General features: G+C 70.9%; 52 protein-coding genes and 1 riboswitch (2 of these 53 only partly in view). Of the genes, 12 read left to right on the top strand and 40 right to left on the bottom strand.

What is annotated here, in order from left to right; translation table 11 throughout:
• Together RB628_RS03050 and RB628_RS03045 are read right to left on the bottom strand one after the other, a co-directional pair.
• Positions 1-1,582 carry the 5' portion of an amidohydrolase gene (locus tag RB628_RS03050; protein WP_318318671.1) on the bottom strand. 35 nt of this gene lie to the left of the window's left edge, so only the first 1,582 of its 1,617 coding nucleotides appear in the window; its start codon is at positions 1,580-1,582; its stop codon lies off the left edge, out of view.
• 140 nt (positions 1,583-1,722) lie between these two features.
• Positions 1,723-2,163 carry an Lrp/AsnC family transcriptional regulator gene (locus RB628_RS03045; RefSeq protein WP_318318670.1) on the bottom strand — a complete coding sequence of 147 codons (441 nt, stop codon included), beginning with the start codon at positions 2,161-2,163 and terminating at the stop codon, positions 1,723-1,725.
• Positions 2,164-2,430: 267 nt separating this feature from the next.
• On the opposite strand from RB628_RS03045, the gene RB628_RS03040 reads away from it, so the two are divergent.
• Both RB628_RS03040 and RB628_RS03035 read left to right on the top strand, forming a co-directional pair.
• Complete coding sequence (locus tag RB628_RS03040; RefSeq protein WP_318318669.1) at positions 2,431-2,868, top strand: hypothetical protein; 438 nt, start codon at positions 2,431-2,433, stop codon at positions 2,866-2,868.
• Between the two features lie 146 nt (positions 2,869-3,014).
• Positions 3,015-3,302 (top strand): hypothetical protein, encoded by a 288-nt coding sequence (locus RB628_RS03035; protein WP_412180583.1) that lies wholly within the window; start codon positions 3,015-3,017, stop codon positions 3,300-3,302.
• Here the strand turns inward: RB628_RS03035 and RB628_RS03030 are convergent.
• A complete protein-coding gene (locus RB628_RS03030; RefSeq protein ID WP_318318668.1) occupies positions 3,265-4,437 on the bottom strand; it encodes an acyl-CoA dehydrogenase family protein in 1,173 nt (390 codons plus the stop codon). The two genes, RB628_RS03035 and RB628_RS03030, sit on opposite strands and share 38 nt — an antisense overlap.
• A 322-nt stretch (positions 4,438-4,759) precedes the next feature.
• On the opposite strand from RB628_RS03030, the gene RB628_RS03025 reads away from it, so the two are divergent.
• Entirely contained in the window at positions 4,760-6,013 is a 1,254-nt protein-coding gene (locus RB628_RS03025) for a glycoside hydrolase family 18 protein (RefSeq protein WP_318318667.1), read from the top strand.
• Positions 6,014-6,066: 53 nt separating this feature from the next.
• Here the strand turns inward: RB628_RS03025 and RB628_RS03020 are convergent, their stop codons facing one another.
• The 3 genes from RB628_RS03020 to RB628_RS03010 all read right to left on the bottom strand — a co-directional run bounded on the left by RB628_RS03020 (position 6,067) and on the right by RB628_RS03010 (position 8,520).
• Positions 6,067-6,666 carry a TetR/AcrR family transcriptional regulator gene (locus RB628_RS03020; RefSeq protein ID WP_318318666.1) on the bottom strand — a complete coding sequence of 200 codons (600 nt, stop codon included), beginning with the start codon at positions 6,664-6,666 and terminating at the stop codon, positions 6,067-6,069.
• A gap of 182 nt (positions 6,667-6,848) precedes the next feature.
• A complete protein-coding gene (locus tag RB628_RS03015) occupies positions 6,849-6,992 on the bottom strand; it encodes an SCO1431 family membrane protein (RefSeq protein ID WP_318318665.1) in 144 nt (47 codons plus the stop codon).
• A 166-nt stretch (positions 6,993-7,158) separates the two neighbouring features.
• Positions 7,159-8,520: a peptidase C39 family protein gene (locus tag RB628_RS03010; protein WP_318318664.1), complete on the bottom strand. Its 1,362-nt coding sequence runs from the start codon at positions 8,518-8,520 to the stop codon at positions 7,159-7,161.
• 193 nt (positions 8,521-8,713) lie between these two features.
• On the opposite strand from RB628_RS03010, the gene RB628_RS03005 reads away from it, so the two are divergent.
• Both RB628_RS03005 and RB628_RS03000 read left to right on the top strand, forming a co-directional pair.
• Positions 8,714-9,367 carry a hypothetical protein gene (locus tag RB628_RS03005; RefSeq protein ID WP_318318663.1) on the top strand — a complete coding sequence of 218 codons (654 nt, stop codon included), beginning with the start codon at positions 8,714-8,716 and terminating at the stop codon, positions 9,365-9,367.
• Between the two features lie 428 nt (positions 9,368-9,795).
• Positions 9,796-11,661, top strand: a complete 1,866-nt coding sequence (locus RB628_RS03000) for an AAA family ATPase (protein ID WP_318318716.1) — start codon at positions 9,796-9,798, stop codon at positions 11,659-11,661.
• A gap of 233 nt (positions 11,662-11,894) precedes the next feature.
• Here the strand turns inward: RB628_RS03000 and RB628_RS02995 are convergent, their stop codons facing one another.
• From RB628_RS02995 to RB628_RS02950, 10 genes are all read right to left on the bottom strand, one after another.
• Positions 11,895-12,980 (bottom strand): hemolysin family protein, encoded by a 1,086-nt coding sequence (locus RB628_RS02995; protein ID WP_318318662.1) that lies wholly within the window; start codon positions 12,978-12,980, stop codon positions 11,895-11,897.
• Positions 12,977-14,329, bottom strand: a complete 1,353-nt coding sequence (locus RB628_RS02990) for a hemolysin family protein (RefSeq protein ID WP_318318661.1) — start codon at positions 14,327-14,329, stop codon at positions 12,977-12,979. The genes RB628_RS02995 and RB628_RS02990 overlap by 4 nt, the downstream gene beginning before the upstream one ends.
• A gap of 199 nt (positions 14,330-14,528) precedes the next feature.
• A complete protein-coding gene (locus RB628_RS02985) occupies positions 14,529-15,002 on the bottom strand; it encodes a PH domain-containing protein (protein WP_318318660.1) in 474 nt (157 codons plus the stop codon).
• A 46-nt stretch (positions 15,003-15,048) separates the two neighbouring features.
• The gene (gene hisG, locus RB628_RS02980; RefSeq protein WP_318318659.1) at positions 15,049-15,897 is read right to left on the bottom strand and encodes an ATP phosphoribosyltransferase; all 849 of its coding nucleotides are present in this window, start codon (positions 15,895-15,897) and stop codon (positions 15,049-15,051) included.
• Between the two features lie 65 nt (positions 15,898-15,962).
• The gene (locus tag RB628_RS02975) at positions 15,963-16,235 is read right to left on the bottom strand and encodes a phosphoribosyl-ATP diphosphatase (protein ID WP_026249121.1); all 273 of its coding nucleotides are present in this window, start codon (positions 16,233-16,235) and stop codon (positions 15,963-15,965) included.
• Between the two features lie 13 nt (positions 16,236-16,248).
• Positions 16,249-16,755: a 6,7-dimethyl-8-ribityllumazine synthase gene (gene ribH / locus RB628_RS02970; protein WP_318318658.1), complete on the bottom strand. Its 507-nt coding sequence runs from the start codon at positions 16,753-16,755 to the stop codon at positions 16,249-16,251.
• A gap of 24 nt (positions 16,756-16,779) precedes the next feature.
• Positions 16,780-18,123: a bifunctional 3,4-dihydroxy-2-butanone-4-phosphate synthase/GTP cyclohydrolase II gene (locus RB628_RS02965; RefSeq protein WP_318318657.1), complete on the bottom strand. Its 1,344-nt coding sequence runs from the start codon at positions 18,121-18,123 to the stop codon at positions 16,780-16,782.
• Positions 18,120-18,761: a nicotinamide mononucleotide transporter family protein gene (locus RB628_RS02960; protein ID WP_318318656.1), complete on the bottom strand. Its 642-nt coding sequence runs from the start codon at positions 18,759-18,761 to the stop codon at positions 18,120-18,122. The genes RB628_RS02965 and RB628_RS02960 overlap by 4 nt, the downstream gene beginning before the upstream one ends.
• Entirely contained in the window at positions 18,758-19,360 is a 603-nt protein-coding gene (locus RB628_RS02955) for a riboflavin synthase (protein ID WP_318318655.1), read from the bottom strand. Before RB628_RS02955 ends, RB628_RS02960 begins: the two co-directional genes overlap by 4 nt.
• Before the next feature lie 147 nt (positions 19,361-19,507).
• A riboswitch (FMN riboswitch) is annotated at positions 19,508-19,643 on the bottom strand.
• Between the two features lie 107 nt (positions 19,644-19,750).
• Complete coding sequence (locus tag RB628_RS02950) at positions 19,751-21,037, bottom strand: ROK family transcriptional regulator (protein ID WP_318318654.1); 1,287 nt, start codon at positions 21,035-21,037, stop codon at positions 19,751-19,753.
• Positions 21,038-21,183: 146 nt separating this feature from the next.
• Here RB628_RS02950 and RB628_RS02945 point away from each other — a divergent pair, with 146 nt between their 5' ends.
• Positions 21,184-22,395: an MFS transporter gene (locus RB628_RS02945; protein ID WP_318318653.1), complete on the top strand. Its 1,212-nt coding sequence runs from the start codon at positions 21,184-21,186 to the stop codon at positions 22,393-22,395.
• Here RB628_RS02945 and RB628_RS02940 read toward each other — a convergent pair.
• Positions 22,355-22,765 carry an acyl-CoA thioesterase gene (locus RB628_RS02940; protein WP_318318715.1) on the bottom strand — a complete coding sequence of 137 codons (411 nt, stop codon included), beginning with the start codon at positions 22,763-22,765 and terminating at the stop codon, positions 22,355-22,357. The two genes, RB628_RS02945 and RB628_RS02940, sit on opposite strands and share 41 nt — an antisense overlap.
• A gap of 176 nt (positions 22,766-22,941) precedes the next feature.
• Positions 22,942-24,081: a glycoside hydrolase family 6 protein gene (locus RB628_RS02935; RefSeq protein WP_318318714.1), complete on the bottom strand. Its 1,140-nt coding sequence runs from the start codon at positions 24,079-24,081 to the stop codon at positions 22,942-22,944.
• Between the two features lie 175 nt (positions 24,082-24,256).
• On the opposite strand from RB628_RS02935, the gene RB628_RS02930 reads away from it, so the two are divergent.
• Both RB628_RS02930 and RB628_RS02925 read left to right on the top strand, forming a co-directional pair.
• Entirely contained in the window at positions 24,257-24,931 is a 675-nt protein-coding gene (locus tag RB628_RS02930; protein WP_318318652.1) for a DUF5995 family protein, read from the top strand.
• An 89-nt stretch (positions 24,932-25,020) separates the two neighbouring features.
• Positions 25,021-25,950 (top strand): LLM class F420-dependent oxidoreductase, encoded by a 930-nt coding sequence (locus RB628_RS02925; RefSeq protein ID WP_318318651.1) that lies wholly within the window; start codon positions 25,021-25,023, stop codon positions 25,948-25,950.
• Between the two features lie 16 nt (positions 25,951-25,966).
• Here RB628_RS02925 and RB628_RS02920 read toward each other — a convergent pair whose 3' ends face one another.
• From RB628_RS02920 to RB628_RS02890, 7 genes are all read right to left on the bottom strand, one after another.
• On the bottom strand, positions 25,967-27,664 hold the full coding sequence (locus tag RB628_RS02920) for an NAD(P)/FAD-dependent oxidoreductase (protein ID WP_318318650.1): 1,698 nt from the start codon (positions 27,662-27,664) through the stop codon (positions 25,967-25,969).
• A 49-nt stretch (positions 27,665-27,713) separates the two neighbouring features.
• Positions 27,714-28,502 carry a carbon-nitrogen hydrolase family protein gene (locus tag RB628_RS02915; protein WP_318318649.1) on the bottom strand — a complete coding sequence of 263 codons (789 nt, stop codon included), beginning with the start codon at positions 28,500-28,502 and terminating at the stop codon, positions 27,714-27,716.
• A 282-nt stretch (positions 28,503-28,784) separates the two neighbouring features.
• Positions 28,785-30,263, bottom strand: a complete 1,479-nt coding sequence (locus RB628_RS02910) for an HAD-IA family hydrolase (protein ID WP_318318648.1) — start codon at positions 30,261-30,263, stop codon at positions 28,785-28,787.
• A gap of 58 nt (positions 30,264-30,321) precedes the next feature.
• A complete protein-coding gene (locus RB628_RS02905) occupies positions 30,322-31,380 on the bottom strand; it encodes an ABC transporter ATP-binding protein (RefSeq protein ID WP_318318647.1) in 1,059 nt (352 codons plus the stop codon).
• A 5-nt stretch (positions 31,381-31,385) separates the two neighbouring features.
• Complete coding sequence (locus tag RB628_RS02900) at positions 31,386-32,201, bottom strand: ABC transporter permease (RefSeq protein WP_318318646.1); 816 nt, start codon at positions 32,199-32,201, stop codon at positions 31,386-31,388.
• On the bottom strand, positions 32,189-33,085 hold the full coding sequence (locus RB628_RS02895; RefSeq protein ID WP_318318645.1) for an ABC transporter permease: 897 nt from the start codon (positions 33,083-33,085) through the stop codon (positions 32,189-32,191). Before RB628_RS02895 ends, RB628_RS02900 begins: the two co-directional genes overlap by 13 nt.
• On the bottom strand, positions 33,082-34,239 hold the full coding sequence (locus RB628_RS02890; RefSeq protein ID WP_318318644.1) for an ABC transporter substrate-binding protein: 1,158 nt from the start codon (positions 34,237-34,239) through the stop codon (positions 33,082-33,084). Before RB628_RS02890 ends, RB628_RS02895 begins: the two co-directional genes overlap by 4 nt.
• A gap of 212 nt (positions 34,240-34,451) precedes the next feature.
• Between RB628_RS02890 and RB628_RS02885 the strand changes: the two genes are divergently transcribed.
• A complete protein-coding gene (locus RB628_RS02885; protein WP_318318643.1) occupies positions 34,452-35,192 on the top strand; it encodes a GntR family transcriptional regulator in 741 nt (246 codons plus the stop codon).
• A 104-nt stretch (positions 35,193-35,296) separates the two neighbouring features.
• On the opposite strand, the gene RB628_RS02880 is transcribed toward RB628_RS02885, so the two are convergent.
• From RB628_RS02880 to RB628_RS02870, 3 genes are all read right to left on the bottom strand, one after another.
• A complete protein-coding gene (locus RB628_RS02880) occupies positions 35,297-35,749 on the bottom strand; it encodes an Lrp/AsnC family transcriptional regulator (protein WP_318318642.1) in 453 nt (150 codons plus the stop codon).
• A 7-nt stretch (positions 35,750-35,756) separates the two neighbouring features.
• Positions 35,757-37,199 (bottom strand): GuaB1 family IMP dehydrogenase-related protein, encoded by a 1,443-nt coding sequence (locus RB628_RS02875; protein WP_318318713.1) that lies wholly within the window; start codon positions 37,197-37,199, stop codon positions 35,757-35,759.
• 178 nt (positions 37,200-37,377) lie between these two features.
• The gene (locus tag RB628_RS02870) at positions 37,378-37,794 is read right to left on the bottom strand and encodes a barstar family protein (protein WP_318318641.1); all 417 of its coding nucleotides are present in this window, start codon (positions 37,792-37,794) and stop codon (positions 37,378-37,380) included.
• A 170-nt stretch (positions 37,795-37,964) separates the two neighbouring features.
• Here RB628_RS02870 and RB628_RS02865 point away from each other — a divergent pair, with 170 nt between their 5' ends.
• Positions 37,965-40,211 (top strand): MMPL family transporter, encoded by a 2,247-nt coding sequence (locus RB628_RS02865; protein WP_318318640.1) that lies wholly within the window; start codon positions 37,965-37,967, stop codon positions 40,209-40,211.
• Between the two features lie 91 nt (positions 40,212-40,302).
• Here the strand turns inward: RB628_RS02865 and RB628_RS02860 are convergent, their stop codons facing one another.
• Positions 40,303-41,349, bottom strand: coding sequence for a sugar-binding domain-containing protein (locus tag RB628_RS02860; RefSeq protein ID WP_318318712.1), 1,047 nt, complete (start codon positions 41,347-41,349; stop codon positions 40,303-40,305).
• 93 nt (positions 41,350-41,442) lie between these two features.
• Positions 41,443-42,129, bottom strand: a complete 687-nt coding sequence (gene rpe, locus RB628_RS02855; RefSeq protein ID WP_318318639.1) for a ribulose-phosphate 3-epimerase — start codon at positions 42,127-42,129, stop codon at positions 41,443-41,445.
• 134 nt (positions 42,130-42,263) lie between these two features.
• On the opposite strand from rpe, the gene RB628_RS02850 reads away from it, so the two are divergent.
• Positions 42,264-44,423 (top strand): MMPL family transporter, encoded by a 2,160-nt coding sequence (locus tag RB628_RS02850; RefSeq protein WP_318318638.1) that lies wholly within the window; start codon positions 42,264-42,266, stop codon positions 44,421-44,423.
• On the opposite strand, the gene RB628_RS02845 is transcribed toward RB628_RS02850, so the two are convergent.
• Together RB628_RS02845 and fmt are read right to left on the bottom strand one after the other, a co-directional pair.
• Positions 44,404-45,822 (bottom strand): RsmB/NOP family class I SAM-dependent RNA methyltransferase, encoded by a 1,419-nt coding sequence (locus tag RB628_RS02845; RefSeq protein ID WP_318318637.1) that lies wholly within the window; start codon positions 45,820-45,822, stop codon positions 44,404-44,406. The two genes, RB628_RS02850 and RB628_RS02845, sit on opposite strands and share 20 nt — an antisense overlap.
• Positions 45,823-45,933: 111 nt before the next feature.
• Positions 45,934-46,866, bottom strand: coding sequence for a methionyl-tRNA formyltransferase (gene fmt / locus RB628_RS02840; RefSeq protein WP_318318636.1), 933 nt, complete (start codon positions 46,864-46,866; stop codon positions 45,934-45,936).
• 202 nt (positions 46,867-47,068) lie between these two features.
• On the opposite strand from fmt, the gene RB628_RS02835 reads away from it, so the two are divergent.
• Entirely contained in the window at positions 47,069-47,629 is a 561-nt protein-coding gene (locus tag RB628_RS02835) for a hypothetical protein (RefSeq protein ID WP_318318635.1), read from the top strand.
• A gap of 378 nt (positions 47,630-48,007) precedes the next feature.
• Here RB628_RS02835 and RB628_RS02830 read toward each other — a convergent pair whose 3' ends face one another.
• The 8 genes from RB628_RS02830 to RB628_RS02795 form a co-directional block, all read right to left on the bottom strand.
• Positions 48,008-50,200 (bottom strand): primosomal protein N', encoded by a 2,193-nt coding sequence (locus RB628_RS02830; RefSeq protein WP_318318634.1) that lies wholly within the window; start codon positions 50,198-50,200, stop codon positions 48,008-48,010.
• A 449-nt stretch (positions 50,201-50,649) separates the two neighbouring features.
• Positions 50,650-51,858, bottom strand: coding sequence for a methionine adenosyltransferase (gene metK, locus RB628_RS02825; protein ID WP_318318633.1), 1,209 nt, complete (start codon positions 51,856-51,858; stop codon positions 50,650-50,652).
• A 252-nt stretch (positions 51,859-52,110) separates the two neighbouring features.
• A complete protein-coding gene (coaBC, locus tag RB628_RS02820) occupies positions 52,111-53,313 on the bottom strand; it encodes a bifunctional phosphopantothenoylcysteine decarboxylase/phosphopantothenate--cysteine ligase CoaBC (RefSeq protein WP_318318632.1) in 1,203 nt (400 codons plus the stop codon).
• A gap of 134 nt (positions 53,314-53,447) precedes the next feature.
• Positions 53,448-53,720: a DNA-directed RNA polymerase subunit omega gene (gene rpoZ / locus RB628_RS02815; protein ID WP_003982715.1), complete on the bottom strand. Its 273-nt coding sequence runs from the start codon at positions 53,718-53,720 to the stop codon at positions 53,448-53,450.
• 38 nt (positions 53,721-53,758) lie between these two features.
• On the bottom strand, positions 53,759-54,352 hold the full coding sequence (gene gmk, locus RB628_RS02810) for a guanylate kinase (RefSeq protein WP_318318631.1): 594 nt from the start codon (positions 54,350-54,352) through the stop codon (positions 53,759-53,761).
• 36 nt (positions 54,353-54,388) lie between these two features.
• Positions 54,389-54,712: an integration host factor gene (locus RB628_RS02805; RefSeq protein ID WP_164315001.1), complete on the bottom strand. Its 324-nt coding sequence runs from the start codon at positions 54,710-54,712 to the stop codon at positions 54,389-54,391.
• 276 nt (positions 54,713-54,988) lie between these two features.
• Positions 54,989-55,834 (bottom strand): orotidine-5'-phosphate decarboxylase, encoded by an 846-nt coding sequence (gene pyrF / locus RB628_RS02800; RefSeq protein WP_318318630.1) that lies wholly within the window; start codon positions 55,832-55,834, stop codon positions 54,989-54,991.
• Positions 55,831-56,086 carry the final stretch of a quinone-dependent dihydroorotate dehydrogenase gene (locus tag RB628_RS02795; protein WP_318318629.1) on the bottom strand. The gene runs 851 nt beyond the window's last position, so only the last 256 of its 1,107 coding nucleotides appear in the window; its start codon lies beyond the right edge, outside the window; it ends in the stop codon at positions 55,831-55,833. The genes pyrF and RB628_RS02795 overlap by 4 nt, the downstream gene beginning before the upstream one ends.

The following is a 56,086-nucleotide window of genomic DNA, read 5'->3' as shown; positions in this document are numbered from 1 at the left end:
CCACCACTGTGCGCAGGCATACGGGCAGGTCGGTGCCCGGGGTGAGATCGGGCAGGCCCGGGGTACCGGAGCGGGGGTCGGTGGACCAGCGGGCGACCCGGTCGTCGGGGGCCTGTACCACTAGGGCGGCGGCACGCCACACGGCGTAGTCCGCGGGCGCGCCCGGCACCAGGACACCCGCGTCGTCCCGCCCGACGGCCCGCCAGCCGCCGCGGGTGTGCGCCGTGAACGCCGCGCGGACCGAGATGCGGTGCTCCGGGGTGCGGTGGAAGGCCGCGGCGCGGACCGTGCCCCAGGGGTCGAGCGGAGTGACGGGGCTGTCCGAACCCAGGGCGAGCGGGACGCCGGCCTTCAGGAGGGCCGCGAAGGGGTTCAGGGCGCGGGCGCGGTCGGCACCCAGGCGCTGGGCGTACATGCCGTCCTCGCCGCCCCACAGAGCGTCGAAGGCGGGCTGCACGGAGGCGGTGAGGCCCAGTTCCGCGAAGGCGGCGATCGTCTCGGGGGTGAGCATCTCCGCGTGCTCGACGCGGTGCCGGGCGGCGCGCACACGGGCCAGGCCGACCTTCTCGGCGGCGGCCCGCACGCCCTCGACCACGGAGGTCACCGCGGCGTCCCCGATGGCGTGGAAGCCCGCCTGGAGGCCCGCCTCGGTACAGGCGACGACATGGGCGACGACGGCAGCGGTGTCCAGGTGGGCGGTGCCCGTGTGGCCGGCCTCGTCGCTGTACGGCTCGTGCAGGCAGGCGGTGTGCGAGCCGAGGGCACCGTCGACGAACAGATCACCGGCCGCGCCGATCGCGCCCAGGGCGCGGGCCTTCTCCACCCCCTCTGCGGCCTGCTCGGCCCAGTAGCCGATCACACGCGGGCCCGGCTCCTCGGCGGCGAGGCGGAGCAGCCCGGTGAAGTCGTCCTCCGAGGAGATCTCCGGCCCCGCGCACTCGTGGACGGAGCCGATGCCGAGCGAGGCGGCGCGCGCGAGGGCGGCCCGCTGGGCCTCGGTGCGCTGCGGCGGGGTGACCGCGCCCAGGGCGGCGGCCCGGACCCTGTGGTGGGCGTCGCCGGTCAGCGGGGCGTCGGAGCGGCCGGAGTCGGCCTGGACCAGGTCGAGCAGTGCCGTCGTCACGACCGCCGAGTGGACGTCGATACGGCTGAGGTACAGCGGGCGTCCACCGGTGGCCTCGTCCAGTTCGGCGCGGGTCGGCGGGCGGCCCCCGGGCCAGCGTGCGGCGTCCCAGCCGTGCCCGAGGAGGACACGGTCGGTGGGGCGGGCGGCGGCGAACCGGCGTACGCGGCTGAGGGCCGCGTCCAGGGAAGGGGCGTCGGACAGGTCGAGGCCGGTGAGTGCGAGGCCCGTGGCGGTGGTGTGCACGTGTGCGTCGGTGAACGCCGGAGTGACGAGGGCGCCGTCGAGGTCGATCACCTCGTCGGCCGCGCCCGCGAAGGCGTCTGCGGCGCCTTCCGAGCCGACCCAGGCGATGTGGCCGCGCTCGACGACCATCGCGGTCGCGAAGGGGTCGGCGGGGCTGTGGACTTCGCCGCCGCGAAGGAGGACGGTGTCGGGCGGTACCGGGCGTTCACTCATGAGGAACAGTTTCTCGCGGGGAGCCGGCGGAGCTGCACGTGGGGCGTGGCTACCGGGCACCCGGAGCTGCGGCTGCGCCCACACTCCCGATCGGCCCCGGCGGAACGACTGCCCACGGCCGGGCCGGCCCCGCCTGCTGATCAGATCTTCGGCGGGCGTGCCTCGTACGGCGTCGACAGGACCACCGTCGTGCGCGTGGAGACGCCTGCCAGGGTGCGGACTCTGGCCAGCAGCTCCTCCAGCTCGTGGGGAGTGGCGACGCGGACCTTGAGGATGTAGTTCTCCTCGCCCGCCACGCTGTGGCACGCCTCGATCTCCGGGACGCCCCGGAGGCGTTCCGCGATGTCGTCCGGGGCGCTGGGATCGAAGGGTTTCACCGAGATGAAGGCAGTCATGGGCAGCCCCACGGCCTCCGGGTCGACGACCGCGGCGTAACCGCGGATCACTCCGCGCTGTTCCAGCCGCCGTACCCGCTGGTGCACGGCAGACGTGGACAGGCCCGTGGCCTTGCCCAGGTCGGTGTAACTCATCCGCCCGTCCTTGACGAGCAGCTGCACGATCTGTCGGTCCAGCTCCTCCATGGCGCAGAACCTACAGTGCGGTTGATCTCCTCCGATACCTGAGCGGTGCAGGTCATGCCCTGTTCGTGATGTGACTGAGCGTGCGCTGTGGGCCGTATGAGGGACAAAAGCATCGCCACCGGCACCTGCGGACGGCATGTGACGAACACCACAGCTCTCGAACATGCTCCGTGATGGTCTCGTGATTACCGCCGAGACCGGGCGGGAAGTGCTTGCTGTGGTCGAGGCCGCAGCGCCTTGTCGGCCCAGCCCGAGGGGGAGTAACCCATGCAGAGTCTTAAGCGCCCTGGTCGCACCGCGCCCAAGAGGCCCCAGTTGGTGGTCGATCCCGAGCCGGAGGGCGTTGAACCCGACGCACTCGACGGCGAGGAACTCGACGACTACGACGCCTTCGAGATGTTCCGGGTGATCTGCCCGGACTGCACGCAGCCCATCGCGCTGCTGGCGGACGAGGAGATCCTGCCGGAGCACGCGCTGTGCGCGACACCGTGGAACCCGTTCGGGCTCACGGTCTGCGCCGGTACGGGCCGCGCGGCGGCCGACGCCCGGTCAGCGGACGAGTCCGCGGAGGCCCAGGAGCAGCACACCGCCCTGCTGTTGACGCTCCCTCAGGGCCTCGACTGGCGCACCCAGCCCTTCTCCCACGTCGGCGGCCCGGGCTCACGCCCGATGCGAGTCCCGGCGATGCGGGGCCACGCCGCCTGAACGCGTTCGCTCGAACCTTCCGACTGCCCCTGCACCATGGCTCGCCGCTGCCGTGGCGCAGGTCCAGTGCGCGCGTGCGCCGTCGCGAACGCAGGGCCGAATCCAGCGCGCGGTGACCTGATCGACCGTCACCGCGTTGCCCTGGCATGACGACCCCTATGTACGCAGCAACCGGACGTCCGCGCCAGTTCCGTGACCCGCATCAGGCAGAATCGGTTCCGCAGGGCTTGGTGAACCAGGGCCGCCCAAGCCCACCGGCCCCGCCCGACCCGCCCATCTACCGCGCCCTGCTGCGCACTTGGGCCGACCGTGGCCGCACCCTGCCGGGGCGCCACGACCCGGAGTGGGTCCGGCTCGCGGCACCGCCGGCCGGGCTCGGGATCGTGGTCGACCCGTTCAGCGCGTCTCCGGGCCGGCCAGGTGACGGGCGATGACCATTCGCTGGATCTGGTTGGTGCCCTCGACGATCTGCAGGACCTTGGCCTCGCGCATGTAGCGCTCGACCGGGAAGTCCGCGGTGTAGCCGTAGCCGCCCAGCACCTGGACAGCGTCCGTGGTGACCTTCATCGCCGTGTCGGTACACAGGAGTTTGGCCATGGCGGCCTGCTTGCCGAACGGCCGGCCCGCGTCACGCAGCCGTGCCGCCGTGAGATACAGCGCGCGGCCCGCCTCGATCTGCGTGGCCATGTCGGCGAGGAGGAAGCGCAGCCCCTGGAAGTCGGAGATCGGCCGCCCGAACTGGCGGCGCCCGGTCGCATAGGCCAGCGCCTCGTCGAGCGCCGCCTGGGCCAGGCCGATCGCACAGGCCGCGATACCGAGGCGCCCGGAGTCGAGCGCGGACAGGGCGATACCGAAGCCCTGCCCCTCCTCACCGATGCGCCGGCTGCCGTCGAGCCGGACGCCGTCGAAGTTGATCTGCGCGGTGGGCGAGCCCTTGAGGCCCATCTTCCGTTCCGGTGCCGCGGCGCCCAGCCCCTCCGCGTCGGCAGGGGCCAGGAACGCGGTGATTCCGCGCGGACCCTCCTCCCCCGTGCGCGCCATGACCGTGTAGAAGTCGGCGATACCACCGTGGGTGATCCAGGCCTTGGTGCCGGTGAGCACCCAGTCGTCGCCGTCCCGGACGGCTTTCGTACGCAGGGAGGCGGCGTCGGAGCCGGACGCGGGCTCGGAGAGGCAGTACGCGCCGAGAAGGCCACCGCCGAGCATCGCGGGCAGGTGTTCGGCCTGCTGTTCCTTGGTGCCGTAACTCGCGAGGGCATGACAGGACAGCGTGTGCACACTGACGCCGAGTCCGACGGTGAGGCGGGCCGCCGCGAGCTCTTCGAGAACCTGGAGGTAGACCTCGTACGGCTGGTCGCCGCCACCGTGGCCGGAGGAGTACGGGAGGCCCAGCAGCCCCGATTCCGAGAGCAGGGCGAAGAGTTCGCGCGGGAAGCGCCCGGCGTCCTCCTCCTCGGCCGCCTTTGGCGCGATCTCGCGCTCGGCGATGTCACGGACGAGCGAGATCAGGTCCCGGGCCTCGTCCGTTGGCAGTTGACGGTCCACCGGCTGCGGGGCGTGGTCGGGCATGTCGACGCTCTCCTCCCTGTCGGGCGCAACGGCACACGCGCGCCTGAGTAGGGTGGCGTCCGCCGGTCTCACTGGTCACGCCGATGCTGGCCCTTCCGGGTCGCGGAAGTGGTCGGCGAACGGCTGTGGAGCTGCGAGTATGCCCGATCGGCGGCACGGCGTCACTGGTTAACGAGCGTTTATTCGATCACATCTCCGGGGCACCGGCCTCGGCCGGAAATTGGTCCGAACCATTGACCGCACTGGTCTAGTCCTCTTACTGTGCCCTCGGTTCCCGACACCACCTCCCCCACGCTCCCCTCCCTCCCGAGGAGACAGCTCCATGCACCGACCGCATCTCCCCCGCCACTTCAAGACGCTTGTGTCCGCCGCGTGTTGTGCCGTTCTCGGCGCCGGACTCCTGGCCGGCGCCGGCACCGCGACCGCCGCGCCGACACCCCCGAAGGCCGCCGCGAAACCCGTCCCGAAAGCCGCTGGTTCCAAGGTCCTCGGCTACTTCACCGAATGGGGCACCTACGACCGCAAGTACTACGTCAAGAACATCGGGACATCCGGCTCGGCCGCCCGGCTGACCCACATCAACTACGCCTTCGGCAACGTCACCGGCGGCAAATGCGCGATGGGCGACACCGACGCGGCGACCGGCCGGGCGTACACCGCCGCCGAGTCGGTGGACGGGGTCGCCGACACCGCGAGCCAGTCGCTGCGCGGCAACTTCAACCAGCTGCGCGAGCTGAAGAAGAAGCATCCGAACCTCAAGGTCCTCTGGTCGTTCGGCGGTTGGACCTGGTCGAGCGGTTTCGGCGAGGCCGCTCAGAACCCGGCCGCGTTCGCCCGGTCCTGCTACGACCTGGTCGAGAACTCCCGGTGGGCCGACGTGTTCGACGGCATCGACATCGACTGGGAGTATCCGAACGCCTGCGGCAACACGTGTGACACCAGCGGCAGGACGGCCTTCAAGAACGTGATGGCGGCGCTGCGCGCGAAGTTCGGCTCCGGCAACCTGGTCACGGCGGCGATCACCGCCGACGCCACCCCCGGCGGCAAGATCGACGCGGCGGACTACGCGGGCGCCGCCAAGTACGTCGACTGGTACAACCCTATGACGTACGACTACTTCGGCGCCTGGGCGGCGACCGGGCCCACGGCACCGCACTCGGCGCTGAACTCGTACCCCGGTATCCCGCAGGCCGGTAACCACACCTCGGCGACCATCGCGAAGCTCAAGGGTCTCGGCATCCCGGCCTCGAAGCTGCTGCTCGGCATCGGTTTCTACGGGCGCGGCTGGACCGGTGTCACCCAGTCGGCGCCCGGCGGCACGGCGACCGGCCCTGCCGCGGGTACGTACGAGGCGGGCTTCGAGGACTACAAGGTACTGAAGTCCAAGTGCCCCGCAACCGGCACCGTCGGCGGGACGGCGTACGCCAAGTGCGGAAGCGACTGGTGGAGTTACGACACCCCGGCGACCATCGGAACGAAGATGGCGTACAAGAACCAGCAGGGCCTGGGCGGCACGTTCTTCTGGGAGCTGAGCGGCGACACAGCGAACGGTGAGCTGATCAGGGCCATCAAGTAGGGCCACCCGGAGGGCAGTTGGGGCGAGGGCCACGAGCCTTCGCCCCTCTGCCGTCAGTTGTCCCGGCGGGCCGGCTCCGGTGCCACATATGTCGGGTCGAGTTCCTCGATGGCGCGCAGCGCGCCGCCCAGCATCTTCACGAGCAGTTCGCGCATGGTGTCGCGGGGGAGCTCGGGGCGGTCGATCCAGTCGAGGGTGGCGCCCTCGACGCTGCACACCCAGCCGAACAGGCCCATGCGGGCCAGCGGGTCGATGTCCTGTCTGCCGTACGCGCCTTCGGCGATGGTCGCGACGATCGCCTCGCGTACTCCGTCCCGGATGGCGTGCACCTCGGCGTCGAAGCCGACGCCGCCGCTGACGATGGTGCGGTAGGCGGCCTGGTTGTGCTCGGCGAAGCGCAGATAGCAGTCGATCGTGCGGTGCACCCGGTCCACGGGAGCATGGTCGAGGCCGCTGGAGGCGAAGGTGACCAGGTCGGTGACCGAATCCTCGACGATGGCCAGGTAGTAGCCACGTTTGGACTGGAAGTAGTAGTAGATCAGCCCCTTCGCGACCTGCGCCTGACGTGCGATGTCGTCCATGGACAGTGCGTCGTACGACCGGTCGGCGAACAACTTCCGTCCGATGGCGATGAGTTCGGCGCGACGCGCCATGGAGCGGTCGGTTCCGCGCGACCGTGGGCGTTCGGCGGCAGGCTGTCGGCTACTACTGTTCAATTCGGGGCCCTGGTCTCCAACTGCGGGCGGGACATCCGAAGTATGGCAGACCGGAGCCACCTGCACGTTCGACTCTGATCGACAGTACGGGCACCCGGTTCAGGGCGGATCGCACCGGTTCAGAGCAAACCGAGCTGGACCACGAACATGGCGACCACGACCACAAAGGTCCAGCCCATGACGTGCTCGAAGATCTTCGGGCCGTCCTCCTGGGGACCGCCGGTACGCGTGCGGGCGGGGGCTGCGGCAATGCTCGCGGTCATGGCATCTCGCTGGGTTCGATGTGCGATGGACTCCCCCCACCGTTCTGTCCACCTTGCCATTCATCGGGGCTTTCGCGGCGGAGACGTTGGTCACACCCGACCGGAATACGGGTGGCCCCCGGTCTCCCGGGTGGGCCGCCTCACACCGTCACGCGTTCCCCTCGGCTCAGCGCACCCCCACCGCCGCGAGCGCCGCGAGCTGAGCGGCGGTCGGCTTCGCCGGAAAGTACAGGTAGCAGACGCCACCAGTGCCGCCCACGACCTTGCCGCCGGCGTTGTACCGCTTGGTCCGCAGCCAGATGTTCTCGAACTCACGCCGCGGATAGACCCGGCGCACGGCCTCGTTGGTCGCCGAGAACGGATCGTTGGCGATCACGTCGCCGTCGGCGGTGAAACCGATCACCGTCATCAGGTGGCCCGAGGTGCCGTAGCCCGCCCCTGTCAGCTCGGCCTTCAGGAACGACTGGGACGTTATGACCGGGATGCCGGCCGCGATCAGCGTCTCCAGGTCGGTGAGCGAGCCGAGCCGGGTGACCACGCCCTGGAGGTCCTTGTAGGTCGCCGCGTAGGCCGAGTTGAAGGGCCAGTTGCCGCAGCCGCCGTACTGGAAGTCATAGGTGAAGCGGGCCGCATGGCACACCTGCGGGTCGGCGTAGGCCGGGTCGACCCAGGCCAGTTGTGCCGCCGTGGGCTTTCGTCCCCAGTACTCGATGACCATCTGCGAGGAGGTGGGGCTGCACCAGGCTTCGCCGCCGTTGTCGTACTCGGGGTACTGGCCGGTGTGGATCTCCTGCGAGTAGCGCGGGACGATCAGTTCCCTGGCCGGGCCGGGTGCCGAGGCGGGGACGGTGAAGCGGTCCGGTACGTCCGAGCCCATCGCGCCGACCCGCCAGACCGTGGGCGTGGCGGTGGTGCCGGGCCTTCGGTGGAGGGTCAGCCGCAGCCGGTACGAGACCAGGCGCAGGCCCGTGGCCGGGGCGTCGATGGCGAAGGTGTCGGTCCAGACCGTGCTCCTGTCGTCGGTCTGATCGTCGACGGAGGTCCGCCTGATGTCCTGGTCACCGGAGGCCCAGCGGCCCATCACGTACCAGGGTGTGGCGGTGCCGTCGGAGTACGTGCCGGTCAGCTCGACCTGGATCCAGGTGCCGGCCGGGGTGCGCGCGTTCCAGGAGGCGATGACCTCGGTGGAGGGCACCGTGAGCCGGTGTACGGGGGACGTCCAGGTCGCGTACTCCCAGGCCGCCGTCGTACCGGTGTGCGGATCGGTGTAGTCGACCGTGCCGGCCGGAGTGCCGATCACGACCCCTGGCCGCGCGCCGGCGACGGCACGGGCGCCCTTGACCGTGGCCGCGCACCAGTCCGCGTACGAGATCCACGCGCGGTTGTCCACGGGGCGGGAGGGGCCGGCCTCGACCTCGCGGCCGGTCGCCACCAGGGTGTCCGCGGCGGCCGGGCCGGCGCTGCCCGCTACGGCGGCGACCGCCGCGGTGAGAACGGTTCTGCGGGACGGCTCTTCGGCTCTGCTCATGGGCGGGTGACCCCCGGGTGTCCTAGGCGGGCGGGACGGTGCACGGCTGTGCGCCCACTATGGCGGCCGGTGACCTGCTCCTGCCAGCACTACGGGCCGTGCCACGCCCAGGAATATTGGTCTTGACCATTGGCGTGACCTGGGGCACGGGCGACGGCGGCGTCCGGCCGGTCCCTAGAATGCCCCTGGCAATATGTCCGAATCCCATCGCCCTCCGGGAACCGCCATCGACGACCTCGCACACACCCTGCACCGCCTGCCGCCCTCCTGCGGCCCCGTCCGGCTGATCGCCGTCGACGGGCACGCCGGGTCCGGGAAGACCACGTTCACCGGCCGGCTGGCCGCGGCTCTCGGCGGGGCACCCGTACTGCACCTGGACGACATCGCCACCCACGACGAGCCGTTCGACTGGACCCGGCGCCTTGTCAGCCAGGTGATCGAACCGCTGCGGTACGGCGAGAGCGCTTCCTACACGCCCTATGACTGGGCGTCCCGGCGCTTCGGACCACCCCGGACGATGCCGGCCGCGCCCGTGGTGCTGATGGAGGGGGTCGGCGCCGGACGTCGGGCGGTACGGCCGTTTCTGGCGCGGCTGCTGTGGATGGAACTGGCCGGCGAGGAGGCATGGGCGCGCGGGCGGTTGCGGGACGGGGTGGAACAGAGCGAGTTCTGGGCCGGTTGGGTCGACGCGGAACGTCGGCACTTCGCCGCGGACCCCTCGCGTCCGTTCGCCGACCTGTTGGTACGGCAGTGCGGCAAGGGGTACGAGGTACTGCCGGGGCCTGCCGGGACCGTTGGATCAGACCAGAATGTCACTCACCGCGACGGGCCGTCCGCTGTGTGCTGAACTTGTGAAGACGCTAGTCGTTCAACCGGCCTGAGTGCTTCAACTCGGCTTGACCGTCGGGCCGTACAGGTCTTACGTTCTCAATGAGCGGCCGTTCGAGCCGCCCGCAGTCGCGAAGCCCCCGGTTGTTCCCCCGTGATCGGGGGCTTCGTTCTGCCCGCAGTCGGTTTCCCGGCCGCCAAGAGGCGCGATCCGTTCACCCTGCGTGACCGCGCCGTGTGCGCCCCATCTGCTCCCACCTCGTCAAACGGCCCGTGCGGCACCCTGCTGCGGGCACGTGCGGCGCAGGTACGATGCCCTCGGTGCGACTCGGACGGCTGCTCTGCGCACCGTTGCAACTCCCGTCCGCGGCACAGCGGTTCGACAAGCTGCCGACGGGCACCGGCCCGTCGGAGAGGCAATCGGGGGCACGGTTTGTGGGGGACGTGATGGACTTCGGCACGCAGGGCCCCGAGGCCCCGGCCGACCTCGCCTGGCTGCGAGGTGTGGACGCCTACACGATGGGCGCCTATCCACAGGCGGAGGAGGAGTTCCGCACCGCGGTGCGGATGGATCCCGGGATGGCCGACGGCTGGCTCGGACTGCATGCGCTGCGCGTCGACACGACGACCGCGCTGCTACGGATGTTCCGGCACCGGGAGCGCTTCGGTGAGCAGCGTTCCCGCCACCGCCGGACCCTCAACTCCTGGTACTGGCTGGGCTGGTGGGTGCAGCCCGTACTCGAAAGCCCGCGCGATCTGCTGCTCGCGCACGCCTCGCACTGGCTGGACGGCCGCCATGTGCCGGAACTGGACCGGGCGCTGGCAGGTCTGGCGCCGGTGGACACCGACCCGCAGGTCCGTTTCCTGCACGCGTGCCGCGCCTACCTCGTCAAGGACTGGGAGCAACTGGTCCGGCACACCGACCCGTTGATCAACGACGCCATGCTGGGCATCGAGGCGGGTCTGTTCGGCGGCATGGCACGGGTCCGCCTGGAGATGTACGGCCAGGCCGAGCCGCTGCTGTCGGCCGCGCTGATGCGCTGTCGCAGCGAGCAGCCACAGCGCAAGGAGCTGCGGTACTGGCTGGCGCGGGCCCACGAGGGTACCGGCCGCTCCGCCGCGGCCCTCCCCCTCTACCGGGCCGTGCACCGCGTGGACGCCGCCTTCATGGACACCTCGGCGCGGCTAGCCGCGATCTCCGAGGGCGACGGGTACGACGAGGCGGCCGACCTCGCGGCGATCACGCTCAGCGGGATCGGGCAGGAGCTGCTGGAGAGCCCGGACGGCATCGATCCCCTGTTCGGCGGCGAGGGCCGTGATCTGAAGCTGTCGGAGCCCGAACTCCCGCCGCCCGGCGCTCCGTTGCCGTCCGCGACCGACTCGGTGCGCGAGAAGGCCGCCCTCCCGGCGCAGCCGCTGCCGACCGGTCCGACCGACCCCGGGCTGCTCGAAGAGGCGCTGGCCGAGCTGGAGCGCATGGTGGGCCTGGAACCGGTGAAGCGCCAGGTGAAGGCGCTCTCCGCCCAGTTGAACATGGCGCGGCTCAGGGCGGGGCAGGGGCTGCCGGTTCAGCCTCCGAAGCGGCACTTCGTCTTCTCGGGCCCGTCCGGCACCGGCAAGACAACGGTGGCGCGCATCCTCGGCCGGGTGTTCTACGCCCTCGGGCTGCTCGGCGGCGACCATCTGGTCGAGGCGCAGCGGGCGGACCTGGTCGGCGAGTATCTCGGCCAGACCGCGGTGAAGGCCAACGAGCTGATCGACTCCGCGATCGGGGGTGTCCTCTTCGTCGACGAGGCGTACTCGCTCTCCAACTCCGGTTACGGCAAGGGCGATGCGTACGGCGACGAGGCGTTGCAGGTGCTGCTGAAGCGGGCCGAGGACAACCGGGACCATCTGGTGGTGATCCTGGCCGGCTACCCCGAGGGCATGGACCGGCTCCTCGCCGCCAACCCCGGGCTGTCGTCCCGCTTCACGACCCGCGTCGACTTCCCCTCGTACCGCCCACTGGAACTCACGTCCATCGGCGAGGTGCTGGCTGCCGAGAACGGTGACGTGTGGGACGAGGAGGCGCTGGACGAGCTGCGGTCGATCGCCGGGCATGTCGTGGACCAGGGGTGGATCGACGAGCTGGGCAACGGCCGGTTCCTGCGGACGCTGTACGAGAAGAGCTGTGCGTATCGGGATCTCCGGCTGTCGGTGTATCCGGGGATGTTGACCCGGGACGACTTGTCGACATTGCGGCTGCCTGATCTTATGCAGGCGTACGGGGAGGTTCTGTCGGGGCGGGGTCCGCAGGACCCGTCGCTCCCCTGACCAGGACCGGGCGCCTTGAGTTCGGCGCCCGGTGCCGGTGATGAGCGGTGGTCGCGCAGCCCGCCGCTGTACTGAGTGGCGCTCTCGGTGGGACGGGCGCCGCCCCTGGCGGCACGCATACTCACAGCCAGGCGGGCGGGCGTGCCCCTCAAGGCCCCTTCAGGGGCGCGGCGAACTGCGCGACCAGCCCCCACCAGCCCGCTGGAGGACGAACCGCACGTCCAGCGGAGCGCTCAGCTTGCCAGCGCCTCCTCGTGGGTCTCCGCCCTGGGCTCCGTCATCCTGGACATCGGCGGTGGCTGACGGTGGGCCGGGTCCCGTACCTCGCCCACCAGGAGTTCCAGTACGTCCTCCATCGCGACCAGGCCGATGACCCGGCCCGACGCGTCCGCCACCTGGGCCAGGTGCGTCGCCGCCCGGCGCATCACGGTCAGCGCGTCGTCCAGCGGGAGTTCGGAGCGCAGCGTCGTCATGGAGCGCCAGATGTGCTGCGGCACCGCCCGTTCCGAGTCCTCCAGGTCCAGTACGTCCTTCACATGGAGGTAGCCCATGAAGGCGCCGTTGTCCGCCACCACCGGGAAGCGGGAGTATCCGGTGCGGGCGGTCAGCGCGACGACCTGGCCCGGGGTGACCGACGGGCCCACCGCCACCAGTGACTCGCGGTCGAGGAGGACGTCGGTGACCGGGCGGGAGCCCAGTTCCAGCGCGTCCTCCAGGCGTTCCTGCTCTCCGGGGTCGAGCAGCCCGGCCTGGCCGGCATCCTCCACCAGGCGGTTGAGCTGTTCGCTGGTGAAGACCGCCTCGACCTCGTCCCTGGGCTCGACGCCGAAGAGCTTCAGGACGAGTCGGGCACAGGCGCCCAGGCCGACCGTGACCGGCCTGCACAGGCGGGCGAAGGCGACCAGTCCCGGGCTCAGCCACAGCGCGGTCTTCTCGGGCGCCGCCATCGCCAGGTTCTTCGGAAGCATCTCGCCGATGACCAGGTGGAGGAAGACCACGACGGTGAGCGCGATGACATAGCCCAGCGGGTGGATCATGCCCTCGGGCAGGTGTGCCGCCTCGAAAACCGGTTCCAGCAGGTGGGCCACGGTCGGTTCGGCGACCGCGCCCAGAGTGAGCGAACAGACGGTGATGCCGAACTGGGCCGCGGCCATCATCTGCGGCAGCCGTTCCAGGCCGTAGAGCACCTGGCGGGCCCGCGCCGTGCCGAGCGGTTCGATCTGGCTGCGGCGGACGGAGACGAGGGCGAACTCGGCGCCCACGAAGAAGCCGTTGGCGATCACGAGGAGAAGAGCGAAGAGGAGTTGGAGCACGCTCATCGGGCCGCCTCCGTCACGAGGTCCGCCATCTGTTTGCCGCCCTCTGTCCTGATCAGGCGTACCCGCTCGGCCCGGTAGTGGCCGACCTGGCGGACCGAGAGGCGCCAGCCCGGCAGTTCGGCGCTGTCGCCGGGGACCGGGATGCGGCCCAGCAGGTCGGCGACGAGGCCGGCGACCGTCTCGTACGGGCCCTCGGGCACGTCGAGGCCTATGCGCTGGAGGATGTCGACCCGGCAGCTGCCGTCGGCGTCCCAGGCGGGGCGGCCGTCCTCGGGTGGCGCGGCGGCGAGTTCGGCCGGTTCGTTGAGCACGTCGTCGTGTTCGTCGCGGACCTCGCCGACGAGTTCCTCGACGATGTCCTCCAGCGTGACCACGCCCGCCGTACCGCCGTATTCGTCGACGACGACGGCGATGGGCTGCTGGCTGCGCAGCAGTTCGAGCAGCGGCTGGACGGGGAGCGTCTCGGGTACCAGCAGCGGCGACTGGGCGATCCGGCCGACCGGTGTGCGCAGCCGGTCCCCCGCGGGTACCGCGAGGGCGTCCTTGAGATGGACCATGCCGACGATCTCGTCGATCCGCTCCCGGTACACGGGGAAGCGGGACAGGCCGGTGGCCCGGGTCAGGTTGACGACGTCCTCGGCGGTGGCCGACGACTGCAGAGAGCTGACCCGCACGCGTGGTGTCATGACGTGCTGCGCGGTCAGCTCGCCCAGCGACAGCGTCCGTACGAAGAGGTCCGCGGTGTCCTGTTCCAGCGCACCGGCCCGGGCCGAGTGCCGGGCGAGGGAGACCAGTTCGCCGGGGGTGCGGGCCGAGGCCAGTTCCGCGGTGGGTTCTACGCCCAGGGCGCGGACCAGCCGGTTGGCCACCGCGTTGAGTCCCGCGATCACCGGACGGAAGAGACGGGAGAAGGCGTGCTGCGGGCCGGCTACGAAGCGCGCGACCTGCATCGGCCTGGAGACCGCCCAGTTCTTGGGGACGAGTTCGCCGATCACCATCTGCACGGCCGAGGCCAGCAGCATGCCGACGATCACCGAGACGCTCGGGACGGCCCCCTGGGGCAGGCCGATCGCGGTGAACGGGCCGTGCAGCAGCTCCGCGAGCGCCGGTTCGGCGAGCATGCCGACGACGAGGGAGGTGATGGTGATGCCGAGCTGGGTGCCGGAGAGCTGGAAGGACAGCTCCTTGAGGGATTCGACGACCGTACGGGCCCGTCGGTCGCCCTCGGCGGCGGCCTTCTCGGCGTCCGGCCGCTCGACCGTGACGAGGCCGAACTCGGCGGCCACGAAGAAGCCGTTGGCCAGGATCAGCAGGAATGCCGCAGCAAGGAGCAGCAGGGGGATGGTCATGCCGCCGCCTCGATATGCCGGAAGGGGGCGGCGCAGGTACTACAGGACGATCCGTCCATCGCTGGAGGGAGTCACTCCTCGGGTAGCAGGGGGCCTCTGAAGACCGGGGGGAGCATCAGCGGCGGAGGCGCACGAAAACGCCTCCGCCAACAGATTAATCAAGACACGGGCCTGTGCGGCAGAGTGGACGGCCCCTGAGTCAGCCCTGAGCCTGCTCGGGGCCGCTTGCGGACCGCGCCTCGGTGAGCGCCCGCAGGGTGCGCGCGTCCGCGATGGCGCGCTGTTTGGCGATGCCGGGCTGGATGCCGAGCGCGGGCAGACTCGTACCGTCGCTGAGGTCGAGGAACACCCAGGGGTCGCCCGGACGGAGGTTCACCCGGAGGATCTCCGCCCAGTCCAGGCGCCGTTTGCTCGCGATGTTGACGACGGTGACTCCGGCCTCGTCGGCGACCACCTTCGGCCGGGACAGCAGCAGGAGTACGGAGGCCAGCAGCACGCCGGTGAAGACGAAGCTGAGGCGCTCCCCGGGGCTGAGGTTCTCCAGGAGCATCGCGATCGTCGTGATGACGACGAAGATCGCGACACCCGCGGTGACCAGCACGGCCCGGGTGCGGCCCGGCCGGAAAGTGACGGGCAGCGCGGGCGGAACGGGTGCGGTGGGCGGATCCTGCATCGGTGTACGGTCCCTGTCGCTCACGGTGTCTGTCGCTTGCCCTGCCTCAGAGGCGGCAGGCGTGGATGGCCGTGGTCAGGATGGCCCGCGCGCCGAGGTCGTACAGATCGTCCATGATCCGCTGGGCCTCCTTGGCGGGGACCATCGCACGGACGGCGACCCAGCCCTCGTTGTGCAGCGGCGAGACGGTCGGCGACTCCAGACCGGGTGTCAGGGCGACGGCCTTCTCCAGCTGCTCGACCCTGCAGTCGTAGTCCATCATCACGTACGTCCGGGCCACCAGGACGCCCTGGAGACGGCGCAGGAACTGCTGCACCTTGGGCTCCTCGGCCTCCGCTCCGACCCGGCGGACGACGATCGCCTCGGACTTCATGATGGGCTCACCGAAGACCTCGAGACCTGCGTTGCGCATCGAGGTGCCGGTCTCGACGACGTCCGCGATGACCTCGGCGACGCCCAGCTCGATGGCGGTCTCGACGGCGCCGTCCAGGTGCACGACGGAGGCGTCGACGCCGTGGTCGGCGAGGTGCTTGGCGACGATTCCCTCGTAGGAGGTGGCCACGGTCATGCCGCCCAGGTCCCCGATGCCGGCCGCCGTGCCGGGCTTGCCGGCGAAGCGGAAGGTGGAGCGGGCGAAGCCGAGCGGGAGGATCTCCTCGGCGTTGGCCCCGGAGTCGATGAGCAGGTCGCGGCCGGTGATGCCGATGTCGAGGCGGCCGGAGGAGACGTAGATCGCGATGTCGCGGGGGCGGAGGTAGAAGAACTCGACCTCGTTCTCCGGGTCGACGATCCGCAGTTCCTTGGCCTCCCGGCGCTGCTGGTAGCCGGCCTCATGCAGCATCTCCGCCGCAGGGCCTGACAGGGAACCCTTATTGGGGACGGCGATGCGCAGCATGAGGTCGGCTTCCTTTGCGTGAGATGCGTGCAACGTGACGGTGGAGTGCACCGGTCGGGCGGGACTTACAGGTGGGCGTACACGTCGTCCAGCGAGATTCCGCGGGCGACCATCATCACCTGGACGTGGTAGAGCAGCTGCGAGATCTCCTCGGCGGCTGCTTCCTTCCCCTCGTACTCGGCGGCCATCCATACCTCGGCGGCCTCTTCTACGACCTTCTTGCCGATGGCATGGACGCCCTTGCCGACCAGCTCTGCGGTGCGGGAGGTGGCGGGATCGCCCGTGGCGGCCTTGTGCTGGAGCTCGGTGAAGAGCTCCTCGAACGTCTTCTTGGACATGGTGGCGCCCACTTTACGCGTTGTGCCGCCCGGCCTGACGCCACGGTTCAGATACTGAGCGGAGGGTGGCCGCCGTCGCGACGGCCGCCGTCACCGCCTCGTGCCCCTTGTCCTCGTTGGAGCCCTCGATGCCCGCGCGGTCGAGGGCCTGTTCCTCGGTGTCGCAGGTCAGCACGCCCATGCCGATCGGGACGCCGGTGTCGACCGAAACCTGGGTGAGGCCCTGGGTGACGCCCTGGCACACGTACTCGAAGTGGGGAGTGCCGCCCCGGATGACGACCCCGAGCGCGACGATCGCGTCGTAGCCCCGCCCGGCCAGGACCTTGGCGACGACCGGGAGTTCCCAGCTGCCGGGAACCCTGAGCAGGGTCGGCTCGTCGATGCCCAGGTCGTGCAGGGCGCGCAGGGCGCCGTCCACCAGACCGTCCATCACCTTCTCGTGCCACTGGGCCGCGATGACGGCGACGCGCAGGTCACCGCAGTTGCGTACGGACAGTTCGGGTGCACCCTTGCCGCTCACGTTCTCGTCTCTCCTCAGTGATCTTTACTGGTTGCCGCAGGGGGACACGGGGGCCGCGTCCAGCCAGGGCAGGTCGTGTCCCATCCGGTCCCGCTTGGTGCGCAGGTAGGTGAGGTTGTGCTCGCCCGCCTGTACGGGCATCGGTTCGCGGCCGGCGACCTTGAGGCCGTGGCGGACGAGCGCGTCGGTCTTGTCGGGGTTGTTCGTCATCAGGCGCACGCTGCGGACGCCGAGGTCCTGGAGTATCTGCGCGCCGGCGCCATAGTCCCGGGCGTCGGCGGGCAGACCGAGTTCCAGGTTGGCGTCGAGGGTGTCGCGGCCCTGCTCCTGGAGCTCGTACGCCCGGAGTTTGGACAACAGGCCGATGCCGCGTCCCTCGTGGCCGCGCAGATAGACGACCACTCCCCTGCCCTCGTCCCGGATGCGTTCCAGGGAGGTCTCCAGCTGGGGACCGCAGTCGCAGCGCAGGGAGTGGAAGACGTCGCCGGTGAGGCATTCGGAGTGGACGCGGACCAGAACGTCCTCGCCCGTACCTACCTCGCCGTGCACGAGGGCGACGTGCTCGACGCCGTCGACGGTGGAGCGGTAGCCGTATGCCGTGAACGTGCCGTGGCGGGTGGGTAGTTGGGTCTCGGCCTCGCGGCGGACGGTGGGTTCGGCGCTCTTGCGGTAGGCGACCAGGTCCTCGATGGAGATGATCGTCAGGCCGTGCTTGCGGGCGAAGGGGATCAGTTCGGGCAGGCGCAGCATACGGCCGTCCTCGCCGGCGATCTCGACGATCGCCCCGGCCGGGCGCAGCCCCGCGAGGCGGGCGAGGTCCACGGCGGCCTCGGTGTGGCCGTTACGGACCAGCACGCCGCCGGGCCTGGCGCGCAGCGGGAAGATGTGGCCGGGGCGGACGAAGTCGGCGGCGTCGGCGGCGCCGCTCGCGAGGAGCTGCAGTGTGGTGGCCCGGTCGGAGGCCGAGATACCGGTGCTCACACCGTGAGCGGCCGAGGCGTCGACGGAGACCGTGAAGGCGGTTTTCATCGACTCGGTGTTGTCGTCGACCATCTGCGGCAGGCGGAGCCGGTCGAGCTCGTCGCCTTCCATGGGGGCGCAGATGAGCCCGCGGCACTCGCTCATCATGAAGGCGACGATCTCTGGGGTCGCCTTCTCGGCGGCGATGACGAGGTCGCCCTCGTTCTCCCGGTCCTCGTCGTCCACGACCACGACCGGGCGGCCTGCGGCGATGTCCGCGATGGCCCGCTCGATCGGGTCGAGGGACCAGTCCTCGATGTTGTCCGTGCTGTAGAGGACCGGCGGGACCGAAGAGGTGGCGCGTAGCGCCTCGTCCGGGGTGGTGGCGGGAGAGGGGAGGACGGTCATGCGGGCGCTCCTTCCAGGGCGGGCCGCGTGTCCTTGCGGGAGCGCAGCCACCAGTCGCGCATGCCCCACAGGACGAGCGCGCCGTAGATGACGTAGACGAAGCCGGAGAAGGCGTAGCCGTTGGCGAAGTTGAGGGGGACACCGACGAGGTCGACGAGGAGCCAGGCGAACCAGAACTCGACCATGCCGCGCGCCTGGGCGTACATGGCGACGATGGTGCCGACGAAGATGTAGGCGTCCGGCCAGGGGTCCCAGGACAGGGTCGGGTAGGCCGTGAAGAGCAGGGCCACCGTGACTGTGCCGGCGACGGCCGCGCAGGCCATGGCCGCGCGCTCGGTCCAGGTGGCGAACCGCGGGACGATGTGCCCGTCCTCAGCCTGCCCCTTGCTGCGGTTCCACTGCCACCAGCCGTACACGGCGACGACCATCACGACGGCCTGTTTGCCCGCGCTGCCGGTCAGATGTCCGAAGAACGCGCCGAAGAGGATGAGGCCGGACAGGAACTGCACGGGCCAGCTCCAGATGGAGCGCCGCCAGCCGAGGGCGAGGGCGACCAGGCCGAAGATGTTGCCGGTCATGTCCGACCAGAGGATGTGCTGGTCGAGAAGCGTGAACGCCTCGCTGTTCAGCCAGTTCACTTGGCCGCCCCCCGCGTCCCGAGCAGCCGCTCGACGTACTTGGCGATGACGTCGACCTCGAGGTTGACCGGGTCGCCGGGCTGCTTGCGGCCGAGCGTGGTCAGGTCGAGGGTGGTGGGGATGAGGCTGACGGTGAAGTGGTCGGGGCCGGCGTCCACGACGGTGAGGCTGATGCCGTCGACGGTGATGGAACCCTTCTCGACGACATAGCGGGTGAGATCGTCGGGGAGCGAGATCTTGACGATCTCCCAGTTCTCGGACGGCTTGCGTTCGAGGACCGTACCCGTGCCGTCGACATGGCCCTGCACGATGTGGCCGCCGAGGCGGGCGCCCAGAGCCATGGGGCGTTCGAGGTTGACGCGGGAGCCGACGGTGAGGACGCCCAGGCTGGAGCGGTTGAGGGTCTCCGCCATGACGTCGGCGGTGAACTCGTCGCCGTCGTGGTCGACGACCGTGAGACACACGCCGTTGACGGCGATGGAGTCACCATGGCGGGCGCCTTCGGTGACCACGGGGCCGCGGAGCCGGAAGCGGGAGGCGTCGCCGAGGTTCTCGACGGCCGTGACCTGGCCCAGCTCTTCGACGATTCCGGTGAACACTTCCCGGGTCCTCCCTGCCTCTTCGGGCACGGACTCCGGGGCCTGTCGATGACGACAGCTGTGAACGGGCAGGGACACCGGGAGCGTCGCCGGACGGAGCTCGGCCCATGGCCGAACGGTACGGCGGCGCGCACGAATGCCCGCCCGCCGCGCACTGCCTCCCATCCGGACTTTAACCGTCGGTCCAGGAATTCCACCTGGTCAACCGGCCGCCGAAAAACATGCGGACGGGTCGCGGACTATAACCGCCGGTTCGGACTTTCACCGACCCCGGAGTGCGCTGCTTCTGTTACAGGTCAGTGTGCCATGCCGGATCGTGGTCCATGCGGGTGAGTTGTGTGGACTGGCTCACAAGAACCTGTCCGAACAAGCCACATTAATGGTTTATACCTATTGACCGTCATGGTCCAGACCTATTAGCGTCGATGCCGGCCCGGCGGCGGTGACGACGGCCCTTGCCCGCCGCCGGACCCTCACACCTTCCGCTGCCTGGCCGACCCCCCCGAACAGCTCTTCCTGGGCGCCCTCGCGTGCCGTCAGCAGTGCCCCGCGCAGCACGGCTCCGCCGCCCAGCGCGCTCGCGCACACCTCCGTCGGTAGGGGTGACATGCGGGCGAGCCGTTCCCCGACACGGGCGGCGAGTACGTCCCCGCCCGCCCGGCCGACCTCGCCGCCCAGCACCACGCACCCCGGATCGAGGACGGCGACGACGGACGCGACGCCGATGGCGACGCGGTCGGCGAGGGTGTCGAGGAAGCGGGCGTGCGCCGGAGTGCCGGGGGCCGCGGCGACTGCCCGGACCAGGGCCGCCGCGTAGGACTCGTGGGCGTTGCCGTCGGCCACCAGGCCGTGCGCGTCCGCCAGTCGGGCGATGGCCGCCGCTCCGGCGAGCGAGTGGAAGCCGCCTTCGCAGTCCGTCGCCGACGGCGGCTGCGGCGTACCCGGCACCGGCAGGAAGCCGATCTCGCCGGTACCGCCGGAGGCCCCCCGGCGCAGGGTGCCGTCGAGGACCACGGCCGCGCCGGTGCCGTGGCCGAGCCACAGCAGCACGAAGGTGTCCCGGTCGCGGGCGGCGCCGTCGCGCTGTTCGGCGAGGGCGGCGAGGTTGGTCTCGTTCTCGACGATCACGCGCGTCCCGGGCAGCCGTTCCTGGAGCGTGGCGACCAGCCTGCGGTGCCACGCGGGCAGGCCCGAGGAGTCCCGGAGTTCGCCGGTCGCCGGGTCGATCAGACCGGGGGCGCCGATCCCGACCGTGTGCAGTTGCTCGGCCCCGGCCTCCTTGGCGGCCCGCTCGACGAGAGCGACCGCCTGTTCCACGGCGGGACCGGTGCCGGTGTCGTCCCCGATGGGCACGGATGCCTTGGCGAGAATGTCGCCCAGTAGGTCCGTGACGACGACGGAGACGCCTTCGGTACGGACGTCGAGGGCGGCCAGACGGGCGAGGCCGGCGACGATCCCGTACACCTTCGCGTTCGGTCCTCGCCGCTGTTCCCCCGACTCCCCCACGACCGTGACCAGTCCGGCGGCGGTGAGGCGTTCGACGAGGTCGGCGACGGTCGGCCGGGACAGGCCGGTGAGCTGCTTCAACCGTCCGGCCGTCAGCGGGCCCTCCTGCTGGAGCAGACGCAGGGCGAGCCGGTCGTTGATGGCCCGGGCGGTGCTCGGGGATGCGGGCATGGGCGAGATCCTTCCAGATCGGCCGGCCGCCCCCCTGGAGGACGGCCGGCATCCCGCTATCTATCAGGCAGGCTTCCTGATAGTTTACGCAGCGCGCTGCGGAGGCTCCGCGACGCAGGAAGTCGATCCGGAGGAGGGGCCGCAGAATGGGTGCGGTGCTGTACGAACGAGGCAGGGTGAGGCGCGCCCGGTACGCCGTGGCCGCTGTCTTCGCCGTGCACGGCGCCGTCACCGGCTCGTTCGCGACCCGGGTGCCGTGGATCCAGGACCATGCCTCGGTCAGCGCGGGGCAGCTGGGACTGGCGCTGGCGTTCCCCGCGCTCGGCGCGTCCGTCGCGATGCCCCTCGCGGGCCGCATCAGCCATCGCTTCGGCGCTCGCAAGGCTCTGCGCGGCCTGGTCTCGCTCTGGACCCTGTCCCTGGCCCTGCCGGCCCTGGCCCCGAACCTCCTCACACTCTGCCTCGCCCTGTTCGTCTACGGCGCCACGGCCGGTATGGCGGACGTGGCGATGAACGCGCTGGGCGTCGAGATCGAGAACCGGCTGGGCAAGTCGATCATGTCCGGCCTGCACGGCATGTGGAGTGCGGGCGCCCTGGTCGGCGCGGCAGGCGGCACCCTCGCCGCACACCTGGCCTCGGACGCGCGCCTCCATCACGCGCTCGCGGCGGCGACCCTCACGCTCCTCGGCGTGGCCGCCTGCCGCTGGGTACTCGATCTGCGCCCCACCGAGGACGAGGAGCCGCCGCCGAGGTTCGCGCTGCCGCCCAGGTCCGCCCTGCTGATCGGCGCCATCGGCTTCTGCGCGGTGTTCGCCGAGGGCGCGAGCCTGGACTGGTCGGCGGTGTATCTGCGGGACGAGCTCGGCACCTCGGACGGTCTCGCGGCGGCTTCCACGACCGGCTTCATGCTGACGATGGCACTGGCCCGGCTCGCCGGCGACTCGGTCGTGAACCGTTTCGGCGCGGTGCGCACGGTCCGCACGGGCGGCGCGCTCGCCGTCCTCGGCGGTGTGCTCATCGTGGTCGCGGAGCATCCCGCAACGGCGATGGCCGGCTTCGCGCTGCTCGGGCTGGGCATCGCCGTGGTCGTCCCGCTGTGCTTCGCGGCGGCGGGCCGCAGCGGCCCCAACCCCAGTCAGGCCATCGCGGGCGTCGCCACCATCACGTACACCTCGGGCCTGGTCGCGCCGAGCGCGATCGGGACTCTGGCCCAGGCGACGAGCCTGGTGGTGTCGTTCATGCTGGTCACAGTGCTGGCGGGTGGACTCGCCGGGTTCGCGGGGGTCCTGCGCACCGGCGAGAAGGACCGCCCGAAGGTCAGTCCGCCGAGCGCAGCAGTTCCCGACCGCAGTCCCTGAACCGGTCGCTCCACGGCGCGGGCCGCAGGGTGCCCGCGTCGAGTCTGACCAGCACCCGGGTGCCCCGGGCGTAGGTCACCCCGCCGTCGGCCGAGCAGAGCCGGAAGCCGTAGGTGAGGCCGGTGTTGCCGAGGCGCTCCAACCAGAGGTGCACGGCGTAGGCGCCGGGCCGGGCGACCGGCGCCTCGTAGCTGATGCGCAGTTCCCTGACCACGTTGCAGAAGTCGCCGGCCGCCGCCCAGTCACCGTCGAACGTGAAGCCGTATCCCTGCCACAGCTCGTTCCAGGCCCGCTCCACCAGCAGCGGGTAGCGGGCGTTGTGGAGCATGCCAAGGGAGTCGAGGTCGTCGAAGTGGACGGTGACGGGCATCAACCGCCCGTACGAGCCGTCCGGATCGGCGACGGGTACCGGGGCTGCGATTTCGGCTTCGGCGGTCACGGGCGGGGCTCCTGGACGTACGGATGAATGGCGGATGCAGTTGTCCGCGCCTCCCCCATCCTAAGCGGACGCTCAGATCCCCCGCTCTCTGCTCCCCTCGGTGCAGCTCAGCGCGCCAGATCGTAGGCGTACGACGCGGTGAACGTGCCGGGGGTCCCCTTGCAGCCGTCCGACTCCCCCGGCAGCTTGACCCACAGATAGGCGTCGATCCGCGCCTCGCCCGTGTTCGTGGTCGGCGCCCTGCCGAGTTTCCGTCCGGCCGGGTCGCACCACTCGCCGTCCGCCGGGGCGCCGTTGCCGTTGCGGCTGGTGTCGATCACGGCACCGAGACCGGCGGGACCGCCGAGGGCGTCCAGGACCTGTCGGTCGTACGCGATCTCGTCGTCCGTGCGGTGGAAGTTGGAGACGTTGCTGAAGACGCCGTCGGAGGAGGCCGAGGCGGCGCCCGCCTGGCGGAGCAGGACCGCCTGTTTGGCGGGGGCGTTCCAGCCCGAGTGACCGGCGTCGTAGTAGACGCGAGCGTTGGGGTTGGCGGCCTTGAGGACCCGGCCCGCGCGGGCCAGCGAGGCGAAGCGGGCGGTCCGCTGAGCCGTGGACAGACAGTCGGCGAGGGCGATCGAGTCGGGCTCCATTATCACGATGACCTCGTCTGAGCCGAGGCCCGCCGCGAACGCGTCGATCCAGCCGTCGTACGCGCCGAGGTCGGGTGCGCCGCCCTGGGAGGCACCGCCGCAGTCGCGGTCCGGGACGGCGTACGGCACGAGCACCGGGACCCGGCCGGCGCCCGCCGCGCCCGAGGTGACCGCGCGGACGCGGGAGGTGATCGTCGCGGGCGAGAAGTCGGCGAACCAGACCGCAGCCGGACGGTCGGCGATCTCCGCCTCGATGACGGGCCGGCGCGGATCGCCGGGGTGGGCGCGGACCCAGTCGAGAACCCGGGACTCGGGGTGGCGGTAGAGGCGGGCGGACGCGGAGACGGATTCCTGCTTCGTCTCCGGCTCCGGCTCCGGCCTCGTGGGCGAGGGTGTGCGGCTGGGACTTTTCGCTTCCGTCGTACGGGCGGACGGGGAGGGCGGCTTCGAGGCGCCCGGCGTGGGCGAGGCCGAGGACACGGCCGGCAGCGGAGCGAGCAGGGGTGAGCTGGTCACCTCCGGCCTGACCTGGTCAACGCCGCCGTCGTCGTCGAGCGCGGAAAGCAACCCGGTGGCGGTGCCGACGGCGACCATCACCGAGGCGGCGGCGACCATGACCGAACGCCGGGCGGCGCGCCTGCGTTCGGCCCGGCGTGCGGCCAGGCGCTGGGCGCGCAAGCCTGACACGTACAGCTCCCCCTCCTCTGCCGCGGCGGGCGCGTTCCCCCGTTCTGGGGAAGCCTCCGGCGCGGCGGCACGTCCGCCAGCCTAGGACTGGGACCCTGCCCCCATGGTGCAATTGGAACAGTTCACCACTTCTGTCGACCACGTCCTCTCCCGGATGCGCGCGCTGGAGGCACGGCTGCCGCCGCGCGACGGACTGGCGGTCTTCAACCGCGTCTACCTCGCCGTCACGGAGGCCGTCAACCGGCGTCTGGAAGCCGGTGCGTTCCCCGACGCCGAGGCCGCGATCACCCTGGACGTACGGTTCGCCGAGCGGTATCTGCGGGTGGCCGAGGACGACCACGCGCCCGCCTGCTGGCGCCCGTTGCTCCAGTTCCGCCGCCATCCGGGCGTACGCCCACTGCAGTTCGCGCTGGCGGGCATCAATGCGCACATCGGGCACGATCTGGCGCTCGCCGTTGTGGACACCTGTCGCACGCTCGACTGCGAACCGGTCGACCTGGAGGACGAGTTCGAGCGCGTGGGTGATCTACTCGTCTCGCTGGAGGAGAGCATCCGTGAAGAGCTGATGCCGGGTCCCGACCTGCTCCAGATCGCCGATCCGCTCACCCACCTGCTCGGCGCGTGGAGCATGGAGCGGGCCCGGGCCGCCACCTGGTCGGCGGCCCGCGCGCTGTGGGCACTGCGCGGACTGCCCGAGCTCGCCGAGGAGTTCACCGACCGCCTCGACGCGGCGGTCGGCTTCGCGAGCCGCATGCTCCTCACGCCACTGCCGGACTGATCCGGCCACTCCTGCGCAGGGCCCCCGCCATAACTAGGTGAACGTTGTACGTTCAACGGCGAGAGCATCTCTTGCGAAGGAGCACGAGCATGGCCATCCGCCTGGGTCTGGGTCTTCCTCAAACACGCCAGTACGACATCGGACGGGACGTGCCGGACGTGGCCCGCACCGCCGAACAGATCGGATACGAGAGCCTCTGGGTGTTCGAACGCGCCCTGTACCCGGAGCCCGCGACCCAGGGCCTGTACGGCATGGAGGGCGTCCCCTGGCCCGACGCGTACCGCGGTCTCGCCGAACCGCTGGTGACGCTGACACTGGCCGCCGCGGCCACCGAGCGCGCCCGCCTCGGCACCAGTGTGCTGGTCGCTCCGCTGCACGGCCCGTTCCAACTGGCGCGCATGCTCGGCACGTTGGACGCGGCGAGCGGCGGCCGGGTGGTCGCGGGCTTCGGCACGGGCTGGTCCCTCGACGAGTACGCCGCCGCCGGGGTGGCCCCGTTCGCGGAGCGCGGCCGGGTCCTGGACGAGGTCCTCGACGTGTGCCGGGCGGTCTGGGGCCCGGACCCGGTGCGGTACGAGGGCCCTCTGACGAAGATCGCGTCGGCCGTCGTCGGTCCCAAGCCCGCCCGGCCGATCCCGATATTCCTGCCCGCCTTCAGCAAGAAGTCCCTGACCCGCCTCGTCGAGCGCGGCGACGGCTGGAACCCGATCGCCATGGGCGTCGAGCAACTCGCCGCCCAGTGGCGACAGGTGCGGGACTTCGCCGCCGAGAAGGGCCGCACGAGGCCGATCGAGACGGCGGTGCGGGTGAACCTCACGTACACGGCGAAGGCGTACGACGGCTCCGACCGCCAGCCCTTCCAGGGAAGCGTCGACCAGATCGTGACGGACCTCGCCGCCCACGCCGAGATCGGCCTCGACGAGTTCTTCGTCGAGTTCGGCGACGCCCCGAGGGACGCCGGTGAACTCAAGGACCTGGCCGCCGAGTTGTACGGGGCGGCGCGGGCGGCCGGAATCTGAACGACCCGGACGGGCTCTAGTCCTCCGGGAGTTCGACGGGCGCGATCTCGTCGTACACGTCACCGGGGCCGGGGTTGGTCGGATCGGTGGTCCCGCCGAAGTGGTGCATGACGCCCCAGACCGCGTTCAGCGCGGTCTGGACGGCGCCCTCGGCCCAGCCCGCCGTCCAGGAGATGTCGTCGCCGGCGAGGAAGACGCCCCGCTTGTCGGCCGGCAGCCGGTCCTGCATGAAGTGCGTGAACAGGCGCCGCTGGTAACGGTAGTGGCCGGGCAGGTTGGCCTTGAATGCGCCCATGAAGTAGGGCTCGTTCTCCCAGGAGACGGTGACCGGGTTGCCGATGACGTGCTTCCGGATGTCGACCTCGGGATAGATCTCGCCGAGCGACTTCAGCATGACCTCCATCCGCTCGTTCGCCGACAGCGGCAGCCACTTGAGGCTGTCGTCGCACCAGGTGTACGAGAGACAGATGACGGCGGGCCTGTCGGGACCGTCGTCGAGGAGGTAGGTCCCGCGCGTCATACGGTCGGTGAGGGTCATCGACATGGCGTCCCGCCCGGTGTTCTCGTCCTTGTCGAGCCAGAAGGGCCGGTCGACAGGTACGAAGAGCTTCGAGGACTCCATGTAGTGGGTGCGCTCGATGGCCGTCCAGTGGTCGATGGGGAAGAGCGAGTCGTCGCAGGCGATCTTCGACAGCAGCATCCAGGACTGGGCGGTGAAGACCGCCGCCGGGTACGTACGGATGTCGCCGCCCGCGTCGGTGACGGTGATCCGGTCGCCGGCCGTGCGGTGAAGACGGGTCACGGCCGGGCGCGGTACGCCGTTCACGTGCAGGGACGCGAGGGAGGTCCCGTACGGCCAGTGGACGATCTTTCCGGGCTCGCGTTCCCAGAGCCGCAGCGGCAGTTGCTGGCTGCCGCCCACGATGCCCCGGTGGTGGTCGTCGGCCTCGGTGTAGACGACCCGCAGGATCTCCAGGATCGAGTTGGGGAAGTCGGTGTCCCAGCCGCCCGTGCCGAAGCCGACCTGACCGAAGATCTCGCGGTGCCGGAACGACTTGAAGGCCTCGGAGTCGCAGAGGAAACCGTAGAAGGTCTGGTTGTCGAGCTGCTCGACGAGCCGTGCCCAGATCTCGCGGATGCGCGGGACGTCGCGCTCGCGCAGGGCCCGGTTCATGTCGGAGAAGTCGGCGCCCTCTTCGAGGCACGTGTTCCATGCCTCGGCGACATCACGGTAGACCTGCGGCAGGTCGTCGGCCGACTCGGCGTAGTGCGACTCTCCCTTGAGGTCGACGACGGTCGAAGGGGTGCACTCCGCAAGGGGGTTGGGGAACGGCCGGGTCTCCAGATCCACCAGGTCGATGTAGTGCCGCAGGGCGGTGGAGGAGGGCGGGAAGCGCATCGCGCCCATCTCGGCGGTGAGCGACGGGTCGCAGCCGTCGAAACCGACGGTCCGCAGCCGCCCGCCGATCCGGTCGGCCTCGTACACCACGGGCTTGAGGCCCATCTTCATCAGCTCGTACGCGGCGACGATCCCCGACAGCCCGCCGCCGATGACGGCGACCTCGGTGCCGTGCTCGGTCGCGGGAACCTGCCCGAGGCCGGCCGGGTGGGCGAGGAAGTCGTCGTAGGCGTAGGGGAAGTCCGGCCCGAACATGGTGATCGGCGGCTGCTGCGCGTCGGCGTGCTGGACGGCGGTGGGCACCGTGGACGTCATGGGGTACGGACTCCTTGCGGGCGGAACAGGTGATGAGGAAGGGGGAGGTTCAGACGAGGGAGCCGTACAGGCCGGGACGGCGGTCCTGGAGATACGGGTTCGCCTCACGGGAGGCGGCGAGGAGAACGGGGTCGACGTCGGCCAGAAGGAGCTCCTCACCGCGGCCGGCCCGGGTGCGGGCGACACCGTCGGGTCCGGCGAGCGTGGAGAGTCCGACGAAGTCGAACTCCCCTTCCTGGCCCACCCGGTTGACGTAGGCGACGTAAAGCTGGTTCTCGAAGGCCCGCACCGGTACGACGGACTCGGCGACGAACTGGAAGGGGTGCATCTGCGCCGTCGGGACCACGAGGAGGTCGGTGCCGGCGAGGGCGTGGGCGCGGACGTTCTCCGGGAACTCGACGTCGTAACAGATCATCAGACCGACCCGGAGACCGCCCAGTTCTGCCTGTACGACGGGCTGCTCGCCCGGCGTGAAGTGGTCGCGTTCGAAGCAGCCGAAGAGGTGGGTCTTGCGGTAGTTGGCGAGAGGGGTGCCGTCGGCGGAGATGAGCTGCGCGGCGTTGAATACCTGGTCGCCGGTCCGCTCGGGGTAGCCGTAGGCGATCGCGAGGCCGTGCCGGGTGGCGATCCCGGCGACCGCGTCGGCGGAGTCGCCGTCTGCGGGTTCGGCGAGGCGGCCGATGCCGTCGCCGATCGCGTACCCGGTGAGGAACATCTCCGGGGCGGCCAGCAGCGCGGCGCCCGCAGCGGCGGCCCGGCCCGCGGCCTCGTCGAGCACCTTGAGGTTCCCGGCGATGGATCCGGGGTGGCCGGAGCTCTGCAGCAGGGCGGTGCGCATGCGGGGTCCTTGCAGGGGCTCAAAGGGGTCGGGGGCCAGATAGACGGTACGGGCGGCTGGGGCGGGGGGACAAGCAGCAGCCGTTGCGCGCCGGTGAACGAATCGTTGCGTGGGGTGGGGGCAGGGCGGCGATTCGTTGTTCTCCGCCCCCGCCGCCCCTACCCGTGCCATCCCTGGGGGCTGCGCCCCAGACCAGCCTCTTGGGGTCGCCCTGAGGGAGTTTGAGGGGGCAGCGACCCCCAGGACGGGACGGGTAGGGGCGGCGGGGGCGCGAAACCGCCTCTAGCTCAGCCCGAACGTCGTCAGTACCGCCGCATGGTCCGAAGGCCAGACGTTGCCGGCCACCTCCGGCCACGCACGCACCGCACCGCTCACCACCGTCCGGGAATCCAGGACCCGAAGCCCTCTTCCGTTGTACAGCACGAAGTCGATCCGGTCCTGCGGCTCCGGCCGCCCGCTCCCGTCCTCGTGCTCGGCATGAATCGGCGACCAGGTGTGACCGGGGTCATGGACCGGGTCCGGGTACGCCTCCCGGTACGAGTCCCGCAACCCCGCTTCCTCCGCCGCCTTCGTCACCGGCCACTCCACCCCCGGCCAGTCCAGATGCGAGGGCGTGTTGAAGTCCCCGACGAGCACGACCGGCATGGAGTCGTCGGCGACGGAATCGGCGATCCGCCGCAGAATCTCCCGCATCTGCCCCAGCCGCCCTCCTTCACGGGCGACCAGCTCGGCCGCCGGAAGCCCGCCGAAGCGCGCCTCGTAGGGCCCGTACGGCGCGCAGTCGAGGTGGGCCGTCCAGACGTCCACCTCCAGCCCTCCGTCCAGCCGGATCCGCACCCCGGTCGCCCCGTAGAAGCCGACGTCCGGGTCGCCGAGGCCGGCGGTGATCGGGTACCGGCTGATGACGCCGAGGTTCGGGCCCGCCTGATGGTGGTGCCAGCCGAGGGCCTCGGCCAGTTCCCGGGCGGAGGTGCCGTACGTCTCCTGGAGACCGACCACGTCGGCGCCCGTCTCGGCGATCACCTTGAGCTGCTTCTCACGGTGGTCGTCGACCTTCGTGCCGCCGAGCCAGAGGTTCCAGCTCATCACCCGGAGTTCACGGGTGGCCATGGCGCCGAGCTGCGCCACGGTGACCCCGGCCAGGGTGGTCAGTACCGTCCGGCCGGGTGCCGCCTCGATCGGCGCGAGCGACGGCACGGCGAGCACCGCGCAGCCCGCCGACTCGGCCGAGGTGACGCCCGTCTCGGTGTCCTCGACGGCGACACAGGCCGCCGGGTCGACGCCCAGGGCGCGACAGGCGGCGAGGTACGGGTCGGGGGCGGGCTTGGTGTGCTCGGTGTCGTCGGCGGTCACGGAGACCGCGAAGCGGGTGGCTCCCAGCGCTTCGAGCACGGTGTCGGCGACGGCCCGCGGGGATGCGGTGACCAGGGCGGTGGGTACACCGGCCCGGGCGAGTGCGTCGAGCAGGTCGAGGGCGCCCGGGCGGGGCACGATGCCGGTGCGGACGCGGGCCGCGAACTCCCGGTGCAGTTCGGCGGCGAGCTGCGCGGCCTCCGTGCCCGTGGCGGCGGCCAGCCAGCCGGCCGTGTGCTCGACGGGCCGGCCCAGGACCTCCGGCTGGTCCGCCACGGTCAGTGGCCTCCCGGCAACCTGCTCGACCGCCTCCCACCACAAGCGCTCGGTGTCGACGAGCGTGCCGTCCATGTCGAACAGGACCGCCTGGAGCTGGAGTTGGGGCGGGTGGGGGATGTGGGGGGTCACGTTTCTCTCTCTCGCAAACTCGCGAACTCACAGTTTCCGGACTCGCGAACTCATGGACTCACGGGTGGTTCCCACGCTCTGCCACCAGCACCGGCCGCTCCGGCAGCGACACGTGTACGGCGGCTCCCGCACCCAGCGTGGCGGCCTCGTGCGCGGGCAGGTCGGCCTTCACCTCGGTGCCGTCCCCGAGCCGGACGGTGATCCGGGTGACCGCGCCGAGGAACGCCGTGGCCACGACGCGCGCGCCGCCCGCCGGGTCGGCGCCGACGCGGACCGCCTCGGGCCGCACCAGCACATCGACCTCGACGGCGTCCGGCGCCTCGCCGTCGACCGGGAGCCGCTGCCCGAACACCTCGGCCATGTCTCCGGCCAGCCGCCCCGGAATCCGGCTCATCGTGCCGACGAACTCGGCGACGAATGCGGTGGCGGGCCGGCCGTACAACTCGGCGGGGGCAGCGCACTGTTCGAGTCGCCCGGACCGCATCACGGCGACCCGGTCGGCCATGGACAGTGCCTCTTCCTGATCGTGCGTCACGAACAGGGTGGTGATGCCGAGTTCCTGCTGGAGTCGCCGGATCTCCTCGCGCAGGTTCAGCCGCACCTTGGCGTCGAGCGCCGAGAGCGGCTCGTCGAGGAGCAGTACCCGCGGGCGCAGGGCGAGTGCGCGGGCCAGGGCGACGCGCTGCTGCTGGCCGCCGGAGAGCTGGTGCGGAAACCGCTCGCCCTTGTCGGTGAGGCCCACGAGTTCGAGCAACATGGCTGCCCGGGACCGCCGTTCGGACACACGCACCTTGCGCATCCGAAGCCCGAAGGCCACGTTGTCGAGGGCGCTGAGGTGCGGGAAGAGACTGTAGGACTGGAAGACCATCCCGGCGTCCCGGCGGTGGGCCGGGACCTGGGTGACGTCCTCCCCGTCCACCAATACCGCGCCGGAGTCGGGGTGTTCGAACCCGGCGAGCATGCGCAGTGCGGTGGTCTTGCCGCAGCCGGAGGGGCCGAGCAGCGCAAGCAGTTCTCCCGGCCGTACGTCGAGGTCGAGTCCGTCGAGGGCTACGGTCGGACCGAACTCCCTTCGCAGGCCCCGGAATTCGACAGTGGCGGCCTTGTCGAGCGTCATGTGGTTCATCCCTTGGCGGCGGCGGTTCGGGAACGCCCGCCGAGCCCGGCGAGCGCGAGGAGGAGGGCCCAGGTGACGAGCAGGCTGAGCACGGACACGGCGACGGAGAGCTGGGCCTGCGAGCCGCCGACGCTGTAGATCCATACGGCGAACGGCTGGAAGCCGAGCAACTGGGCCACCGTGAACTCGCCCAGCACCAGGGCCAGCGTGAGGAAGGAGGCGTTGAGCAGCGCTCCGCGCAGGTTGGGCAGCACGGCCGCCACCAGCGCCTGTACCGGACTCGCACCGCAACTGCGGGCGGCCTCGACCAGTGTGCGGACGTCGATCGCGCGCAGCCCGGCGTCCAGTGCCCGGTGGACGAAGGGCAGCGCCATCACGACGTAGGCGAGGACGAGGACGACGGGGAAGTCGGGGTTCTGGATGGCGACGAGGGTCTGGAACAGGGGCGTACGGGAGAGGTGTTCGGGGCCCCACTTGAGAACTGTCGAGATCCCGGCGACGAAGGCGATCGGCGGGACCACCAGGGGCAGCGAGCAGATCACCTCGACGACCGGCCGCAGCCGGGGCGCGCCGAGCCGCAGCGCGACCATCGCGGGCACCATCAGCAGCAGGACCACGGCGATGGTGGCAGCGCCCAGTTCGAGGGAGAGCACCACTCCGGGCAGGAAGCCGTCGGCGCCGACGATCTCGCCGTACGCGTCGAAGCTGACGCCCTCGCCCGGCACATCGACGGTGAAGATCACCGACGCGGCGAGCGGGACGAGGAAGTAGACCGCGGCGCCGGCCAGGACCACCCAGCGCCACAGGTTCAGGTGAGCCATCGCGCGCTCCTCCGTTGCAGGGGCAGGTACACGGCCATGACCAGGCCGGCGATCAGAACCATGTCGAGGCTGAGGGCGAGCGCCACGTTCTCCTGGCCGACCAGCACGTTGCCGGAGATGGCGTCGGCGATCTGAAGGGTGACCAGGGGGACCGAACTGCCCACCATGGCCGCGGCGGTGGCGTACGCGGCGAAGGCGCTGCCGAAGAGCAGCACGAACCCGCCGAGCAGCGAGGGCAGCAGCACGGGCAGGGCGACGTGCTGCCAGTACTGGACGTTGGTGGCCCCGTTGTTCCGCGCGGCCTCGCGCCACTGGGACCGGAGTCCGTCGAGCGCGGGCGTGATCGTGAGGACCATCAGCGGGATCAGGAAGTACAGGTAGACGATCACCAGTCCCCAGAAGCTGTAGAGACTCCACCCCTTGTCCGCCAGTCCCAAGTGCCTGGTCAGCACACCCGAGTTGCCGAGGGTGGCGACGAAGGCGAAGGCCAGCGGCACCCCGCCGAAGTTGGCGAGGACACCGGAGGCCGTGAGCACGGCCTCGCGCAGCGCCCGGAACCGGGAGGTCACCACGGCCTGGGCGAGCAGCAGCCCGAGGACGGTCGCCAGGAGCGCCGACACGGCGGACAGCTTGACACTGCCGAGCAGCGCGGTGAGATACGCGCCCTGGAGGGAGTCGGCCAGATTGGCGGTGGTGTACGAAGTGGCGCCGGTGGCCTGGTCCTTGACGGTGAAGGCGCCGTTCAGCATGGCGAGGGCGGGCACCCCGAAGGCGACCGCGACGAACACGAGCAGCGGCAGTACGGCGAGCCAGCCGGGGGCACGGCGCCGCCGCTTCACGGAAGCGGCGGGCGCCACGTCGACCCGCGTGAGGGTGGCGGTCATCCGGAGACGGCCTTGCCCCAGCCCTCGGCCAGCACGGTCTTCGCCTTGCTCTGCTGGGCCTCGGTCGGGAAGGAGGGCGTGCCGGAGACCTCGGGCAGCTTGGCGGCGGCGGTCCTGTCGAGCGTGCCGGCCTTCTCCATGGCGGTCATCAGGGCCGGCCGGGCGTACCCCTTGAGCCAGAGGTTCTGACCCTCGGCACTGTAGAGGTACTCCTGCCACAGCCGGGCGGCGGCCGGGTGCGGGGCGTCCTTGTTGATGGCCTGGGAGTAGTACTGGGAGAACTCGCCGTCGCTGGGCACGGCCACCGTCCAGTCGACGCCCTTGGACGTGAACTCGTCGGCGTAGCCGGCGTTGAGGTAGTCCCAGTCGATGCTGATCGGCGTCTCGCCCTTCTCGACGGTGGCCGGGCTGGACTCGACGGGCGTGTAGTTGCCGTTCTTCTTCAGCTTGGCGAAGAAGTCGAGGCCGGGCTGGATGTCGTCGAAGGAACCACCACTGGCGAGCGAGGCCGCCCAGACGCCGCCGAAGGCCGAGCCGGACTTGGTGGGATTGCCGTTGAGGGCGACCTGCCCCTTGTACTGGGGCTTCAGCAGATCTGCGAAGGAGGTGGGACAGGTCTTCACCCGCTTGGCGTCGCACCCGATGGAGATGTAACCGCCGTAGTCGTTGAACCACCGCCCCTCCGGGTCCTTCTGCCCCTCGGGAATGTCGGCGAAGGAGGCGACCCTGTAGGGCGCGAGCAGCCCCTGCTGGGCGGCACTCAGCGCGAAGGAACTCCCGAGGTCGAGCACGTCGGGGGCCCGGTCCTGGCCCTTCCGGGAGGTAACGGCGTTGATCTCGTCCTGACTTGAGCCGTCGGGGTTCTCGACCTCGATCTTGATGCCGTACTTCTTCTGGAAACCGTCGATCAGGGCGCCGTAGTTGGCCCAGTCGCGGGGCAGCGCGATGGCGTGCAGCGTGCCCTCCTTCTTGGCGGCGGTGATCAGTTCGGCCATGCCGCCGAAGTCGGCCGCGGAGGTCGCGGTTGCCGCGCTCTTGCCGTTCGCGGTGGTCGACGTGTCGTCGGGGGCCGCGCCGCAGGCGCTCAGGGCGAGCGCGGCTACGACGGCGAGGGCGCCGCCGCGGACGGCTGTAATCGGCAGGGACACGTTCACGGTCTCTCCAGGGGTGCGCACGAGGGGTGAGGCAGTGCGAACAACTTGTCTGAACAAGTTCGCCTCAGTACGCCCTCCGCTGGTATCGCGCCCGTAAACACTGGCGAAACGCTGACCGCCGATTCCCTGCACAATCCGACGGCTCGTCGACCGGTCGCGGATGTCGATTAGGCTGCTCACGCTGTGCACAGCGACGAACCCGGAGGGGGAGCATGACGGCGCGACACGAGGAGATCGCCGACGAACTGCGCCGGGCGATCGACCGCGAGCAGTACACGGTCGGCAGCCGTCTGCCCCCGGAGACAGAACTCGCCGCCCACTACGGCGTGGCCCGCGGCACGGTCCGCCAGGCAGTGGCGGCCCTGACGGCCGAGGGCCTGATCGGCTCCCGCCAGGGCGCCCGCCGGGTCGTCCTGGCCACCCGCCGCAGCCAGACGTTCGAGGAACTGCGCAGCTTCGCCCAGTGGGCCCGCGCGATGGGCCGCGAGGCGACGGGCCTGGTGGTGCACCAGGAGTACCGCCCGGCGACGACGGAGGACGCGATCCGCCTCCAACTCCGCGAGAAGGCAGGAGTCCTGCACGTCCTGCGCGTACGCGGCCTGGACGGCGAACCGGTCCTCCTGGAACGCACGGTCTACGCCGACTGGATCGCCCCGTCCGTCGAACCCCTCGAACCGGACTGCCCCTCGGTCACCCAACGCCTCTTCGAGGAAACGGGTCTGGTCTTCGCATACGGCGAACACGTCATCGACGCGGTGGCAGCCGGCGCCCAGGACGCCGATCTCCTGGACATCCGCCGCACGAGCCCCCTCCTACGCGTCCGCCGCGTCACGACGACACGAGAAGGCCGCCCGGTGGAGTGGTCCGACGACCGCTACCGGGGCGACGCGGTGAGCTTCAGCGTCCACAACTCCATCGGGAACAACGCCCTGGCGAGAAAGACAGCCGAGTAAGGGCAACTTCCAAGGGGCGCTGCGGAGTTGCCGGAAAGGGGCGCGGGGAACCGCGCGACCGGCCACACCCGACCCGCACCCGCCGGCCAAGCCCCCCGAGGCACCTATGCAGGCGACCCGGAAGAGAACCTGCGCAGCAACGGAGACAGCACCAACACGGACTTGGTCCGCTCAACGAAAGGCTCCCCGGCAATACGCTCAAGCACCCGCTCGAAGTGCCGCATGTCAGAGGCGAAAACCTGCACCACCGCATCCGCCTCCCCCGTGACGGTGGACGCGGCCACCACCTCCTGATAACGCTCCAGCCCCCGCTGAATCGTCTCCGGCGACGTGTTCCGCCGGCAGTAGATCTCGACGAACCCCTCCGTCTCCCACCCCAGCGCCGCCGGGTCCACCCGCACGGTGAACCCGGTGATCGCACCGCTCTCCCGCAACCGGTCCACACGCCGTTTCACAGCGGGCGCGGACAGCCCGACCAACTGCCCGATGTCCGCGTAGGAGCGACGCGCGTCCTCGGCGAGGGCGCGCACGATACGTTCGTCGAGATCGTTCAGCACGGCCGCGTCAGCTCCAGCTGGCGTGGAGCGGCTTGCCCTCCGCGTAACCGGCGGCGCTCTGGATGCCCACGATGGCCTTCTGGGCGAACTCCGCGAGGGAGTTGGCGCCGGCGTAGGTGCAGGAGGAGCGGACGCCCGCGATGATCGAGTCGATCAGGTCCTCGACGCCCGGACGGGCCGGGTCGAGGAACATCCGGGACGTGGAGATGCCCTCCTCGAACAGCGCCTTGCGGGCCCGGTCGTACGCCGACTCCTCCGAGGTCCGGTTGCGCACCGCACGGGCCGAGGCCATGCCGAAGGACTCCTTGTAGAGGTGCCCGGCGGCGTCCTGCTGGAGGTCGCCCGGGGATTCGTACGTCCCCGCGAACCAGGAGCCGACCATGACGTTGGAGGCACCGGCGGCCAGCGCCATCGCGACGTCGCGCGGGTGGCGTACCCCGCCGTCGGCCCACACGTGCTTGCCGTACTTCGTCGCCTCCGCCGCGCACTCCAGGACCGCCGAGAACTGCGGCCGGCCCACACCCGTCATCATGCGGGTGGTGCACATGGCGCCCGGTCCGACGCCCACCTTGATGATGTCGGCGCCCGCCTCGACCAGGTCTTTGACGCCCTCGGCGGCGACGATGTTGCCCGCGGCGATCGGGACGTGCGGGTCGAGGTCGCGGACCAGCTTGACAGCGCTGAGCATCGACTCCTGGTGGCCGTGCGCGGTGTCGATGACGAGCGTGTCGACGCCCGCGTCGAGCAGTTGCTGCGCCTTCCCGGCCACGTCGCCGTTGATGCCGACGGCCGCCGCGATCCGCAGCCTGCCGTTCACATCCGTGGCCGGCGTGTAGAGGGTGGCACGCAGGGCGCCCTTGCGGGTGAGGATGCCGGCGAGCTTGCCGTCGGCGTCGACGGCGGGCGCGTACCGGCGGTTGGCGCCGTCGAGACGGTTGAACGCCTCACGCGGGTCGATGTCGGCGTCGAGGAGCAGCAGGTCCTTGGACATGACCTCGGAGAGCTGGGTGAAGCGGTCCACACCGGACAGGTCGGCGTCGGTGACCACACCCACCGGCCGCCGCTCGGCGTCGACGACCACACCCGCGTTGTGCGCCCGCTTCGGCAGCAGGGCGAGGGCGTCGGCGACGGTCTGGTGGGGGGCCAGCACGATCGGCGTGTCGAGGACGAGGTGACGGCTCTTCACCCAGGCGATGACGTCGGTGACGACCTCGATCGGGATGTCCTGCGGGATGACGACGAGCCCGCCGCGCCGCGCGACCGTCTCCGCCATCCGGCGGCCCGCGATGGCGGTCATGTTGGCGACGACCAGCGGGATCGTCGTACCCGTACCGTCCGGGGAGCCGAGGTCCACGGCCTGCCGGGAGCCGACGGCGGAACGGCTGGGAACCATGAAGACGTCGTCGTACGTCAGGTCGTACGGGGGCTGGATGTCGTTGAGGAAACGCACGTGCTGCACATCCCGGTCGATCAGAGGCGGCCCCCGGACAGGACAGCCAGGGGGAAGAGCACGTACCTCATTGTCCCATGCCGGTGACCTGAAACCGCCTGGTCGGATCGTCCAGACGGATCGCCGACCGGCTCGTGGCATCCGACGAGGGACAGACGCCGAACGAAGGGCGGAGGCGTCAGGCGAGCACCATCACCACCGCCAGCCCCGTCTCCGTCTCCCGCCAGCTCGCGGCGGCGTCGGCGAAGATCTCCTGGAGCATGCTCCACTCCTCGGGCCGGGCCGCCGCGTACTCCTGCCAGTTCCGGACGAGGATGAGCCGGCCACGGCTCGCGGGCCACCACGCCAGGTCGCCGAGACAGTCCGCCAGGGCGTCCCAGTTCGCGCCGAAGTAGTCCGGGAAGCGCAGCGCGGTGGCGCAGGCCGTCATCAGCCCGGCCTTGTCCGAGACGCCGGCGAGGTCGAGGTCGGCGGCCTCCCAGCCCGCCTCACGGGCGGCTTCCAGCGCGCGTTCCGCCGGCAGGGCTGCGGGCCAGGACAGGACACCGGCGGGTGCGCTGCCCGCGAGCACCGGGGCGAGCGGATGGTCGGTCATCTCAGTACCGCCGTGAGGAGTCGCGAAGGGGCGAAGTGATCATCGCTGTAGTAGATCCCACCGCCCGGCCCGATGACAACGACAACGCGTGCGGCAGCCTCCCGACAGGACACGTTGATCGGCGAGTCGTTCAATGAAGGAGATCGGCCAGTCTCCGGCGGGAGCCGCGCATGTCATCGTCGACAGCAACGCCAGTACCAGCATCAGGAGGACACAAGGACACGCGCGGGAGACTGCGCCGGCTGGGCGAGTGGTGTGCCCGGCACTTCGTGATCGTCATCGTGGCCTGGCTGGTCGCGCTCGCCGCGCTCCAGGTGCTCAACCGTTCCTTCGGCGGTGACTACTCCGACAACTTCTCCCTGTCCGGGGTCCAGTCGCAGCAGGGCCTGGACGTCCTGAAGAAGCACGATCCGGCGGCCGGTGGCTACGGCAGCCAGATCGTGCTGCGGGACTCGGCCAAGCCCCTGACCTCCGTGTCCACACAGATGTCCCAGACGGTCGCCGACCTGCAGAAACTTCCGCACGTCCTGTCCGTCCAGAACCCGCTGCCACCGCCGGGATCACAACCCACGGGCAAGGAGACCGTCGGCCCGCTCTCCACCGACGCGAAGACCGGCTACATCACCGTCCGCTTCGACGTCCAGCCCTCCACCCTCGACGACGACTACCTCGACGGCGTCGACGACTCGGTGCAGTCACTGCGGGCGGCCGGAGTACAGGTCGAGTACGGCGGACCGCTGGGCGAGCTGGCCCGGCCCGCCGCCGACGACCGGGTCAGCGAGCTGATCGGCTTCGCGGTGGCGATCGTGGTCCTGCTGGTCGGCTTCGGCAGTGTGCTCGCCGCCGGCATCCCCCTGCTCACCGCGCTGATCAGCGTGATCGGCGGACTGGCGTGCCTGGGTCTGCTCGCGGCGGCGTTCACCTTCGCCACGGTCTCCCCCACGCTGGCCACGATGATCGGCCTGGGCGTCGGCATCGACTACGCACTGTTCCTGATCACCCGGCACCGGCAGAACCTGATGGACGGCGACGATCCGGTGCGGGCCGCGGGCCGGGCCACCGCCACCAGCGGGCGGGCCGTCCTGGTTTCCGGATGCACGGTGATCGTCGCGCTGGCCGGGCTGTCCGTCTCCGGGGTCACCTTCATCGGCAAGCTGGGCGTGGCAGCCGCCGTGACGGTGGTCTCCGCGGTCGTGGGCGCCCTCACCCTGGTCCCGGCCCTGCTGGGGCTCATCGGCCGCCGTATCGACCGTTACCGGGTGCGCCGCCCGGTCGCCGAAGCCGGCGGCGATGCCGGGGCCGAGGGACAGGGCGCCTGGCACCGCTACGCGCAGCGCGTCGAGCGGCGCCCCTGGTGGTTCCTGGCCGGCGGGGTCGTGACGGTGCTGGTGCTGGCGATCCCGGTGCTGTCCATCCAGCTCGGCCATATCGGGGACGGCGCCGATCCGACGTCGTTCACGGACCGGCGGGCGTACGACATCATGGCCCAGTCCTTCGGCCCCGGCTCCAACGGCCCGCTGACCGTTGTCATCGACCAGACGAAGGTGCCCTCCGACCAGCGCTCCGCCCTCGCCTCGAAGGCGTCCAATTCGCTGACGGGCGTACCGGGCGCCGCCACCGTCACCCCGCTCACCGCGACCGAGGACGGGGACGTGCTGGTCGGCACGGTCTACTCCAAGGAAGCGCCGCAGAGCCGTACCACCACCGACCTGACCAACCGTCTGGTCGACGAGACCCTGCCCGAGGCCGTGTCCGGAACGGCGGCGCACGGCTATGTGACGGGCACGACCGCCGCCCAGGTCGACTTCCGTGACATCGTCGCGAGCCGTCTCCCGCTGATCATCGGCGTGGTCGTCGCCCTCGCTTTCCTGATCATCCTGGCCGTCTTCCGGGGCCTGCTGGTGGCGCTGAAGGCGGCTGTGCTCAACGTCCTGTCGATCGCGGCCTCGTACGGTGTCGTCGTGGCCGTCTTCCAGTGGGGCTGGGGCGGGCCGGCGCTGGGCGTGACGGGCAAGGTGCCCATCGAGAGCTATGTGCCGATGATGATGTTCGCGATCATCTTCGGGCTCAGCATGGACTACGAGATCTTCCTGCTCTCCCGCGTCCACGAGGCCTGGCTGCGCACCGGCGACGCGCGGGCGTCCGTGGCCCACGCACTGGAGATCACAGCCCGGGTGATCACCTGCGCGGCCCTGATCATGGTGAGCGTCTTCGCAGCGTTCGTCGTGAGCGACAACGTGGTGGTGAAGATGCTCGGCCTGGGGCTCGCCGTGAGTGTGCTCATCGACGCGACGGTCGTACGTCTGCTGCTGGTGCCTGCGGTGATGACGCTGCTGGGCAGTCACGCCTGGTGGACGCCCTCCTGGCTCGACCGGATGCTGCCGCACGTGGACCCGGAGGGCGACGAGCACGGCTGAGGACCGCGGACGTCCCCCTGCGCATCCCCTGAACAGAGCGGCGCCCGGGCCCCGAAGGGAACCCGGGCACCGCCCGCACCTTCACATCCCGTCAGATCCCGTCCGGGTCCGCCCTGTTGAGCGCCGGCTTCGGCGTCGGACCCGCCGTCATCAGGTAGTCCGCGGCCGAGGTGTCCGTGACCAGGCTGGTGACCAGCCCGGAACGCAGCACCGCGTCGATCGCGGCGGCCTTGCGCCGCCCGCCCGCGATCGCGACGACCTCCGGGACCCGGCGGAGCTGGTCGGTCTTGACGGTGATGCACCGCTCGCCCAGGTCCCGGCCGACCCTGCGCCCGTCGGCGTCGAAGAGGTGCGCGGACATCTCGGCGGCGACACCCAGGGACACGTAGTGGCTGCGTTCCTCGTCGCTGAGCATGTCGTGCACCGTCGAGATACCGGCCTCCCAGGAGCCGATGGAGACGCAGGCGACCGTCACCTTGTCGAAGTACTCGAAGGCGCGGGCGATCCCGGTCTGGTTGCGCAGCGCGGCGGCGGTGGCCGCGTCGGGCAGCAGCATCGGGGCGTAGATGGGGTGGGCGTCGCCGCCGGACACCTGGGCGGCGCGGCGCACCGCCTCGACCGAGCCGCGCTCGGCGGTTCCGGCGTCGTACACACCCGTCAGCTGGACCACCGTGCAGGGCGGCAGCCGGTCGAGGGCCGCCGCCATGTGGATCGTTGACCGGCCCCAGGCGAGGCCGAGCACATCGCCTTCGTCGACCAGTTCGCCGAGCAGGTCGGCGGCCACTTCACCGAGGTTCTCGGGATCGGGGGACTCCTCGGAGGCCTCGGCCGGGGACTCGACCACGACCGCGTGCCTGAGGCCGTACCGGGCACGCAGCGCGTCCGAGCGCTCGGCGTCCAGTTCGGCCGGGACACGGATCTCGATCCGCACCAGATCCCGTTCGAGGGCGGTCTCCAGGACCCGGGCCACCTTGAAGCGGCTGACGCCGAACTCCTCGGCGATCTGGATCTTGGACTTGCCCTCCAGGTAGAAGCGGCGGGCCATGGCCGCCGCCTGCACCAGCTCAGCGGGTCCCATCCGCATGGCTGACCGGCCAGCCGACATACCCGACACGGCGATCTCCTCACTGCTCTTCACATCGCTGCTGTTCACATTCTGGATTCGCCGTTCATCCTTGCAGATCCCGAGTGCTTGATCTGCCCGGAAGTACGTCGTTCACGTTCCCTTGGCTCAGTGGCCGCACGCCCAGGAGGCACCGGCGGTCGCCGCCTGCGCCTGGGTGCGTAGTGCACGTACCGCCTCGGCCGGCTCCGAGGCACCGTAGACCGCCGATCCCGCGACGAAGACGTCCGCACCGGCCTCGGCGCAGCGCTCGATGGTGGAGGCGGCGACTCCGCCGTCGACCTGGAGCCACAGCTCAAGGCCGTGCTTGCTGATCAACTCGCGGGTGCGGCGAATCTTGGGGAGCATGATGTCGAGAAACGCCTGGCCGCCGAAACCCGGCTCGACCGTCATGACCAGAAGCATGTCGAGTTCGGGCAGCAGGTCCTCGTACGGCTCGATCGGGGTCGCGGGCTTGAGGGCCATGGAGGCCCGGGCACCCTTGGCCCGGATCTCGCGGGCGAGCCGTACCGGAGCGGCGGCGGCCTCCACATGGAAGGTGACGGAACCGGCCCCCGCTTCCACGTACTGCGGCGCCCATCGATCGGGGTCCTCGATCATCAGATGGCAGTCCAGAGGGGTGTCCGTCGCCCGGGCCAGGGACTCCACGACCGGCACACCGAGCGTGAGGTTCGGTACGAAATGGTTGTCCATCACATCGACATGAAGCCAGTCCGCCCCCTCGACCGCCCTCGCCTCATCGGCGAGCCGGGCGAAGTCTGCGGACAGGATACTGGGGTTGATCTGCACGGCCATGCCCCAAGCCTCCCATGCCCGGTGCCTACTGTTCACGCCGGTCCAGAACCAGGGCGTTCATCGGATGTTGTACCCGGGCGCGCCATGCCATGCTGGGCGGCCCACGGGCTGCACACACGGCTGCGGGGGTGGCCATGACGGAGAAACATCGAAAACAGCAACCGGGAATCGGCCACTACGTCTGCGGCCGGCGCGCCAAATGGGTCGTGCTGGGTCTGTGGCTCGTGCTGCTCATACTCACAGCGCCGTTCGCCCAGAAGCTCGCCGACGCCCAGGACAACGACGCCGCGTCCTGGCTGCCGGGGTCCGCGGAATCCACCCAGGTCCTGCGTCTCTCCGAGGACTTCAGGCCGGAGCAGATCCCCGCGATCGTCGTCTACGCGCGCGAGAGCGGCCTCACGGCGGCGGACCGGGCCCGGATCACCGAGGACGCGGCGCAGCTGGAGAAACTGCGGGACCACGGCGTCCGGGGCGCGGAGACCCGGGGCCCGGTGTACGACCGCGCCTCCGATCCTCGGGCCGCACAGATCTTCGTACCCATCACGATGGACGAGAAGGGCTGGGAGCGGATCGCGCCCGCCGTCGACTCCATCCGGGCCGCCGCGGGTACCGGTGCGGCCGGGCTGGCCGTGCACGTCACGGGTCCCGGCGGTACGTCGGCGGACTTCTCGGAGGCTTTCGAGGGCATCGACTCGACGCTCCTGCTTGCGGCGATGGGCGTGGTCGTCGTCATGCTCCTGCTCACCTATCGCAGCCCCACCCTGCTGCTGGTACCCCTGCTGGCAGTGGTCGCGTCCCTGTTCACCGCGCAGGCACTGATCTACTTCCTCGCCGAACACGCGGGCCTGACGGTGAACGGCCAGAGCGCGGGCATTCTCACCGTGCTGGTGTTCGGCGCGGGGACGGACTACGCCCTGCTCCTGGTCGCCCGTTACCGGGAGGAGCTGCGCCGGCACGAGGACCGCCACGAGGCGATGGCACTCGCCCTGCACCGCGCGGGCCCCGCCGTCATCGCGTCGGGCGCGACGGTCGTCCTCGGCATGCTGGTGCTGGTGGCCGCCGAGATGAACTCCACGAGCGGCCTCGGCCCGGTGGCAGCGATCGGCGTGGCCGTGGCCCTGCTGGCCATGATGACGCTCTTCCCCGCCCTCCTGGTGATCTGCGGGCGCTGGATCTTCTGGCCGGTGATCCCGCACAACGGCTCGCCCGACCCGACCGAACGCGGCCTGTGGGGCCGGATGGGCCGGAGCATCGCCCGCCGGCCGCGCATGATCTGGGGGATCACGGCGGCAGCCCTGGTCGCCTGCTCGTTCGGCCTGATGCAGCTGCGTGCCGAGGGCCTGAGCAACGCCGACGCCTTCACCGACAAACCGGACTCGATCGTCGGCCAGGAGGTGTCGGCGCGCTACTTCCCGGCGGGCAGCGGCGATCCGCTCGTCGTCATCAGCAACCAGGCACAGGCCCAGCAGGTCGGCCGGGCGGTCGCGGAGACGCGTGGCGTGGTGCCCACGTCCCTCGGGCTGCCACCGGGCACGAAGTCCTCCTTCGAGGGCAAGGTGCTGTTCGAGGCCACGATGACCGCCCCCGCGGACAGCGAGGCCGCGAAACAGACGGTGGAGCGGGTCCGGGACGCCGTGCACGCGGTGCCGGACGCGGACGCCCAGGTGGGCGGTGGCACGGCGGCCCTGCTGGACATGGACAGGGCGACGACGCACGACAACATGCTGATCATCCCGCTGGTCCTGGCGGTGGTCCTGCTGATCCTCTGCGCCCTTCTCCGCGCCCTGATCGCCCCGCTGCTGCTGATCGGCACGGTGGTGCTGTCCTTTGCGGCGGCACTGGGCATCAGCGCCCTGGCCTTCCGCCACCTGTTCGACTACGCGGGCGAGTCGACGGACTTCCCGCTCTTCGTCTTCGTGTTCCTGGTGGCGCTGGGCATCGACTACAACATCTTCCTGACCACCCGTATCCGCGAGGAGTCGGCCCGCCAGGGCACCCGCAAGGGTGTGGTGACCGGCCTGTCGACGACCGGCGCGGTCATCACCTCGGCGGGCCTGGTCCTGGCCGGCACGTTCGCGGCCCTCGGCACGCTGCCCATGGTGGCGTTCGCGGAGATCGGCTTCGCGGTGGCCCTGGGCGTGGTCCTGGACACGTTCGTGGTCCGGTCGGTGCTGGTCCCGGCCCTGTTCCTGGACGTGGGCCCGAAGGTGTGGTGGCCGCACCGGCTGGCCAAGCAGGACGGCGGGGCGACGGCTCCGGAGCCCGCCCCGGAGGTCAACCGGTCCGGCGGATGAGGGCCAGATACATGGCGTCGGTCCCGTGCAGATGCGGCCACAGCTGTACGTCGGGACCGTCACCGAGGTCGCTCACGCCCTCCAACAGCGGCCGGGCGTCGACGAGTTCGGCCTGAGGATGCTGCTTGAGGACGTCGTCGACGACGGCCCGGGTCTCGGCGAGGTGCGGTGAGCAGGTGGCGTAGCCGACGATCCCGCCGACGCGGACCGACTCCAGCGCGGTGGTCAGCAGCGCGCGCTGCAGCGGCGCGAAGCCGTCCAGATCCTCGGGGCGTCGCCGCCAGCGGGACTCGGGCCTCCTGCGCAGTGCCCCGAGTCCGGTGCAGGGCACGTCCATCAGCACCCGGTCGAAACTGCCGGCCCGCCACGGCGGCCGGGTCCCGTCCCCGACGACGACCTGGTACGGGCCCGGATTGCCGTCCAGCGCCTTGGCGACCAGTCCGGCCCGGTGCGGCAGCTTCTCGGAGGCGAGGAGCAGCGCACCCCGCTCCGCGGCGAGGGCGGCGAGCAGCGCGGCCTTGCCGCCGGGCCCGGCGCACCCGTCGAGCCAGGCCTTGTCGGGCCCGTCGACCGGAGCGTTGGCCAGGGCGAGCGCGACGAGTTGGCTGCCCTCGTCCTGCACTCCCGCCCGCCCGTCCCGTACGGCGTCGATGGCCCCGGGTTCCCCGCCCTCGGCGAGCCGCACGGCGTACGGCGACCAGCGCCCCGCCACCGCCGCCTCCTCGCGGAGCAGCTCCTCGGTGGTGGACCGCCCGGGCCGGGCGACCAGGGTGACCTCGGGCCGCTCGTTGTCGGCGGCGAGCAGCTCCTCGATACCGGCGCGTCCACCGCCCAGCGAGTCCCACAGTGCGGAGACGACCCACCGGGGGTGCGAGTGCACGACGGCCAGATGGTCCTCGGGATCGTCGTCGTAGGGCGGCGCCACCCGCTCGATCCAGCCGTCGAGATCGTGCTGGGCGACCTTGCGCAGCACGGCGTTCACGAACTTGGCCCGCCCGTCGCCGAGCACGACCCTGGCCAGCTCTACGGAGGCGGAGACGGCGGCGTGCGCGGGAATCCGCGTCCCGAGCAACTGGTGCACCCCGAGGCTCAGCACATCGAGCACCGGCGGATCGACCTCGCGCAGAGGCCGGTCGACGCATTCACTGATGACGGCGTCGTAGGTTCCCTGCCGACGCAGCGTCCCGTACACGAGCTCGGTCGCGAGAGCCGCGTCCCGCCCGTCGAAGTCCCCCTTCGCGCGGGCCGCCCGAAGCAGCGGCGGCAGCACCAGGTTGGCGTACGCGTCCCGCTCGTCGACGGCCCGCAGGGCCTCGAAGGCGAGGATGCGGACGGGGTCCTTCTGGGGCCGACGGTAGGGCTTGCCGGGCTTGTGTGGCCGACGGGGCTGCTCACTCACGAAAAGGTGCTCCGGATATGGGAAAAGGGTGCGGTTTCCAGCGTACGTCGAATGGGGCACGCCCGAATCTCGCGGTACCGCACGGGAACAGGAACGGTCCGCGGGAACGGTTCAGGCGCCGAGAACCTCGCCGTCGGCGATCCGCACGCCCCGTGCCCAGTCGGCGGCGCGCATCGGCTTCTTCCCCTGTGCCTGGACCCACAGCAGCTCGACGGCGTACGACCCGGTGCCGACGTACACGTTGTTCTTGCCCACGGACAGCACGCCGGGAGCGAGATCGGTGCGCTCGGGCACGGGCGTGACGTGGATGAGCTTGAGCCGCTCGCCCCGGAACACGGTCCAGGCGCCGGGCGCGGGGGTGCAGCCGCGCACGACGCGGTCGGCCCGGAGGGCGGGCACGGACCAGTCGACGTGGGCGTCCTCGACGCTGATCTTCGGCGCGAGGGTGATTCCGTCGGCGGGCTGCGGTACGGCCTTCAGGGTGCCGTCCTCAATGCCGTCCATGGTCGCGGCCAGCAGCCCCGACCCGGCGAAGGCGAGCCGTGTCAGCAGGTCGCCGCTGGTGTCGGTGGGCCGGACCGTCTCGGTCACCGTGCCGTAGACGGGGCCGGAGTCGAGGCCCTCCTCGATGAGGAAGGTGGAGGCGCCGGTGATCTCGTCGCCGGCCATGACGGAGTGCTGCACGGGCGCCGCGCCGCGCCATGCGGGCAGCAGCGAGAAGTGCAGGTTGACCCAGCCGTGGGCGGGGATGTCCAGGGCGACGCGGGGCAGCAGGGCCCCGTACGCCACCACGGGACAGCAGTCGGGCCCGATCTCCCGGAGCCTCGCGAGGAACGCCTCGTCCCTGGGCCTGGCGGGCTTCAGCACCTCGATGCCGGCCTCCTCCGCCCGCTGGGCCACGGGACTGGCGACCAGTCTCCGGCCCCGACCGGCAGGCGCGTCGGGCCGCGTGACGACAGCGACCACTTCATGCCGTCCCGACGCGACAAGGGCATCCAGAGCGGGAACGGCGACCTCAGGGGTACCAGCGAAGACAAGCTTCATGGGTGGGCGTGGGCCTCTCGGACGGGATTCTGCGGCAGCGCACCAGTCTATGACCGCACTCCAGGGGGCGTACGCATATACCCCTACGCCCCCGCACCGTGACCACTCACGCAAAATCGCGTTGGTCAAGAAAGAGTTGACCACAACGGGCCGCACATCGCGCAGCCCGATCCTTTTCAACGCCGGTTCGAGAGGCTTGTTCATGGCCGACCACGCAACCCACGACGCCCAGGCTCGGGCCAGCCTGCACTTGCTGGTGCGGGACATCGAGCGGGTCCGCCGGCAGGTGGACGCACTGCGCACCCTCACCGCCCAGTTGGGCAACGTCTACCGCCCGCGGCGCTCCGGCCCCTCCACGGGCTTCGTCGTCTACGGACGCGCCCCCGCCCCGACCGTCCGCCTCGCCCAGGAACTGCGGGACAGCGTCGAAACCCTGGTCACGGCCGCCGTGGACTTCGACCGCTCACTCGGCTTCTCGTGGGACGCGGTGGGCTCGGCCCTGGGGGTCACCAAGCAGGCCGTCCACCGCCGTTACGGCGCCCGCCGCGCCGCCGCCCAGGCAGCGGCCGACGCCGAGCGCGCCACGGAGACGTCGGGCACCCGCACGGTAGGCGTCGCCACGGTCGGCGGCGTCGGCACCGGCCTCCCCACGGTGCCGACGGTCCCCGCGGCCCGTTCGATGCCGACCCAGCCGACAGCGGGCAGCCCGACGCTCCGCGACGAGGCAAGGCCCACGGCCTTCCCGGGCCCACGCAACGGCTGACCCGAACCACCGCCCCACCCCACCCTCTGCCCTCCCGCACCGCACCCGGGAGGGCAGAGGCATGCGAGCCCCCACGGCGACCTGCTCCGCCGCACACCCCCCTGCCGGATCACCACCTGATGCGGCCCCCACCGCATGCCGGATCCCCAGCCGACCGCCACCCGTACTCCAGTCCCGTCCGAGGCCCGGCCAGCACCCACGTCCGGTCACGCCGACGCCCGGTCCCCGCACGCGGTCAGCTCCGCCCGACGCCGGATCCCGGCCGCCCCCACCCGCCTCGGTCCTGCCCAACGCCCCCCACACCGGGCCCCGCCCGACCCTCGTCCGCACGGCCAGTCCCGCCCCGGACATACGCAGCCCCCACCCCACCTCCGGTGCTCACCCGATGTCGGGCGGATCGATCCGCACCCAGACGCTCTCCTCACCGCCCCGCCCCGCCCGGGCCATCCGTGCGGCCTGTGCCCCCTTCAGCGCGGCGGCCAGCGCGGACCCGCTTCCCGGCGGAACCCGGACCAACGCCCGCTCCCACTGCTCCCCAGGCGGCGGCGCCCCTGCCCGCCGGGGCCGCCCCACCGCCGTGACCGGCAACGGCACCGGCCCCAGCACCTCGGCGTCCCCCGGCAGTTCGGCGCCGGCGAGGAACGCGGCGATGGCCTCCGCGGTCCCGGCCACGGACGCCATCCGGGACACCGGCGGAAACCCGAGTTCCGCGCGCTCCGCGAGCTCCCGCACGGCATGCCCGACCGGATCCCACCGCACCAGCGCCTGCACCGGCCGCAGGGTGGGCTCGGCGACCACGACCACCGTCCCCCCTGGCGCCCCCTCCCCCCGCGTCCCCTGCCCCCGTACGAGCGCAGCGGCAGCCATCCAGCGCCGCAGCGCATCCTCCCCGGCCCGCAGATCGGGCCGCCCGAGCATGGCCCAGCCGTCGAGCAGCAGGGCGGCCGCGTACCCGCCCTCCGCGACGGGCTCGGCGCCCGGCGTGCTGACGACGAGCGAGGGCGTCCCCGGCACCGTGTCCAGCACATGCTCACGCCCGGACGTCCGGACCGGCACGGCCGGAAACGCCCGCCCCAGTTCCTCGGCGGTCCGCCGCGCGCCCACGACCTGCGCCCGCAGCCGGAACCCGCCGCACTCCTGACAGTGCCAGCCGGTCTCCTCCCGCCCGCACCACACGCACCACGGCGCCCCGGCGTCCCGCGCCTCCAGCGGCCCGGCGCAGTGCCGGCACCGAGCGGGCTCCCGGCACCGGGCGCAGGCCAGCCGCGGTACGTAGCCCCGCCGGGGCACCTGCACCAGCACCGGCCCGTCTTTCAGCCCGTCCCGCACCACCTGCCAGGCAAGCGTCGGCAACCTTGCGGCCCGGGCTGCCTCGTCCCGGGCGAGATCCCCGTCCCCCACGGTCCGGACGAGCGGGGCAGCCGCCCGCACCTGCTCCCGCGCGGCGACCAGCGGCCGGGCCCACCCGCTCTCGACGAGCTGCGCAGCCTCCACGGTGCAGCTCCAACTGCCCAGCAGAAAGGCGCACTTGTCCTGCGCGGCCCGCAGCAACAGCACTTCACGGGCGTGCGGCTGCGGCGCGTGCGGCTCACTGTGACTGTCGTCCCCGTCGTCCCAGAGTGCGACGAGCCCCAGATCCCGGACGGGCGCGAACACGGCGCCCCGGGTCCCGACCACGGCCCGTACGGCCCCCCGCCGCACGGCGAGCCACTCCCGGTACCGCTTCTCGGGCCCGGCGTCGGCGGTGAGCACGGCGTGGCGCCCCTCCCCCAGGAGCGAGGTCAGGGCGGCGTCGACCCGCGCGACGGCACGCCCGTCCGGCACGACGACGAGCGCCCCGCGCCCGGAGGCGAGCGTCGCACCGACGGCCCGCGCCAGCTCCTCGCTCCACTCGGGCCCGGGCAGGGCGTTCCACACGGCACGCGGCGCACCCCCGGTGGCGAGCGCCTCGAGAAACGCGCCCCCTCGCTCGTACCGCCCCCAGGACCCCGCATCCGGTGCCCCGGCCGCCGGCAGAGCCGCTGGGGAGACCGTCTTCTCGGCGCGAGCGTTCCTCGGCGGTACGGCCAGTTGCAGCACATCGGCAAGGCTCCCCGCGTACCGATCGGCGACGGCCCGAGCCAGCGAGAGCAACTCCTCGCTCAGGACGACCTCGGGCGACACCACCTGGGCCAGCGCGGCCAGCGGCCCGGAGTAGTCGGATTCGGCGAGCCGGGCGACAAGGAACCCGTCGATGAGCCCCCCGCCCTCGCGCCGCCCGTCCCGCACCCGATGCCGTCCGGCCCCGAACCTGACCCGCACCCGGACTCCGGGCTGCGCCTCGGCGTCGAGCTCTTCAGGCACGGCATAGTCGAAGTACCGGTCAAGATGCAGCACACCCTTGTCGACCAGCACCCGCGCGACGGGCAAATTCTTTGCCAGCGGCGCCCCCCGCCAGGTCCGCGGCTTGGCCCGCGGCGCCCTGGCCTGCCGCACGCTCTCCCGAATCAACGCAAGCTGCTCGGGCGGCGCCCCGTCGCCGCCCCGGGCCCCACCGCTCTCTCCGCTCCCCTGCCCGTTCTCGCTGCTCACGCTTGCATTTTTACCAAACGACACTGACAACGGGCCGCGCCCGAAGTCCACGATCCCGCGCCCACTGTCAGAGCCACCGGCTTGGATGTCGACATGACCGTTCATGACATGGCTCGGCAACTGCCCGCAACAGGCGTCCTCCGGGATCACTCACACCGGGAGACCCGGACGGCGCCGGTTCCCTGTTCGGACTGCTCGCCGATCGTTCGACGACGGGGTTTCAGGGCTGGACCGAGGACTACTACGGCGTTCCGGTCGACCTGGCAGCCCTTCGCCACGTCTTCGCCTCGCGTCCGCTGACCGACGCCGTGGTCAAGATGCTCAACCCCGAGGTGTCTCTGGCCGACCTCACGCAGGACATCGCACAGACCGGTTGTCCACGGAGCTGAGCCGGACACGCGGAAGCCCGGCGCCCCCTGAGGGACACCGGGACTCGGCAACCGCAGGCTCTACAGCCCCACAGCCTTCCGCAGCGCCTCCACCCGGTCCGTCCGCTCCCATGTGAAGTCGGGCAGCTCACGGCCGAAGTGGCCGTACGCCGCCGTCTGGGCGTAGATCGGGCGGAGCAGGTCGAGGTCGCGGATGATCGCGGCCGGGCGCAGGTCGAAGACCGTCGTGATCGCGGCCTCGATCTTGTCGGCGTCGACCTTGGCCGTGCCGAAGGTCTCCACGAAGAGGCCCACCGGCTCGGCCTTGCCGATCGCGTACGCGACCTGGACCTCGCAGCGCGAGGCCAGGCCCGCGGCGACGACGTTCTTCGCGACCCAGCGCATCGCGTAGGCCGCGGAGCGGTCGACCTTGGACGGGTCCTTGCCCGAGAAGGCGCCGCCGCCGTGGCGGGCCATGCCGCCGTACGTGTCGATGATGATCTTGCGGCCGGTCAGGCCCGCGTCGCCCATCGGACCGCCGATCTCGAAGCGTCCGGTCGGGTTGACCAGGAGCCGGTAGCCCTCGGTCTCCAGCTTGATGCCGTCGTCGAGGAGTGCCTTCAGCTCGACCTCCACCACGAACTCGCGGATGTCGGGGGCAAGGAGGGAGTCCAGGTCGATGTCGCTCGCGTGCTGCGAGGAGACGACGACCGTGTCCAGGCGGACCGCCTTGTCGCCGTCGTACTCGATGGTGACCTGGGTCTTGCCGTCGGGGCGCAGGTACGGGATCGTCCCGTTCTTGCGGACCTCGGACAGGCGGCGCGAGAGCCGGTGCGCGAGGTGGATCGGGAGCGGCATCAGCTCCGGGGTCTCGTCCGTCGCGTAGCCGAACATCAGGCCCTGGTCGCCGGCACCCTGCTTGTCGAGCTCGTCCTCATCGCCCTCGACCCGCTGCTCGTACGCCGTGTCCACGCCCTGCGCGATGTCCGGCGACTGCGAGCCGATCGACACCGACACACCGCAGGAGGCGCCGTCGAAGCCCTTCTTCGAGGAGTCGTAGCCGATCTCCAGGATCTTGTCGCGCACCAGTTGCGGGATGGGCGCGTACGCCTTGGTGGTGACCTCGCCGGCCACATGCACCAGACCGGTGGTGATCAGCGTCTCGACGGCGACGCGGGACGTGGGGTCTTCGCGCAGAAGCGCGTCGAGGATCGTGTCGCTGATCTGGTCAGCGATCTTGTCGGGGTGACCTTCGGTCACGGACTCCGAGGTGAAAAGGCGACGGGACACAACGCTCCCTGGGGTTGCAGCGGCTGCTGGCTGATCATTGGCGGACGGGTCGGGAGCTGCGCCCGGCGTCCGTCCGAGAACAGTTTATCGGTCGCACTCGGCCATCGGCCCCTCCGTCTCGACTCTCGGAAGTGCCATGACCTGCGGCACGGGCATTCTGCCCAATGACGAGCGGTGTACGCCAGGCTCGCCACGCCTCGAAATGCAAGGCAGGAGGGACGTCAGGGATCTGTGAAGGGGGCGACGACCCGTTCACTCGAAGCGGCCGGCAACCAGATCCCATACGATCTCGGCCAACGCCTCCTTGGGCCCATGCGGTACGAGGGTCTCGCTGCCGTCGGCGCCCAGCACGACGGCCTCGTTCTCCTCGGAACCGAAGGTCCGGCGCTCCCCCACCTCGTTGACGACGAGCAGGTCGCATCCCTTGCGGCGCAGTTTCGTACGGCCGTTGGCGAGTACGTCGTCCGTCTCGGCCGCGAAGCCGACGACCACCTGGCCGGCCCGGGCTCGGTCGGCCGAGATCTCCGCGAGAATGTCTGGATTCCGGACCAGAGTGACGGGTTCCGGGTCCTCGCCGTCCTTCTTCTTGATCTTTCCGGTCACGTAGGCCGCCGGACGGAAGTCCGCGACCGCCGCCGCCATCACCACGGCATCGGCGTCCGCGGCCGCCTTCAGTACGGCCTCGCGCAACTGGACGGCCGTCCCCACGGGCACGACATCCACGCCCGCCGGGTCCGGCAGACCGGCGTTCGCGGCGATCAGCGTGACCCGGGCGCCCCGCACGGCGGCCGTACGGGCGAGCGCGTACCCCTGCTTGCCGGAGGAGCGGTTGCCGAGGAAACGGACGGGGTCGAGAGGCTCGCGGGTGCCGCCGGCGCTGACGACGACGTGCCGCCCGACCAGGTCGGGTTCCGTCACGCCCCGGGCCAGTACCCGGCGGCAGACCTCGAAGATCTCGGCCGGGTCGGGCAGACGCCCCTTGCCCGTGTCGACGCCGGTGAGGCGTCCCACGGCCGGTTCGACGACGAGGGCGCCACGGCGACGCAGTGTCGCCACGTTCTCCTGGGTGGCCGGGTGCTCCCACATCTCCGTGTGCATGGCGGGGGCGAAGACGACGGGACACCGGGCGGTGAGGAGGGTGTTCGTCAACAGGTCGTCGGCGATGCCGTGGGCCGCTTTCGCGAGCATGTCGGCCGTCGCCGGGGCCACGACGACCAGGTCCGCGTGCTGGCCGATCCGGACGTGCGGGACCTCCTGGACGTCGTCCCAGACCTCCGTCGACACGGGGTGGCCGGAGAGCGCGGACCAGGTTGCGGCGCCGACGAAGTGCAGGGCCGAGGCGGTGGGGACGACGCGGACGTCGTGGCCCGACTCCGTCAGCCTCCGCAGCAGCTCACAGGCCTTGTACGCGGCGATGCCGCCACTGACCCCCAGTACGACCTTCGGCTTGCCCACCGGGCCTCCCCTGACTCGATACGCGACTCGGAACGCGTACGCCGCGGCTCCCCGGCGTACGCGTCTATGACACACCGCAGGCCCGACAGTCGCGCTGTCGGGCCTGTGGACAATTCAACCGAAAGTTGAAAATACTACTGCGCGGGGCCCTCAACGGCCTCGGACGTCAGCAGACCCGCGTTGATCTCACGCAGGGCGATCGAGAGCGGCTTCTCGTGGACGTGGGTGTCGACGAGCGGACCGACGTACTCAAGGAGGCCCTCGCCGAGCTGCGAGTAGTACGCGTTGATCTGGCGGGCACGCTTGGCCGCGTAGATCACCAGGCTGTACTTCGAGTCGGTGGCTTCGAGGAGCTCGTCGATCGGAGGGTTGATGATGCCCTCGGGCGCGGTGATGGAAGAGGACACGCTCTGCCTTCCGAAAGGTGGGATGGGATCGAAAACGATCACACAACTTCCGTCAAGGCTAGCAGCTCGCGCGCCACGTCCTCGACGGAGGTGTTGACCAGGGTCTCGTCGAACTCCGGCTCGGCAGCCAGTTCGATCTTGGCCGCCTCCAGGCGGCGTTCGATCACCTCGGGCGGTTCGGTGCCCCGCCCGGTCAGTCTGCGCACCAGCTCCTCCCAGGAGGGAGGAGCCAGGAACACCAGCAGGGCGTCCGACATGGACTCGCGGACCTGACGGGCGCCCTGGAGGTCGATCTCCAGGAGGACCGGCTCGCCGGACTCCAGCCGCTCCAGCACAGCCGCACGCGGTGTGCCGTAGCGATTGCCGGCGAATTCGGCCCACTCCAGGAGCTCGCCGTTGGCGATCAGCTTGTCCATCTCCTCGTCGGTGACGAAGAAGTAGTGGACGCCGTGCCGCTCGCCGGGACGTGGCCTTCGGGTCGTTGCCGACACCGAGAGCCAGACCTCGGGGTGTGCCTTGCGCATATGGGCGACGACCGTGCTCTTGCCGACCCCCGAAGGGCCGGAGAGCACGGTCAGCCGCGGACGTACGTCCGGGGGCTCGGGGGTCGTCCCCCGGAATGTTGCAGCCATACGGCGATTATTCCAGGAATCCCGGGGTGCCAGGACTCAGGAGCCGGTGCTGCCGAACTCGCGCTCCAGGGAGGCGACTTGGTTGGAGCCGAGGCCACGCACCCGGCGGCTCTCGGAGATACCGAGTCGCTCCATGATCTGCTTGGCGCGGACCTTGCCCACGCCCGGGAGCGATTCGAGCAGGGCAGAGACCTTCATCTTGCCGATGACGTCGTTCTCACGGCCCTGCTTGATGACCTCGTGAAGGGAGGCGCCGGAGTGCTTGAGTCGATTCTTGACCTCGGCCCGCTCCCGGCGAGCCGCGGCGGCCTTTTCGAGCGCGGCTGCGCGCTGTTCAGGGGTAAGGGGCGGAAGAGCCACGCCTACGTCACCTCGGATGTCGAACTGTCGGATACGGACCGGTGAGGAACCTGATCGCCCCTCACCTGGTGAGCTACGAGCAACACGCTCGCTCGTTGACTCTCGTCGGAGACTAGCGGCCAAGTCCGCCAGAGTCAGCGAGAACAGCGGAAAAGTCCTGGTCAGCCTTCGCCAGGTCGGATATTTCGGTCATACTGCCCCGGATTTGAGAATGTATTCCGTCTCAAGGCGTCCGGAACGGCCTCATCGGAGGACTCCGCCGACCTGTACGAATGCTCAGGTGGCGGCCACGGCGGCGCTGATCTCGTCCGCGAAGCGGTCCGATGCGTCCCGGAGGGCGCCGAGTCCGGGACCGTGACGCAGAACACCTCGGCTGATGTTCGGAACCACGTTCCGCAGCGCCGCCCCGAACACCCCGCGAAGATCGGCCGGGGTCGCCCCCTGCGCGCCGACTCCGGGCGCCAGGAGAGGTCCGTTGATGTCGAGGTCGTAGGACGAGAGGTCGCCGAGCGTGGCCCCGACGACCGCGCCGAAGGAACCCATGGGCCGCTCTCCCGCGTTCTCCGCGGCGAGGTACGCCAGCATTGTCGCGCCGACGTTCAGCCCGTCCTCGCGGACGGCGTGCTGCACCTGACCGCCCTCGGGGTTGGAGGTCAGCGCCAGCACGAACAGGCCCGCACCGCTCTCCCGCGCGAGGTCGACCGCCGGCTGCAGCGAGCCGTACCCGAGATACGGCGAGACGGTGAGCGCGTCCGAGAACAGCGGGGCGCCCTTCTCCAGGAAGGCGGCGGCGTACGCGGCCATGGTGGACCCGATGTCGCCGCGTTTGGCATCCATCACGACCAGGGTGCCGGCCTCCCGTGCCTCTTGGACCGTCTTTTCCAGCACCGCGATCCCGCGCGACCCGAACCGTTCGAAGAACGCGCTCTGCGGCTTGACCACCGCGACCCGCCCGGCCAGCGCCTCGACGACGGTGCGGCTGAACCGCTCCAGGCCGGCGACGTCGTCGTTCAGCCCCCAGTCGAGGAGCAGGGAGGAGTGCGGGTCGATGCCGACGCAGAGTGGGCCGCGTTCGTCCATGGCGCGGCGCAGACGGGCGCCAAAGGGTTCCAGGGCTGTCATGCCGTCTTCCTTACGTCGGCGCCGACCGCGTCGGCGAGCGTGGCGTACGGGCTCGTACGGAGACGGGCTGCGAGCCCCTTGTGCATGGCACGTCCCCAGAACGGGCCCTCGTAGACGAAGGCGCTGTAACCCTGCACGAGCGTGGCGCCGGCCAGGATGCGCTGCCAGGCGTCCTCGGCGTCCTCGACGCCGCCCACGCCCACCAGGGTGATCCGGTCGCCCACGCGCGCGTAGAGGCGGCGCAGCACCTCC

Origin of the sequence: Streptomyces sp. ADMS, assembly GCF_033441795.1 — a bacterium.
GTDB lineage: Bacteria > Actinomycetota > Actinomycetes > Streptomycetales > Streptomycetaceae > Streptomyces.
The sequence above is the reverse complement of the archived record's forward strand: the minus strand, read 5'-3'. Positions and strand labels throughout refer to the sequence as shown.

Bases quoted from the DNA above. Each gene is read 5' to 3' on its own strand.
- RB628_RS03045 (WP_318318670.1), bottom strand. From the start codon at position 2,163: ATGGAGGAGCTGGACCGACAGATCGTGCAGCTGCTCGTCAAGGACGGG.
- RB628_RS03040 (WP_318318669.1), top strand. From the start codon at position 2,431: ATGCAGAGTCTTAAGCGCCCTGGTCGCACCGCGCCCAAGAGGCCCCAG.
- RB628_RS03035 (WP_412180583.1), top strand. From the start codon at position 3,015: ATGACGACCCCTATGTACGCAGCAACCGGACGTCCGCGCCAGTTCCGT.
- RB628_RS03030 (WP_318318668.1), bottom strand. From the start codon at position 4,437: ATGCCCGACCACGCCCCGCAGCCGGTGGACCGTCAACTGCCAACGGAC.
- RB628_RS03025 (WP_318318667.1), top strand. From the start codon at position 4,760: ATGCACCGACCGCATCTCCCCCGCCACTTCAAGACGCTTGTGTCCGCC.
- RB628_RS03020 (WP_318318666.1), bottom strand. From the start codon at position 6,666: ATGGCGCGTCGCGCCGAACTCATCGCCATCGGACGGAAGTTGTTCGCC.
- RB628_RS03015 (WP_318318665.1), bottom strand. From the start codon at position 6,992: ATGACCGCGAGCATTGCCGCAGCCCCCGCCCGCACGCGTACCGGCGGT.
- RB628_RS03010 (WP_318318664.1), bottom strand. From the start codon at position 8,520: ATGAGCAGAGCCGAAGAGCCGTCCCGCAGAACCGTTCTCACCGCGGCG.
- RB628_RS03005 (WP_318318663.1), top strand. From the start codon at position 8,714: ATGTCCGAATCCCATCGCCCTCCGGGAACCGCCATCGACGACCTCGCA.
- RB628_RS03000 (WP_318318716.1), top strand. From the start codon at position 9,796: ATGGACTTCGGCACGCAGGGCCCCGAGGCCCCGGCCGACCTCGCCTGG.
- RB628_RS02995 (WP_318318662.1), bottom strand. From the start codon at position 12,980: ATGAGCGTGCTCCAACTCCTCTTCGCTCTTCTCCTCGTGATCGCCAAC.
- RB628_RS02990 (WP_318318661.1), bottom strand. From the start codon at position 14,329: ATGACCATCCCCCTGCTGCTCCTTGCTGCGGCATTCCTGCTGATCCTG.
- RB628_RS02985 (WP_318318660.1), bottom strand. From the start codon at position 15,002: ATGCAGGATCCGCCCACCGCACCCGTTCCGCCCGCGCTGCCCGTCACT.
- hisG (WP_318318659.1), bottom strand. From the start codon at position 15,897: ATGCTGCGCATCGCCGTCCCCAATAAGGGTTCCCTGTCAGGCCCTGCG.
- RB628_RS02975 (WP_026249121.1), bottom strand. From the start codon at position 16,235: ATGTCCAAGAAGACGTTCGAGGAGCTCTTCACCGAGCTCCAGCACAAG.
- RB628_RS02965 (WP_318318657.1), bottom strand. From the start codon at position 18,123: ATGACCGTCCTCCCCTCTCCCGCCACCACCCCGGACGAGGCGCTACGC.
- RB628_RS02950 (WP_318318654.1), bottom strand. From the start codon at position 21,037: ATGCCCGCATCCCCGAGCACCGCCCGGGCCATCAACGACCGGCTCGCC.
- RB628_RS02945 (WP_318318653.1), top strand. From the start codon at position 21,184: ATGGGTGCGGTGCTGTACGAACGAGGCAGGGTGAGGCGCGCCCGGTAC.
- RB628_RS02940 (WP_318318715.1), bottom strand. From the start codon at position 22,765: ATGCCCGTCACCGTCCACTTCGACGACCTCGACTCCCTTGGCATGCTC.
- RB628_RS02935 (WP_318318714.1), bottom strand. From the start codon at position 24,081: ATGGTCGCCGCCGCCTCGGTGATGGTCGCCGTCGGCACCGCCACCGGG.
- RB628_RS02930 (WP_318318652.1), top strand. From the start codon at position 24,257: ATGGTGCAATTGGAACAGTTCACCACTTCTGTCGACCACGTCCTCTCC.
- RB628_RS02925 (WP_318318651.1), top strand. From the start codon at position 25,021: ATGGCCATCCGCCTGGGTCTGGGTCTTCCTCAAACACGCCAGTACGAC.
- RB628_RS02920 (WP_318318650.1), bottom strand. From the start codon at position 27,664: ATGACGTCCACGGTGCCCACCGCCGTCCAGCACGCCGACGCGCAGCAG.
- RB628_RS02915 (WP_318318649.1), bottom strand. From the start codon at position 28,502: ATGCGCACCGCCCTGCTGCAGAGCTCCGGCCACCCCGGATCCATCGCC.
- RB628_RS02905 (WP_318318647.1), bottom strand. From the start codon at position 31,380: ATGACGCTCGACAAGGCCGCCACTGTCGAATTCCGGGGCCTGCGAAGG.
- RB628_RS02900 (WP_318318646.1), bottom strand. From the start codon at position 32,201: ATGGCTCACCTGAACCTGTGGCGCTGGGTGGTCCTGGCCGGCGCCGCG.
- RB628_RS02895 (WP_318318645.1), bottom strand. From the start codon at position 33,085: ATGACCGCCACCCTCACGCGGGTCGACGTGGCGCCCGCCGCTTCCGTG.
- RB628_RS02885 (WP_318318643.1), top strand. From the start codon at position 34,452: ATGACGGCGCGACACGAGGAGATCGCCGACGAACTGCGCCGGGCGATC.
- RB628_RS02870 (WP_318318641.1), bottom strand. From the start codon at position 37,794: ATGACCGACCATCCGCTCGCCCCGGTGCTCGCGGGCAGCGCACCCGCC.
- RB628_RS02865 (WP_318318640.1), top strand. From the start codon at position 37,965: ATGTCATCGTCGACAGCAACGCCAGTACCAGCATCAGGAGGACACAAG.
- rpe (WP_318318639.1), bottom strand. From the start codon at position 42,129: ATGGCCGTGCAGATCAACCCCAGTATCCTGTCCGCAGACTTCGCCCGG.
- RB628_RS02850 (WP_318318638.1), top strand. From the start codon at position 42,264: ATGACGGAGAAACATCGAAAACAGCAACCGGGAATCGGCCACTACGTC.
- fmt (WP_318318636.1), bottom strand. From the start codon at position 46,866: ATGAAGCTTGTCTTCGCTGGTACCCCTGAGGTCGCCGTTCCCGCTCTG.
- RB628_RS02835 (WP_318318635.1), top strand. From the start codon at position 47,069: ATGGCCGACCACGCAACCCACGACGCCCAGGCTCGGGCCAGCCTGCAC.
- gmk (WP_318318631.1), bottom strand. From the start codon at position 54,352: ATGGCTGCAACATTCCGGGGGACGACCCCCGAGCCCCCGGACGTACGT.
- pyrF (WP_318318630.1), bottom strand. From the start codon at position 55,834: ATGACAGCCCTGGAACCCTTTGGCGCCCGTCTGCGCCGCGCCATGGAC.